The sequence below is a fragment of the Paenibacillus sp. WLX2291 genome (assembly GCF_046603665.1).
GTDB lineage: Bacteria > Bacillota > Bacilli > Paenibacillales > Paenibacillaceae > Saccharibacillus.
On record NZ_CP176755.1, the window covers coordinates 967501 to 1025171 of the forward strand.

The 57671-nt window shown below is 47.1% G+C and carries 47 protein-coding genes, 7 tRNA genes and 1 pseudogene (2 of these 55 only partly in view); 38 read left to right on the forward strand and 17 right to left on the reverse strand.

Features of this window, described 5'->3' with window-relative positions; translation table 11 throughout:
• The 23 genes and pseudogenes from ACDE64_RS04245 to ACDE64_RS04355 all read left to right on the forward strand — a co-directional run.
• Nucleotides 1-12: transfer RNA gene (locus tag ACDE64_RS04245), tRNA-Tyr, on the forward strand; it begins 73 nt to the left of the window's first position.
• Between the two features lie 7 nt (nt 13-19).
• Nucleotides 20-93, forward strand: a tRNA-Trp gene (locus tag ACDE64_RS04250).
• Between the two features lie 30 nt (nt 94-123).
• Nucleotides 124-196: transfer RNA gene (locus tag ACDE64_RS04255), tRNA-His, on the forward strand.
• A 7-nt stretch (nt 197-203) separates the two neighbouring features.
• Nucleotides 204-278, forward strand: a tRNA-Gln gene (locus ACDE64_RS04260).
• Between the two features lie 12 nt (nt 279-290).
• Nucleotides 291-365, forward strand: a tRNA-Gly gene (locus ACDE64_RS04265).
• 14 nt (nt 366-379) lie between these two features.
• Nucleotides 380-453, forward strand: a tRNA-Cys gene (locus ACDE64_RS04270).
• A gap of 12 nt (nt 454-465) precedes the next feature.
• A tRNA-Arg gene (locus ACDE64_RS04275) sits at nt 466-539 on the forward strand.
• Nucleotides 540-790: 251 nt separating this feature from the next.
• Nucleotides 791-1102, forward strand: a complete 312-nt coding sequence (locus ACDE64_RS04280) for a hypothetical protein (RefSeq protein ID WP_411349089.1) — start codon at nt 791-793, stop codon at nt 1100-1102.
• A 73-nt stretch (nt 1103-1175) separates the two neighbouring features.
• Entirely contained in the window at nt 1176-1847 is a 672-nt protein-coding gene (locus ACDE64_RS04285; RefSeq protein ID WP_411349090.1) for a PspA/IM30 family protein, read from the forward strand.
• A 2-nt stretch (nt 1848-1849) separates the two neighbouring features.
• Nucleotides 1850-2359 (forward strand): PspC domain-containing protein, encoded by a 510-nt coding sequence (locus ACDE64_RS04290; RefSeq protein ID WP_411345254.1) that lies wholly within the window; start codon nt 1850-1852, stop codon nt 2357-2359.
• 1 nt (nt 2360) lies between these two features.
• Nucleotides 2361-3095, forward strand: a complete 735-nt coding sequence (locus ACDE64_RS04295; RefSeq protein ID WP_411345255.1) for a PspA/IM30 family protein — start codon at nt 2361-2363, stop codon at nt 3093-3095.
• A gap of 292 nt (nt 3096-3387) precedes the next feature.
• The gene (gene liaF / locus ACDE64_RS04300; RefSeq protein ID WP_411349091.1) at nt 3388-4056 is read left to right on the forward strand and encodes a cell wall-active antibiotics response protein LiaF; all 669 of its coding nucleotides are present in this window, start codon (nt 3388-3390) and stop codon (nt 4054-4056) included.
• Between the two features lie 475 nt (nt 4057-4531).
• Entirely contained in the window at nt 4532-5593 is a 1062-nt protein-coding gene (locus ACDE64_RS04305; RefSeq protein ID WP_411349092.1) for a sensor histidine kinase, read from the forward strand.
• A 4-nt stretch (nt 5594-5597) separates the two neighbouring features.
• Nucleotides 5598-6245 carry a response regulator transcription factor gene (locus ACDE64_RS04310; RefSeq protein ID WP_367053761.1) on the forward strand — a complete coding sequence of 216 codons (648 nt, stop codon included), beginning with the start codon at nt 5598-5600 and terminating at the stop codon, nt 6243-6245.
• A gap of 534 nt (nt 6246-6779) precedes the next feature.
• Nucleotides 6780-8333: a glucose-6-phosphate dehydrogenase gene (zwf, locus tag ACDE64_RS04315; RefSeq protein ID WP_411349093.1), complete on the forward strand. Its 1554-nt coding sequence runs from the start codon at nt 6780-6782 to the stop codon at nt 8331-8333.
• 152 nt (nt 8334-8485) lie between these two features.
• Nucleotides 8486-10068 (forward strand): annotated as a pseudogene (locus tag ACDE64_RS04320) (peptide chain release factor 3).
• A 233-nt stretch (nt 10069-10301) separates the two neighbouring features.
• The gene (locus ACDE64_RS04325) at nt 10302-10964 is read left to right on the forward strand and encodes a potassium channel family protein (protein WP_411345260.1); all 663 of its coding nucleotides are present in this window, start codon (nt 10302-10304) and stop codon (nt 10962-10964) included.
• The gene (locus tag ACDE64_RS04330) at nt 10965-11756 is read left to right on the forward strand and encodes a TrmH family RNA methyltransferase (RefSeq protein WP_411349094.1); all 792 of its coding nucleotides are present in this window, start codon (nt 10965-10967) and stop codon (nt 11754-11756) included.
• Nucleotides 11757-12117: 361 nt separating this feature from the next.
• A complete protein-coding gene (locus ACDE64_RS04335; RefSeq protein ID WP_411349095.1) occupies nt 12118-13026 on the forward strand; it encodes a DUF5655 domain-containing protein in 909 nt (302 codons plus the stop codon).
• A gap of 182 nt (nt 13027-13208) precedes the next feature.
• On the forward strand, nt 13209-16130 hold the full coding sequence (locus tag ACDE64_RS04340) for an MrcB family domain-containing protein (protein ID WP_411349096.1): 2922 nt from the start codon (nt 13209-13211) through the stop codon (nt 16128-16130).
• Nucleotides 16131-16169: 39 nt separating this feature from the next.
• Complete coding sequence (locus ACDE64_RS04345) at nt 16170-18713, forward strand: DUF2357 domain-containing protein (protein WP_411349097.1); 2544 nt, start codon at nt 16170-16172, stop codon at nt 18711-18713.
• Between the two features lie 180 nt (nt 18714-18893).
• Nucleotides 18894-19280 carry a hypothetical protein gene (locus tag ACDE64_RS04350; protein WP_411349098.1) on the forward strand — a complete coding sequence of 129 codons (387 nt, stop codon included), beginning with the start codon at nt 18894-18896 and terminating at the stop codon, nt 19278-19280.
• Between the two features lie 745 nt (nt 19281-20025).
• On the forward strand, nt 20026-21615 hold the full coding sequence (locus ACDE64_RS04355) for a cellulase family glycosylhydrolase (RefSeq protein WP_411349099.1): 1590 nt from the start codon (nt 20026-20028) through the stop codon (nt 21613-21615).
• Between the two features lie 70 nt (nt 21616-21685).
• Here the strand turns inward: ACDE64_RS04355 and ACDE64_RS04360 are convergent, their stop codons facing one another.
• From ACDE64_RS04360 to ACDE64_RS04375, 4 genes are all read right to left on the reverse strand, one after another.
• On the reverse strand, nt 21686-22102 hold the full coding sequence (locus ACDE64_RS04360) for a DUF6516 family protein (RefSeq protein ID WP_411349100.1): 417 nt from the start codon (nt 22100-22102) through the stop codon (nt 21686-21688).
• Complete coding sequence (locus ACDE64_RS04365) at nt 22099-22800, reverse strand: helix-turn-helix domain-containing protein (protein ID WP_411349101.1); 702 nt, start codon at nt 22798-22800, stop codon at nt 22099-22101. Before ACDE64_RS04365 ends, ACDE64_RS04360 begins: the two co-directional genes overlap by 4 nt.
• A 300-nt stretch (nt 22801-23100) precedes the next feature.
• Nucleotides 23101-24234, reverse strand: coding sequence for a hypothetical protein (locus tag ACDE64_RS04370; RefSeq protein ID WP_411349102.1), 1134 nt, complete (start codon nt 24232-24234; stop codon nt 23101-23103).
• 205 nt (nt 24235-24439) lie between these two features.
• On the reverse strand, nt 24440-25294 hold the full coding sequence (locus ACDE64_RS04375; protein WP_411349103.1) for an alpha/beta hydrolase: 855 nt from the start codon (nt 25292-25294) through the stop codon (nt 24440-24442).
• A 286-nt stretch (nt 25295-25580) separates the two neighbouring features.
• Here ACDE64_RS04375 and ACDE64_RS04380 point away from each other — a divergent pair, with 286 nt between their 5' ends.
• From ACDE64_RS04380 to ACDE64_RS04400, 5 genes are all read left to right on the forward strand, one after another.
• Complete coding sequence (locus ACDE64_RS04380; RefSeq protein WP_411349104.1) at nt 25581-27380, forward strand: AraC family transcriptional regulator; 1800 nt, start codon at nt 25581-25583, stop codon at nt 27378-27380.
• A gap of 148 nt (nt 27381-27528) precedes the next feature.
• The gene (locus tag ACDE64_RS04385) at nt 27529-28563 is read left to right on the forward strand and encodes an ABC transporter substrate-binding protein (protein ID WP_411349105.1); all 1035 of its coding nucleotides are present in this window, start codon (nt 27529-27531) and stop codon (nt 28561-28563) included.
• Entirely contained in the window at nt 28563-29591 is a 1029-nt protein-coding gene (locus ACDE64_RS04390) for a FecCD family ABC transporter permease (protein WP_411345271.1), read from the forward strand. Before ACDE64_RS04385 ends, ACDE64_RS04390 begins: the two co-directional genes overlap by 1 nt.
• Complete coding sequence (locus tag ACDE64_RS04395) at nt 29578-30618, forward strand: FecCD family ABC transporter permease (protein WP_411349106.1); 1041 nt, start codon at nt 29578-29580, stop codon at nt 30616-30618. Before ACDE64_RS04390 ends, ACDE64_RS04395 begins: the two co-directional genes overlap by 14 nt.
• A 302-nt stretch (nt 30619-30920) precedes the next feature.
• Nucleotides 30921-31553, forward strand: coding sequence for a TetR/AcrR family transcriptional regulator (locus tag ACDE64_RS04400; protein ID WP_411349107.1), 633 nt, complete (start codon nt 30921-30923; stop codon nt 31551-31553).
• Between the two features lie 13 nt (nt 31554-31566).
• Here the strand turns inward: ACDE64_RS04400 and ACDE64_RS04405 are convergent, their stop codons facing one another.
• The 6 genes from ACDE64_RS04405 to ACDE64_RS04430 all read right to left on the reverse strand — a co-directional run bounded on the left by ACDE64_RS04405 (nt 31567) and on the right by ACDE64_RS04430 (nt 36726).
• The gene (locus ACDE64_RS04405; protein ID WP_411349108.1) at nt 31567-31725 is read right to left on the reverse strand and encodes a hypothetical protein; all 159 of its coding nucleotides are present in this window, start codon (nt 31723-31725) and stop codon (nt 31567-31569) included.
• 31 nt (nt 31726-31756) lie between these two features.
• Nucleotides 31757-32542: a Cof-type HAD-IIB family hydrolase gene (locus tag ACDE64_RS04410; protein ID WP_411345274.1), complete on the reverse strand. Its 786-nt coding sequence runs from the start codon at nt 32540-32542 to the stop codon at nt 31757-31759.
• A 337-nt stretch (nt 32543-32879) separates the two neighbouring features.
• The gene (locus ACDE64_RS04415) at nt 32880-34070 is read right to left on the reverse strand and encodes a copper amine oxidase N-terminal domain-containing protein (RefSeq protein ID WP_411349109.1); all 1191 of its coding nucleotides are present in this window, start codon (nt 34068-34070) and stop codon (nt 32880-32882) included.
• A gap of 37 nt (nt 34071-34107) precedes the next feature.
• Nucleotides 34108-34599, reverse strand: a complete 492-nt coding sequence (locus ACDE64_RS04420; protein ID WP_411349110.1) for a hypothetical protein — start codon at nt 34597-34599, stop codon at nt 34108-34110.
• A 105-nt stretch (nt 34600-34704) separates the two neighbouring features.
• Nucleotides 34705-35229 (reverse strand): hypothetical protein, encoded by a 525-nt coding sequence (locus ACDE64_RS04425; protein WP_411349111.1) that lies wholly within the window; start codon nt 35227-35229, stop codon nt 34705-34707.
• A gap of 153 nt (nt 35230-35382) precedes the next feature.
• The gene (locus ACDE64_RS04430; protein ID WP_411349112.1) at nt 35383-36726 is read right to left on the reverse strand and encodes a nucleobase:cation symporter-2 family protein; all 1344 of its coding nucleotides are present in this window, start codon (nt 36724-36726) and stop codon (nt 35383-35385) included.
• Nucleotides 36727-37188: 462 nt separating this feature from the next.
• On the opposite strand from ACDE64_RS04430, the gene ACDE64_RS04435 reads away from it, so the two are divergent.
• Complete coding sequence (locus ACDE64_RS04435) at nt 37189-39687, forward strand: rhamnogalacturonan lyase (RefSeq protein ID WP_411349113.1); 2499 nt, start codon at nt 37189-37191, stop codon at nt 39685-39687.
• An 858-nt stretch (nt 39688-40545) separates the two neighbouring features.
• Here ACDE64_RS04435 and ACDE64_RS04440 read toward each other — a convergent pair.
• The 6 genes from ACDE64_RS04440 to ACDE64_RS04465 form a co-directional block, all read right to left on the reverse strand.
• Nucleotides 40546-41628 carry a glycoside hydrolase family 64 protein gene (locus ACDE64_RS04440; RefSeq protein ID WP_411349114.1) on the reverse strand — a complete coding sequence of 361 codons (1083 nt, stop codon included), beginning with the start codon at nt 41626-41628 and terminating at the stop codon, nt 40546-40548.
• A 226-nt stretch (nt 41629-41854) separates the two neighbouring features.
• Entirely contained in the window at nt 41855-42649 is a 795-nt protein-coding gene (locus ACDE64_RS04445) for an ABC transporter permease (RefSeq protein ID WP_411349115.1), read from the reverse strand.
• Nucleotides 42650-42664: 15 nt separating this feature from the next.
• Nucleotides 42665-43447 carry an ABC transporter ATP-binding protein gene (locus ACDE64_RS04450; RefSeq protein ID WP_411350228.1) on the reverse strand — a complete coding sequence of 261 codons (783 nt, stop codon included), beginning with the start codon at nt 43445-43447 and terminating at the stop codon, nt 42665-42667.
• Nucleotides 43448-43762: 315 nt separating this feature from the next.
• Nucleotides 43763-44818, reverse strand: coding sequence for an ABC transporter substrate-binding protein (locus tag ACDE64_RS04455; protein ID WP_411349116.1), 1056 nt, complete (start codon nt 44816-44818; stop codon nt 43763-43765).
• Nucleotides 44815-46278, reverse strand: a complete 1464-nt coding sequence (locus tag ACDE64_RS04460) for an aryl-sulfate sulfotransferase (protein WP_411349117.1) — start codon at nt 46276-46278, stop codon at nt 44815-44817. Before ACDE64_RS04460 ends, ACDE64_RS04455 begins: the two co-directional genes overlap by 4 nt.
• Before the next feature lie 77 nt (nt 46279-46355).
• The gene (locus tag ACDE64_RS04465; protein ID WP_411349118.1) at nt 46356-47099 is read right to left on the reverse strand and encodes a MarR family transcriptional regulator; all 744 of its coding nucleotides are present in this window, start codon (nt 47097-47099) and stop codon (nt 46356-46358) included.
• Nucleotides 47100-48347: 1248 nt separating this feature from the next.
• Between ACDE64_RS04465 and nrdI the strand changes: the two genes are divergently transcribed.
• From nrdI to ACDE64_RS04495, 6 genes are all read left to right on the forward strand, one after another.
• Entirely contained in the window at nt 48348-48716 is a 369-nt protein-coding gene (gene nrdI / locus ACDE64_RS04470; protein WP_411349119.1) for a class Ib ribonucleoside-diphosphate reductase assembly flavoprotein NrdI, read from the forward strand.
• On the forward strand, nt 48703-50787 hold the full coding sequence (gene nrdE, locus ACDE64_RS04475; protein ID WP_411345289.1) for a class 1b ribonucleoside-diphosphate reductase subunit alpha: 2085 nt from the start codon (nt 48703-48705) through the stop codon (nt 50785-50787). The genes nrdI and nrdE overlap by 14 nt, the downstream gene beginning before the upstream one ends.
• Nucleotides 50788-50861: 74 nt before the next feature.
• Nucleotides 50862-51329 (forward strand): VOC family protein, encoded by a 468-nt coding sequence (locus tag ACDE64_RS04480; protein WP_411349120.1) that lies wholly within the window; start codon nt 50862-50864, stop codon nt 51327-51329.
• A gap of 368 nt (nt 51330-51697) precedes the next feature.
• Nucleotides 51698-52666: a class 1b ribonucleoside-diphosphate reductase subunit beta gene (gene nrdF, locus ACDE64_RS04485; RefSeq protein WP_411345291.1), complete on the forward strand. Its 969-nt coding sequence runs from the start codon at nt 51698-51700 to the stop codon at nt 52664-52666.
• 377 nt (nt 52667-53043) lie between these two features.
• Entirely contained in the window at nt 53044-53730 is a 687-nt protein-coding gene (locus tag ACDE64_RS04490) for a helix-turn-helix domain-containing protein (protein ID WP_411349121.1), read from the forward strand.
• A gap of 24 nt (nt 53731-53754) precedes the next feature.
• A complete protein-coding gene (locus tag ACDE64_RS04495; protein WP_411349122.1) occupies nt 53755-54081 on the forward strand; it encodes a thioredoxin family protein in 327 nt (108 codons plus the stop codon).
• 78 nt (nt 54082-54159) lie between these two features.
• Here ACDE64_RS04495 and ACDE64_RS04500 read toward each other — a convergent pair whose 3' ends face one another.
• The gene (locus tag ACDE64_RS04500) at nt 54160-54600 is read right to left on the reverse strand and encodes a GNAT family N-acetyltransferase (protein WP_411349123.1); all 441 of its coding nucleotides are present in this window, start codon (nt 54598-54600) and stop codon (nt 54160-54162) included.
• Between the two features lie 151 nt (nt 54601-54751).
• Between ACDE64_RS04500 and ACDE64_RS04505 the strand changes: the two genes are divergently transcribed.
• The 3 genes in view from ACDE64_RS04505 to ACDE64_RS04515 are tightly spaced (each overlapping or abutting the next) and all read left to right on the forward strand, a layout consistent with a single transcriptional unit that may run on beyond the window.
• The gene (locus ACDE64_RS04505; protein ID WP_411349124.1) at nt 54752-55138 is read left to right on the forward strand and encodes a GntR family transcriptional regulator; all 387 of its coding nucleotides are present in this window, start codon (nt 54752-54754) and stop codon (nt 55136-55138) included.
• On the forward strand, nt 55131-56036 hold the full coding sequence (locus tag ACDE64_RS04510) for an ABC transporter ATP-binding protein (RefSeq protein WP_411349125.1): 906 nt from the start codon (nt 55131-55133) through the stop codon (nt 56034-56036). The genes ACDE64_RS04505 and ACDE64_RS04510 overlap by 8 nt, the downstream gene beginning before the upstream one ends.
• Nucleotides 55990-57671 carry the 5' portion of a hypothetical protein gene (locus tag ACDE64_RS04515; protein ID WP_411349126.1) on the forward strand. The gene runs 388 nt beyond the window's last position, so the window shows 1682 of its 2070 coding nt (coding positions 1-1682); its start codon is at nt 55990-55992; the stop codon falls past the right edge of the window. Before ACDE64_RS04510 ends, ACDE64_RS04515 begins: the two co-directional genes overlap by 47 nt.

The window sequence follows — 57671 nt, forward strand, 5'->3', positions numbered from 1 at the left end:
CAGCCTCCACCAGTTTTATAGGGGCATAGTTTAAAGGTAGAACAGCGGTCTCCAAAACCGTTAGTGTGGGTTCAATTCCTGCTGCCCCTGCCATATTATATTTTATTCACTTTTCATATTTTGGCGGTCGTGGCGAAGGGGTTAACGCATCGGACTGTGACTCCGACATTCGCGGGTTCAATTCCCGTCGATCGCCCTTTTATAGGGGATTAGCCAAGCGGTAAGGCAACGGACTTTGACTCCGTCACGCACAGGTTCGAATCCTGTATCCCCTGCCATTACTTCATTGAGCGGACGTGGCTCAGCGGTAGAGCATCGCCTTGCCAAGGCGAGGGTCGCGGGTTCGATTCCCGTCGTCCGCTCCATTTCAATTTTATATGGCGCCATAGCCAAGTGGTAAGGCACAGCTCTGCAAAAGCTTTATCCCCAGTTCGAATCTGGGTGGCGCCTCCAGTATTTTATTAAGCGCCCTTAGCTCAGCTGGATAGAGCGTTTGACTACGAATCAAAAGGTCAGGAGTTCGAATCTCTTAGGGCGCGTATCTTTTTAAATTATAAGCTCATTAGTTCATGAAGAAGTTCATGTGCTAATGAGCTTTTTTTGTTGTTTGTATTGTATTATTTGTTATTTTATATTGCATTGAAGGAGAATTGCTTTATAACGTTCATTTTCCTATATACTCCCCGTCTAAGGTCTAGGTCAAAATACCATCCCCGGTCCATTTTGCAATGCTATCATTTTCTTTAGAATGTAGTTATAAGGCAATCGAGTATTAAGGGAGGTGAGTACAGTGAATATTAATCGGAAAAGTGTTGCAGCTGTCGGACTGATTGTTATCGGGGCATTGATTGTATTCGGAAAATTCGTTCCTGTTTTACATAGTCTGATGGGGCATTTGATCGGACTGCTCTTCCCAGTTGCATTGATTGCACTTGGTTATTATGCGCTTCAAAGTGGACGTAAAGTTCTTGGCTTCGTACTAGCAATCATCGGAGCATGTATTCTTTTCTCCAAACTTTCTTTCTTAATCGGACCAGTTCTTGGTATTGCTCTTGTTGTTGGTGGTGTCTATATGCTCAAGAATCGTCATCAAACGTACTGATTGCGTTCGAACGTTGAATGATGAAGTGGAATGACCAATTCGTGCACTACAGTAAGGGAGGGAGCATTTACCCATGAACATGTTCAAACGTATACGGGATATCACCGTAGCGACTTTAAATGAAAAGTTGGAACAAAGTCAGGACCCGGTTCGGTTGATTGATCAGTTTTTGCTAGATACTCGTCAGGAGATTGCAGAGGCAGAGCAGTTGCATAACAGCATTTCGCATCACACACGTCAACTGAATCATCATGTGGAAAAAGCATCTGCAATGAGACAGAAACGTGAAGAACAAGCGCTGTTAGCTCTAAAAGCGGAAGAGGAAGAATTGGCACGTATGGCTTTGCAGGAAAAGGTTATGTATGAAGAAAAGGAAAACCAGTATCGTGATTTGCTGGATAAAAATAAAGAAGCGCTCAACGAGATCGAGTATCAGTTGAATACGCTGAAATCGGAATATCAGATTGTGTATAGCAAACGTGAATATTATCATGCTCGCATGGAAACACTTCGTTTACAGCAGCAGATGAATCGACGTTTTGGCAATGGAGGCGGCAACATGCCTTCCTTTAATCGACTGGAAGATCGCATCTCTGATTGGGAGCTTGAAGCCAAAGCGGTACGCGATGTACGTCAGATGGACAGTTATCCATCCGGTGGTTCTGATCCCGCCAGTGCGATTGCACTTGATGCCGAGCTTGAGCGTCTGAGACGCAAGCTTGATCAGCAGCGGAAGGAGGGCTGAATATGCGACCGAAGTTGTACCGGTCGAGCAATGACCGGATGTTATCCGGATTGACGGGCGGATTGGGGCATTATTTTCAGATCAACCCGACGCTACTGCGGATACTGCTTATTCTGAGTATTCCGTTCACTGGTGGAACTACGATCTTGATCTATCTAATTGCGATCTTCATCGTACCAAAAGAACCGCCTATGTATCGTCCGTTCGATTTTGGTCCGGATGCACATGATCCTCGTTTTGAACAGGATCGTTATGGTGGTGAACGTCATACGTATGGCGGGTATTGGGGAACTTCCCAGAATGCCTATGAGCCAGATAAGTATGCTGAGCCGCATAAAAGCAATACGCGTTATTTTGGCCAAAATCGCCCACCTTACGAACAGCCGGAGCCAGTAAACAAAGCAACCGCTGACTTGGACTCTATGATGAAAAATATCGAAACAAAAGCACTGCGCAAGGAAGTTGAAGAGCTTCGCAAAAAAATTGCTCAATACGAGAAGGGAGAACAATAACATGGGAGTATTTAAAAGATTGAAAGATATGACAAAGGCATCGGTGAATGAAATGCTGGATAAGGTGGAAGATCCGATTGTGATGCTGAACCAGTATCTGCGCGATATGGAAGCTGAGATTCATCAATCCGAGGTGACGGTAGCAAAACAAATGGCGAACGAGCGCCGTATGAAGCAGCGTTTGGAAGAAGCAGGTCGTATGGCGGCACAACGTGAAAGCCAAGCAACCGCAGCACTGAAAAGTGGACAGGAAGAAGTGGCGCGTCGTCTGCTGGAAGAAAAATTGTACTTTGATCAGAAGTATGTAGAATATGGCGATATGCATGCACAGGCGAAAGAGCAAGTAGCTGGTCTGATGACTCAATTGCATGAAATGAAAGACGAATTTTACAAAATGCGTAACAAACGCAATGAGCTGGTATCCCGTGCTCAAATGGCGAAAGCGAAAAAACAAATGGCGAAAGTTAGCTCCGGTGACTCTTTGAACCGTGGTAGCGCATCGCTTGGATTTAGCCGTATGGAAGAAAAAATCATGCAAATGGAAGCGGAAGCCGACGTACTGCGTGTTCCTTACAATAGCTCCGGCTATAATACTCCATATATCAATGCTGAGCAGGCTGAAAAGCAACTCAAAGTAGATGAGCAGCTGAATCTGCTGAAAAGCAAACTGGCAGGTCCATCCACACCTAAAACAATTGAATCCAGTGCACGACCTGCTGACGAATCGACGCATTGATCAGTCTCGCAACATCGAATCTAATAAACAGCATTGATGAAGACAATGATTGATATGCGTAAATTGAAGATATATTCTAGTCAGCAATATTGATTCCAATAAGTGTATACGTACCAAGTGATTACAAAGAAATATTTCGTAATACACGTAGATAATTGGAATGTTGATATGAGTTCAAGATACGTTCGTAATATGATATAGTTAGATAGGTTAAGCCATACAGCGTGTGTCTGATGCATGCAGTATGGCTTTTCCACTACATGCCTGGGATGGGCGGTAAAGGAGGGGTGACATGAACAGAAAAAGAGATGCAGCTGCGGTAGTGTTAATCGGGCTGGGAATGCTGATTTTGCTAGGACCGTTTTTTGGCTTTTTTACGATTGTCGCTCTTCTTTTGCTGCTGATCGGCGTACTTGGATTACGCAAAGGTAAAATGAAGCAGGGGTATATTTGTTTGTCGATTGGCACAGGGCTGTTGTTGTTGGATCATTTGGCATTGGTTCTAGGTATTGTGTTGATCTCGCTGGGATGGTTTTATTTCCGAGCGAATAAGGCGCACCGTGGGCAGAAGCATCATGCGAAGCAGAATTTTATCAATACGTCGCAACATAATCGTGATCCATGGTTGATGCAAAGCAGTAGTTTGTGGCATGCCATCGGCGATATTGATTATGATTTGTCACTGGCAATGGCTGAGGATGCGGAGACTGTGTTGTACTTTCAGGGGATTATTGGTGATCTTGATTTTACGATTCCAGAGGAGTATGGTGTGGAGATTGAAGCACATGTGCTGTTTGGGCAGATTGGGTTTGATCCGGATCGTCGGTCTGGCGTAGAGCGCAGACAGGGAGTATTGAACCGAGTGCAGTGGACATCAGCGAATTATGGCAGCAGTGTGCAGCGGGTGAAGTTGGTTGTATTTTATGTGGCAGGTGACTTGAATATCAGACTGTCGGCATAATTAGTCTGTAGTTGTAGTTGTAGTTGTAGTTGTAGTTGTAGTTGTAGTTGTAGTTGTAGTTGTAGTTGTAGTTGTAGTTGTAGTTTTGTTTTGCTATAACTCGTTGGGATAGAGAGTAATGAGAGCGGATTTGTTTTCTATAATAATAGGTGGAAATGTATAGGGCTGTTTGAGTGGGATGAATGAGTTGGTTGGTGATTGGATTTCCTGTAGTATGGAACCGGCGGGATGGGTGGATATTGGGAGGAGATGTTAGGATTTCTCGATTGCATCTGTCTTTTGGGTAGGAACGAATGAAGGGCGGATCGTTAGAGAAGGCTTATTTGTAACCGTATCTAATTAGTGCAAATAATGTACATTTCATATTCATTTTGGATTGGTACTGTATATTGTATATACGGATTTAAGTATGCGGTTAATGAGAAGGCTGTGACAAGATGCAGTTAAGCCGATGTCGGGACGGAGGGATACATAGATGACGAAACGAAAATCTGCTGACATGATTGTTCGCAGCATGAGTGAAGGGGTGCTATTGGCAGTCCTTTTGTTGATTGTAGTGATGTATGTGCTGTATACGTCTGGCCATCTGGATCTGGAAGATTCTTGGGAAGCGTGGCTGCGCACAGGCATTGCGCTATGTATTCCGGTGATGGTGATCGGGGCATTGTTTGGACTGTATCATTCACTGCGGCTCAAGATGCGGATTGATAAGCTGCGGGAGACACTGCTTATGTGGGAAAAGGGAAGCTGGTCACAGACAGCACCGGAATGGGGCAGTGATGAGTGGACGCGGCTTGGCGAGCAAATGGATCGCATCGGTAAAAAGTGGGGCGATCAGATCTCCAGCTTGCAGCGGTTATCTACTAATAATGCACAGCTTGCCGAACAGGCGCGGGTATCGGCGATTATTGAAGAACGGCAACGGCTGGCACGCGAATTGCATGATGCGGTATCTCAGCAGTTATTTGCGATTTCGATGACAGCGACTGCGGTAGGACGTACATTTGACAAAGACCCGGATCGAGCGAAGCGGCAAGTACAGCTGATTGAAGAAATGTCGTCAGTGGCGCAGTCGGAGATGCGGGCGTTATTACTCCATTTAAGACCGGTCTATTTGGAAGGAAAACGATTATATCAGGGCATTAGTGAGCTGGTGCATGAGCTACAAACGAAGATTCCGATGGATATTGTGCTAGATATGGATGAAGACCTTCGGCTTGTCAAAGGGGTGGAGAATCATCTATTCCGTATTGTACAGGAAGCGCTATCCAACACGCTTCGTCATGCTAAGGCGAACCGGATGGAGATTCGTATTTTGCAAAAAGTGGACGCTGTACGAGTGACGTTGCGCGATGATGGTGTAGGCTTTGATCTGGATGAGACGAAGCAGACGTCATACGGATTGTCTACGATGCGAGAGCGCGTGAATGAAGTTGGCGGTACGATTCAGTATATTACGGCACCGGGGAAAGGGACTCGGATTGAGATCGTTGTGCCGATCGTGACATTACACACAGAAGAAAGCGGGTGGGCATAATAAGATGGATAACAGTGAACTGATCAAGGTGCTGCTGGTCGATGATCATGAGATGGTGCGTATTGGTCTGGCGGCGGTGCTCGATACGGAAGATGGGATTGAGGTCGTTGGCGAGGCAAGTAATGGGAATGACGGAATCCGATTAGCGCAGGAGTATCATCCAGACGTTGTGCTGATGGATCTGGTGATGGATGGAATGGATGGGATCGAAGCGACACGTAAGGTGCTGGAAATTAATCCGAACTGTAAAGTGATCGTGCTGACCAGCTATTTGGATGACGAGAAAATGTATCCGGTCATTGAAGCAGGTGCATTTAGTTATTTGCTCAAAACATCTCGTGCAAGCGAAATTGCCGATGCGATACGTGCAGCGGTACGCGGTCAATCGGTATTAGAGTCGCAAGTTGCTTCCAAAATGATGAGCCGTTTTCGTGAACCAGCCGAGCGTGCATTGCATGAACAACTGACTGAGCGGGAGATGGATGTACTGCGTTTACTGGCACAAGGGAAATCCAATCAGGATATTGCGGATGATCTAATCATCGGGATCAAAACGGTGAAATTTCATGTGACCAATCTGCTCGCCAAGTTGGGTGTGGAAGATCGAACGCAGGCAGCGATTTATGCGTACAAAAATGGTCTGGCGGAATGATAGAATGGGTAGTTTGCTGTAAAAGGTTGTTTGAGAGCGTATATAAAATCTTAGTGTAAGAGTTTGTATATAGAAGCTACAAAAGCTGTAAAAGCTGTAAGAGCTGTAAGAGCTGTAAGAGCTGTAAGAGCTGTAAGAGCTGTAAGAGCTGTAAGAGCCCTATGGCTTATCCGTATTGGTAGCGAAATGAGAAGTATATCATTTTGTGATTACTGAATTGACCAACCTAAAACGCCTATCTGATATACATGAATAGAAAACCGGCACTTCGTGGTTGCCGGTTTTTTGGTACATTGGTATGCTGATTGCGTAAGTCAGCTTTTTGATTACGTAAGCGATATCAATTTTAACTTTACAAGGTATAAGTACTTTTGATAGGTGGTCAGATGGTATGGAATCGGGTAATTATGGTAAAATACGATTGATCAAAATGGCATCATGAGCACTATCTCACCAGCGTGATTTTTGTACAGTACAGCAGCACCTTGTTCACTCTGCGGTAAAACAAAAATTTACATAGAAAGTGGAGGAGCCATGACGGATAATCAAACTTTGGAATCATTGCAGGCGCCCAGCGCAGTATTTTTCATTTTCGGAGCTACCGGTGATCTGGCGAGTCGTAAACTATTTCCGGCGATCTACAGTTTGTATCGTGAAGGCAAGCTGGCAGAGGATTTTGCAGTCATCGGGGTGGCGCGTCGTCCGCGTACGAATGAAGAGTTCCGTGTGAATGTGCGGGATTCGATTGATGAATTTTGCCGATATAAAGTGCGGCAGGATGAAGACTGGGATACATTTGCGCAGCATTTTGAATATAAATCATTGGATATTAACAATGTAGACGGATTCCGCGAATTGAATGAGCAGACCGAAGCATTGGAACAGAAATATAGCATTCCGGGGAATCGGCTATTCTTCCTTGCATTGGCACCGGAATTGTTTGGAAGTGTGTCGACCAATCTGCGGGATGGCGGCATGCTGGATGCGGATGGCTGGAATCGTCTGGTCATTGAGAAGCCCTTTGGTTATGATCTGGAATCGGCACGTAAGCTGAATGGCGAGATTACGGAAGTGTTTAAAGAAGATGAGATTTTCCGGATTGATCATTATCTCGGCAAAGAGATGGTGCAGAATATTGAAGTGATTCGCTTCGGCAATGCCTTTTTCGAGCCGCTTTGGAACAATCAGCATATTGCGAATGTGCAGATTACGCTGAGTGAAACGGTGGGCGTAGAAGAGCGTGGTGGGTATTACGACCATTCCGGTGCGCTGCGCGATATGGGGCAAAATCATATGCTGCAAATGCTGGCGATGATCGCAATGGAGCCGCCAAGTCGCCTGCTAGCGGAAGACATTCATGATGAAAAGGTGAAAGTGCTGCGTTCACTGCGTCCCTACTTAAATTCAGAGGATGTAGATCAAAATGTAGTACGTGCGCAATATACAGCTGGTCAGTCCAAAGGCAAAGAACTGCCGGGTTATCGAGAAGAAGATAAAGTTGATCCGAATTCGACAACGGAGACGTATTTTGCCGCGCGTCTGTTCGTAGACAGCTTCCGCTGGGCGGGTGTGCCTTTTTACATTCGTACCGGTAAACGTCTGCCGGTCAAAACGACAGAGATTATTGTTGAGTTCAAGCGTACGCCAACCAATGTGTATCTCGGTCAGCGTCATAATCTGGAACCGAATCTGCTCGTGATCCGGGTCAATCCGATGGAAGGCATTTATGTGAAGATCAACGCCAAAAAGCCGGGTTCTGATTCCGAAATTCAGCCGCTGGCGATGGAGTTCTGCCAAAGCTGTATGATCGGTATCAATTCGCCTGAAGCATATGAACGATTGCTGGAAGACGCGGCACAGGGCGATTCCACGTACTTTACCCGCTGGGATGAAGTGGCAGCGGCGTGGAGCTTTATCGACCATATCGACAATGCATGGAAACAGCACCCAGAAGATGTGAAAAATTATCCTGCCGGTTCATGGGGACCTGTAGAAACGCATCAACTGCTGGAGCAAGATGGCTTCCATTGGTGGCCAGTCAACGGCCAGGACGAGGATGATGTAATCTGGACGGCGAACAGTCGGTAAAAGAGGATAGACACTGCCCGCCGCATCACGTACAATAAATACAGCGATTTTTAACGATAAAACACTCTTGTGATTGCCATTCATAAGAGTGTTTTTGCTGTGGATATGGTACAATGAGAGCAGTCTATTTAAGCGATGAAGGGAACATGAACATGAGTAAAACGATAGATACACAATTGCAGCGTGAAGTCGATAAACGCAGAACGTTTGCAATTATTTCTCACCCGGATGCGGGGAAAACAACACTGACGGAAAAGCTACTGCTATTCGGGGGCGCGATTCGTCTTGCAGGTACGGTCAAAGCGCGTAAAGCAAGCAAACACGCGACCAGTGACTGGATGGAAATTGAGAAGCAGCGCGGAATCTCGGTTACGTCTTCCGTGATGCAGTTTGACTATAATGGACACCGGATTAACATTCTGGATACTCCGGGTCACCAAGATTTCAGTGAAGATACGTATCGTACGTTGACTGCTGCCGATGCGGCGGTCATGCTGATTGACGTTGCAAAAGGTGTCGAGGCACAGACGATCAAATTGTTCAAAGTCTGTGCACAGCGTGGCATTCCGATCTTTACGTTTATTAACAAACTCGACCGTGAAGGTCAAAGTCCGTTCGACCTGATGGAAGAATTGGAGCAAGTGCTCGGTATTCGTTCGGTTCCAATGAACTGGCCAATCGGTATGGGACGTGAGCTATGCGGCGTATACGACCGGATGAAAACGCAGGTTGAGCTGTTCCAAGGCGATGACCATTCCACGATTGAAGTACGCAAGGTGGAAGACTACCGCGATCCGCTGATCAAGGAAATGGCAGGCGAGTTTTTGTATGAGCAGCTGAGTCAGGATATTGAGCTGCTGGACGTAGCGGGCGATCCATTTGACTATGAAAAAGTTATGCGCGGTGAACTGACGCCAATCTTCTTTGGCAGTGCGATCAATAACTTTGGATTGCAGACGTTCTTGGAGAACTTCTTGGAGCTGGCACCGAAGCCGGAACCACGTCGCAGCACCGAAGGCATGATCGAACCAACGAATGAGAAATTCAGCGGATATGTATTCAAAATCCAAGCCAATATGAACCCTGCTCACCGCGACCGTATCGCATTCCTGCGTATCGTGTCCGGTAAGTTTGAGCGTGGCATGAGCGTGAAGCACGTACGTGTGGGCAAAGACATTAAGCTGGCGCAACCGCAGCAATTTCTGGCGCAGGATCGGGATATTGTCGAAGATGCGTATCCGGGCGATATTATCGGTTTGTTCGATCCGGGTATTTTCCGAATTGGAGATTCTCTGAGTCAGGGCGGGGGCATCGTCTTCGATGAACTGCCAACGTTCTCACCGGAAATCTTCGCCAAAGTTACAGCGAAAAACGCATTGAAATACAAGCAGTACCAAAAAGGTCTGGATCAATTGACCGAGGAAGGTACGATCCAGGTATTCAATGCAGTCAGCTTCGACGATATCATTCTTGGTGTTGTCGGTCAGCTGCAATTTGAAGTGTTCGAATATCGGATGAAAAATGAGTATGGCGTAGATGTGCAATTGCAGCGTATGCCGTTCCAATTTGCTCGCTGGATCGTAGCCGACAATCTCGATCCGTCCAAATTCCGCATTAACTCGACGCTAGTGAAGGACAAAAAAGGCAACTATGTTGTTCTTTTGAAAACGAGTATGCGATGAGAACGGCAATGGAGAAAAATCCAGATGCCCAATTTCTGCAAACGGCACCGTAAAGTATAGACAGTCTGTATAACAGACAGATGTAGAACGAGCTAAATGTGTCTGTTATGAATAGTACTTTCTGTAAAGCCAAGCAGTGTACTTTTACGCATAAAAAGTATTGGTTTGGAAAATAGGTTATACAGCATACAATCGCAGATTGTCTGGCAGCATGCAGCAGTGCACTGGCCTGCCGGGCGATCTGCTTTTTATTTGAGAATAATGGTGGAAATGGTGGAGGTACAATATGGGCAGAAAGCAATATGCCGTCATCGGAATCGGACGTTTCGGTTCCAGTATTGCCAAAACGCTGAGCGAAATGGGCTTTGACGTGCTGGCAATCGATTCAGATGAACATCGGGTACAAGAAGTATCAGCGATTGTCACACAGGCAGTGGTCGCAGACTCTACAGATGAAGAAGCACTACGTGCAATTGGACTACGCAACTTTGACGTCGTCGTTGTGGCGATTGGGGAGGATATCCAGTCGAGCATTCTGACGACCCTGATCCTGAAGGAAATGGAAATCCCGACGATTCTCGTCAAAGCGCAAAACGATCTGCATGCCAAAGTGGTGCAGCGGATCGGTGCGGACAAAGTCATTTTCCCAGAACGCGATATGGGGGTGCGGGTTGCGCATCATCTGACCTCGCCGAACGTGCTGGATTATATCGAACTGTCCGACGATTACAGCATCGTAGAGATGCTCGCATCCGAAGGCATGGTCGGTCAGAACCTGATCGAACTGAATATCCGCGCTCGCTACAGCTGCAACGTAATGGCGATCAAACGCAACAATCATATGAATATCGCACCGGCACCACAGGAACGTCTCGAACAAGACGATATCCTCGTCATCGTCGGTCAAAAACATGATCTGATCAAAATGGAAATGGATATGGAGAGCTAAATGGAGATACTATCGACTCAAAATGCCCGTGTGAAAGAATGGGCGCAGCTGCTGGAAAAGAAGCACCGCGATAAGCAGGAGAAGTTTATTATCGAAGGCATTCATCTGGTGAGCGAAGCGCTGCGCAGTGACTGGGATATTCAATATATCGTATATGATACGGACAAAGGCATTCCGGCAGAGCTGAGAGAGGATATCTCCGCTTACTCTGGTGGTGCACAGTATGTGGCGGTGTCGCAAGCGGTGCTGGAAAAGTGTACCGATACGAAGACACCACAGCCAGTGTTCGCGATTGTGTACAAGCGTAATGCGCTGCTGTCGACGCTTTTGACGGATGGACAGGGGATTGTGATGGTATTGGATGGTGTACAGGACCCTGGTAATGTAGGAACGATTATTCGCAGTGCGGATGCGTCTGGGGCGAAGGGAATTGTACTTGGGAAAGGCTGTGCGGATTTGTATAATCCGAAGACGATTCGCTCGACGATGGGATCGCTGTTTCATTTGCCAGTGTTGGAGAGTGATCTGATGGAAGTTCTACCAGCGGCGAAGGAGCAGGGGGCGCGGTTGATTAGTACGTCACTGCAAGGGAGTACGTCGTGTTATGAGTATGACTTCCGCAGTGGGGCTTGGATTGTGATCGGGAACGAGGGGAAAGGGATTTCCGAGCAGACGGCGGCGTTGGTGGAGGAGCATGTGTTGATTCCGATGCAGGGGCAGGCGGAGTCGCTGAATGCGGCGATGGCTTCGACGGTGTTGTTGTTTGAGGCGATGCGGCAGCGGGGAGTTTGAATATTTTCGCTGTGAGCAAGTTAGGGTGTAGAGGTAGCTAGATATGTACTGGAGAAATGAGCATCATAATATGCTTGTTTCTTCAGGTATGGAAGTTTGAGTTTTTAATAGTGAAATAGGTGGGTTTTATAATGAAAAAGTGGATCAGTGTAGTATTATTCATTGTTTGTCTATGTATATGGTACATATTTGGGAAGTATGTTCTGTTCGCTCATATTCAGCTGTCTTCAATAGCATATCAAAGTATACTAGAAATCCTGTATTTGTTTGTGGGGATTATCGTATCTTTGGTGATTGTAGGTTGGAGAAGCAGGAGGATGAAATAACGAATGAGATTATATTGGAGAGGACGAATTGTATAATGGGAGATATTAAATTGTTTCGATTAACGAATGAAGGAGTAGAAGAGTTAAATGGCTATACCATCGCTGTTGAGAAGTCTTTGCAAACTTTGATGGAACGTAACTTGGAAGCATTAATTGGTGTACGTTTTTTGGCATCGGAATATTCCACTGGTAAACGGCATGGTGGACGTATTGACACACTCGGAATTGATGAAAACAACTCACCTGTTATTATTGAATATAAGCGAGCAACGAATGAGAATGTAATTAATCAGGGATTATATTATCTGGATTGGTTGATGGATCATCAAGCAGAATTTAAATTGCTCGTTATGGATCGCTTAGGCTTAGAAGTATCGAAAGAAGTTGATTGGAATGCTCCGCGTTTACTATGTATAGCTGGTGGATTTACTAAATATGATGAGCATGCGGTACAGCAAATTAATCGTAATATCGAGTTATATACATATAAACGATATGATGAAGAACTATTGATGCTTGATCTAGTAAATGCGACAACAGCAAATGTGCCCGTCGAACATGATATGGGTACTGAATCGAAAATAGTATACAAAACAGTATCAGAGTATCTTTCTCAAGCAAGCCCTGAGTTAGTAGATTGGTTTGAAGAACTGAGGGCTTACATGATAGCTCTTGGAGATGATGTGCAAGTCAATACGTTAAAGTATTATGTTGCTTTTAAAAGAATAAAAAATTTTGCATGTGTTGAAATTCACCCGCAAACAAAAAAGATCGGTATATATTTAAAAGTTAATCCAGATTCAGTTGAACTTGAGAATGGATTCACGAGAGATGTTCGCAAAATCGGACATTATGGCACCGGAGATCTGGAAGTTATGATTGGAAATCCGAAACAGCTTGAAAAAGTTAAAGAATTGATCCAGAAAAGTTATGATTTAAGTTAGTAATAGTAGAAGGTGGCTCTTCAGATATAATTGTCTGTAAAGAGGCACTTTTTTTACTATTCAAATGAATAGGTTAATATAAATAGTATAGATTGAATTTATTTATAAAGTGTACAGCATATTAAGACAACATCGCAAAACGAAGATAATTAGTACAAACTTTTACTTATAGGAGAATACCAATGACCTTACCAATAGAACTCCAAAATATTTTCCTTCACAGACAAAAATCATACAAAATGGTTCTCATCCTCGTACTCATCGACGAGATGCGCGCCACTCGCGAACGGGAAGTTTCGATGACACGGATCAAGGAGCGCTTTTTGGAATATTTTCAGAAGCGGGAAGCGCGTAGTATGCCTGTGGATGCGCCGCCGTCGCGGATTGCGTTTCGGTGGGCGGATATGCCGGTGAAGCGGGTGCAGTATGTGGTAGATACGCCAATTGATGCATTGTCTTCCATTCTCGACTATCCCAGCTCCGGCTACACGATCGGCTTCAAACCGGAGCTGTACAGTCAGCTAAATCCGGCGGTGTTGGATGAATTGTACCATTATACTCTCGATGAACTCGACACGTACTATGCTCCACCACAGTCCGACTTTTCACTACGGGAGGACTTGTTCAATATCATCGGCAACTATCTGCTTGCCAAGCAGCAGCCGTTGACTGGACATCCGCTTGCGAAGTATGTGCGGAAGGAGATTCCGCAGCATTTGCGATCACTGCCGTTTGTGCATAATCATTTTAAGGTGCAAGGGTCGGTGGGCAGTGGGAGCAATTGGGCGACGATTCCTTGGATTGCGGTGATGTATCCGCAATTGACGGATACGATTCAGCGTGGGGTGTATGTGGCATATCTGTTTTCGGCGGATATGAAGCGGCTCTATCTAACGTTGAATCAAGGGTTGAATGAAGTGCGTACTCATCTGGGACGCAGTGAAAGTCAGACGTATTTGCAAGAACGGGCGCGGGTGATTCGGGAGAAGTTGCCAGCGGGGCGGATGAAGCTCTCGGATGATATTGATCTTGGGGATGGGCGGCTCGGGGACGATTACCAGACGTCGACGATTGCTTATTTTGCGTATGATACGGAGCGTTTGCCGGACAATGAACAGCTGGTGACGGATTTGTGGGATGCGATGGATAGTTATATGTTTTACATCGAGAGCACAGCGATTACGCCGAATACGGTGTGGACGACGCAGGTGCAGGAGGATGATGGTGGTGATGTATATACGCCGCGGCTGCGCGACCGGGATGTATCTAGTGTGCTGGAGCAGGTGCATGAGCATATAGCAGGAAATGGGTTTTATTTTCCAGAGCAGCTTACGTATAACTTCTATTTGTCGCTGAAAACGCGACCTTTTGTTATTTTGGCGGGTATTTCAGGAACGGGCAAGACGCGGCTCGTGCGGCTGTTTGCGGAAGCGGTTGGAGCGACGGCGGAGAATGGTCAGTTTACGCTCATTCCGGTGCGCCCGGATTGGAGTGATCCGGCGGAGTTGATTGGGTACCGTGATCTGTCAGGTATGTTTCAGCCGGGACCGTTGACGCTGGTCATTCGCGAGGCTTCGCGTCCAGAGAATCGGAAGAAGCCTTATTTTGTCTGTCTGGATGAGATGAATTTGGCGCGGGTGGAGCATTATTTTAGCGATATGATGAGTCTGCTGGAAACGCAGAAATGGCGGCAGGAGAGTGAGCATCTGTATTCGTCGCCGGAGCGATGGCAGGAGTATGTGTACAGTGATGGTCATGAACATGCGTACAGCGATGGTTCTGAGTATATGCAAAAGCACAATGATGGCAATGTTGATGCTGGTGGAAGATCGTATCCAGGTCGTACGGATTACGGTGTTGGTGCAACCGTGCATACGGATGCAGATACGAAGCGAAGTGAGAGAGTGCAGCGGGGGAATGGACAGAATGCAGCGGAACGTTCTGATTTGACGGCTGGGAAGCATGGACATGTTGCTGATGATGAATATGGATTAGTGGATGGGCATACTGATCATGATGATCATTGGGATGGGGCTGATCCTAGGTCTCGTTCGGATTGGGGAGATGAGCGTCCAGCACGTATAAATAAGGATGGATCTGGTTATCCGGACAATTGGGAAGATGAGACAGAGCAGGGTTCCATTCACATGCGCAGCCGCTCAGCAAATACAACATCTGGTCGTAATGGATTATCGCATAGCAGTAAGATATCCAACAGCGATAGGATACCAAATAATAATACGATATCCAACATCAGTAGAGCACCTAGCGGCAGAACTTCCAATAGCGAAGGACCTTTTGGTAATAGCAATTCGGCAAATGGTAACAATGTCGATAGTGCGTGGCAACAGCAATCCTCCGCTACCAAAGGCGAGCGCCGAATCGTCACTGATCCGCTGATTGCCGCCGGGATGCTGCAATTGGAAGAGGATCGTGTGATGTACGGGCATCTTGGTATACCGGACAATGTATATATCGTCGGCACGGTGAATATGGACGAGACGACGTATCCGTTTAGCAAACGGGTGCTGGATCGGGCGAATACGATTGAGTTTCACCATATTGATCTGATGCAGTTACCAGATGATGCAGCGGATAACGCGCAGAGTGTGGAAGTTGTGCCGGTGGAGCAGGGATTTTTGCGTAGTGATTATTTGCAGTTGAAGGATGCCATTGGGGAATACCGGGAACTGGTGGTGCGTACGACGGAGCGACTGGTGCAGGTGAATGCAGTATTAGAGAGCATTCATGCGCATGTGGGGTACCGGATTCGGGATGCGGTTTGCTTTTATGCGGTGTACAATGAGCGCTTTGGGCTGATGCGAGAAGAAGAGGCATTCGATCTGCAATTGCTGCAAAAGATTTTGCCACGTATTCAAGGCAGTCAGATGGCAGTGCGGCGGGCATTAGTGCGTTTACTGGAATGGTGTCTGAAAGGCAATGTGCGTGTGCCGTCGCCGCTGGAGGATGATGAGAATTTCTGGGATAGCTGGGAAACAGGAAATACGCCGCCAGAAGCGGATTATCCAGATAGTGCGCGCAAGCTGGTGTATATGATCCGTCGCTTGGATGAGGATGGATTTACGTCGTATTGGGTGCATTGATGAATAACGCGTGAACATACACATACCGAAGGAGGTGTCATGATGAACCCGGAACAGACGGTGCGGCTGCTAGAGGTAGGAACGAATATTGGTACTCTGTACATCGAGGGGCGACCGTACCATCCGTCGGTGGAGACGTTGGAGTTACACCGGGAGCAGGGGAAGTGGATGGACGCGCATCTGAAATGTGTATCGCTGTCGCCGGATGTGCAGGTGCATAATGTCAATGTGTTTTCGCCGCTGGAAGGACGGCTGGTGGAATGGAATGTGCATATGCTGGTGTTGCCTTGCTTTTATGAGCAACAAAATTATGAGTTTGTGTACGAAAAAGCAGACGGAATCGCGCAGCGTGTACACTTTTATCATGAGAATCGGTATTTACGGGAAGCGGTTAGTGAGAAAGGAAATCGAGTGTTGTCCGGGCTGCTGAATTTCCGCAATGAAGTGGGGTTTAGTGAACTAGAGCTGCGCGCGGGTAACGAGCGTTTGTTATCGCTGGAGCTAGAAGTGTTTCCATCCAAAATCGACTACCGTGACGATTACGCCATGCTGCTACAAGATGTGAATCGGCAGGTGTACAATCTGAGCTTTGACTTTCTAAAACGGACGTATCAGTCGGTGTCGCTGCGCAGTAGTGAGCGGCAAAGTCTGACGGAGTTTTTCTCGATTATCTCGCATTTGTTTGAGCAAATGGAGCGGGCGATGGAGCGGATCGGCAGACAACCGCATCACCGGATGGAGAAGGAACTGGAGATGCGTAAGGCGGCACTTGCCAAGCGTCCGGGGCGGCGGAATAGCGATTACCTTGCCAAGCATCCGCAGTATTTGGAACATGTACGGGATGACAGAACAAGGGCGAATAGTAGAAGTGTAAACGACAATAGAGGAATTCATAGCAGTCATCCGATTACTCCTGCTCGCGGTACAATTCAGATCGGCGGCGAAGCGTATCGTCCGACACGGCTATTGGATACGGTCAAGCATCTGTCGTACGATACGGCAGAGAATCGGTTGCTGCGCTGGATGTTGGAGCGGATTATGGGCAAACTGGTGCAATTGCGAGATCAGTATGTGCAGCTGAGCAAGCCGAGCAATTTCCGTAGTCGCAGCTACGACGAGCATTTTTCGATGCAGGTGAATCAGATGATGCGGCGGATGGAGCGAATGCTGGATGCGGAATGGTTGCAGGCGTTAACTCCAATGCGCAGTATGAGCATTAGTCTGGTCATGCAGATGGCGCCGGGGTATCGGGAGATGTACCGATATTATCTGACCTTGCTCAAAGGCTTGTCGATCCAGAGTGATGTCCTGCGATTATCAATGAAAGAAATCTCCGAGCTGTATGAATACTGGTGCTTTCTCAAGCTGAACGAGCTGATGGCGAGCAAATACCAATTGGTGCAGCAGGACGTCATTCGGCTCAATCATGCGGGATTGTTCGTCACACTGGACACGGGAAAACAGTCACGTATGCAGTATCGTCATCCGCGTACTGGAGAAATCTTTGTGCTGTACTACAACCGTTCATCGCAGCAGCGTTGGTTGCCGACATTGCCGCAGCGACCGGACAGTGTGCTATCGCTGCGCAAGTTGGATGCGGGATTGGAAAAGGAGTACAGCTTTATTTTCGATGCCAAGTACAAGCTGGATGTAGCGGAGCCGGAATCGGAATATCATCGGCGGTATAAGTTCCCGGGACCGCAGGAAGACGATATAAATACGATGCATCGGTACCGGGACGCGATTGTACATCTGGCAGAGGATCATACTACGGAAGATTCGACTTCGCGGTATGAACGCAGTATGTACGGGGCGTATGTGTTGTTTCCATATGGGAATGAGCAGCAGTACAAGCAGCACCATTTTTATCAAAGTGTTCGTAAAATCAATGTCGGTGCATTGCCATTTCTACCGAATGCGACGTCGCTAGTCGAGCAGTTTCTGGATGAGCTGATTGCCGATAGCCCGGAAAAGGCATACGAGCGGGCAACGGTGCCGCAACGCACAGACGAGTATTATACGGATGTTATGCAGCAGCGTCAGCGCAATATGCTGGTTGGATCGGTGCGTGGATCAGAGCAGGTGGAGTTGGCGTTGGAACACCGATTTTACCATGTGCCGCTACGTAATCTGGGTGATGTACAGCAGGTCACTTCGCTGGAATATGTAGCGATGTACCAGTCGAAGCGATTGTTTGGCGCAGAGCTGGCAGGGATTCGGTACTATGGACGGGTGACAGGCTGGCAGATTGTACAGCGCAGACAAATTGCCGAATTGCCGCGTGACGAGAAGCGGGATGAGCAGTTGTACGTCAAATTCACGGTGGATACGTGGCAGCAGTTGAAGCAAGCAATTGTGCCGGGAGGACAGGGCATTTATACGCTACTGTATACGAGCAAGTATATGTTCGACCGGGCATGGGAGCTGGCAGAACTGCGATTGGATAGTGAGCAACAGCTGCGTGAATGGCGGGAGAAGCGTCGGCAAGGTCGGGTCAAAGTAACGCTGGATCAGCATTATGTGGATCAGGCGGAGCAGGTGCTGGATATTGACGTACAGCCGCCGCCATTAGACCGGAAATGATGATAATTGAGTCTCTGTCCAGTACAATTCATAAAGGCAAACTGATTTTGAACGAATGGTGACAGATGCTTCGTATCGGTCATTTTGCTCCAACTCTATCCTTTCAAATTGTAACCACAATATCCTTACCGCGTAGTAAAGGTAATTAAATATTATCGTTATTGGCGGTGGAGGGATAAGATGAAGTATTTTTTCGGTAAAGGGCGTATCATTCGGTGGATTGAAGTTATTGTCGTCTGGATCGTGCTCGCGCGGATCTTTGGCGTGATGTCGCATATGGCGTTTTTCGGTGTTGCTCTGATGGCGCAATTGCTCATGTATCAGATGTATGAACAGCAAAAGGACAGCAAGGGCGATACGCGCCTCAAGCGCTTTTGGCTGGCAGGTTTGACCGGATTCGTAACATTGGCGAGCGCGGTCAGTGCATTGTGGGCGGAATATGACGCTTGGTGGTTCAAGACATTTATGATCTTGTTCTGGCTGTTTTGCAGCTATGGAGCAGTTCGCATGTATCGGGAAACGAAAAAGTCGCAACCTGCTGTTGTAGCAATAGGGCGAGTAAAATAACTATGTTTGTAGTAGAGACCAAGTGACGTCTGTTGACATGTACAAAGTTGATGTATACTTTACGGCAATTTTGACGATTCAAATGTCCATATTGATCATGTATGCGAAACAGTAGCGAAGAAGTCGCAGAGTAACACAGTACAAGGAAACCGGCTGAGACATGAGCCGGTTTCTTTGTATGTGTACACAGGAAATCTGGCACTGTTTGGCAAAGTGTTCTCGTTATCTGCAAGATCTATAACCGCTATGTTAAAATGATGGCAACAGACATTTCATCACGATTGTAGGCAAGGATGGAAGGAGTGCAGCATATGAATATTGCGTATTTGATCTTGCAAGGGGTAGGAATTATCTTCATTGTGATCGCGATTTTTGTAGTGATCACGTTGATTCGTCTATGGCGCCGCAATAACAGCCGTTGAAGCTTCCCGGCAAACCGGGACTTTTCGTTACATGACCCGCTGAGTTAACCAATAGAAGAGCAAAGATAGCTAGCTAGCCCTCTTGAAAAGTGCCAAAACGCGTTGTAAGGGGCTAGTTTGCACATGATTCCCTTTTCCCACGTTCTGGAACTTTATATTCATTTTATGGTAAAAATATATTAATTTGGTTATAAAATGGATATACTGACGAAGGCAACAAAAGATACTGCATAATCACCCGTTGCACATTCGCGAAATACAGCAACCACGTCAGTCTACAAGATGTGCGAAACGGGAAAACCATGCAAAGGGGAATGGGAATCATGTGGAGAAACAAAGTCAAGAAATGGACAGCAGGAGCGGCAACGGTAGTACTTGCCTTTTCGCTCACAGCAGGCTCATGGTCGGCACCAGCGTATGCGGCAACAACACCTGTTCAGCAGCATGGACAGCTGAAGATTTCGGGCGGTAAGCTGGTCGATGCTAGCGGCAAAGTAGTGCAACTGCGCGGGATTAGCTCGCACGGTCTGCAATGGTATGGCAATTACGTAAACAAGGATACGATGAAATGGTTGCGTGATGACTGGGGCATCTCCGTGTTCCGAGTAGCGATGTATACAGCCGAGAACGGATACATTTCCAATCCGGCAGTAGCGAATAAGGTCAAGGAAGCCGTCGCTGCGGCGAAGGAGCTGGGTGTGTATATTATCATCGACTGGCATATTCTGTCGGACGGCGATCCGAACATTTACAAAACACAGGCGAAAAGCTTTTTCAGTGAAATGGCAGGATCGTATGGCAGTCTGCCAAATGTCATATATGAGATTGCCAATGAGCCGAATGGGAATGTGAACTGGAACGGGCAGATTCGTCCTTATGCGCTGGATGTAACACAAAGTATTCGCGCAAAAGATCCGGATAATGTGATCATCGTCGGTACAGGTACATGGAGTCAGGATATTCACGATGCAGCTGACAACCAGCTGCCAGATGCGAACACGATGTACGCACTGCATTTCTACGCGGGTACACACGGGCAATCGCTACGTGATCGGATCGATTATGCGCGCGGCAAAGGAGCGGCTATTTTCGTAAGTGAGTGGGGAACAAGTGATGCGTCTGGCAGTGGCGGTCCATTTCTGACCGAATCGAAGACATGGATCGACTTCCTCAACAGCCGTAATATTAGCTGGGTAAACTGGTCGCTGTCGGATAAAGGCGAAGCGTCCGCTGCGCTGGCATCGGGAGCAAGCACGACGGGCGGATGGACGGATGCCAATCTGACCGCTTCGGGTAAATTTGTTAAACAGCAAATCAAAGCGGGCAGCACCAGCACAGATGGTGGCAGTACAACAACACCGGGAACGGGCAATGGTGGTGGAACGACTACTCCTGATCCGGGTACAGGCGGAGGCAGTACAACGCCAACTCAGCCGGGAACGCCTTCGACTGGTACTGGATCGTTGGTACTGCAATTCCGTAGCGGAGATAACAATCCGTCTGATAACGCGATTCGTCCCGTGTTCAATATTCAGAATACCGGCAGTACAGCGGTCAAGCTGAGTGATCTGAAGGTACGGTATTATTTTAACAATGATGGCAAATCCGGCGACCAGACGTATATCGATTGGGCAAAAGTCGGAGCATCCAATGTAAGCACCGTATCCAAAGCATTGACAGGAAAAACACAGGCGAACCGGTATGTAGAATTCTCATTTGGTAGCGGTGCAGGTAATATTGCGGCTGGCGGACAAAGCGGCGAAGTACAGGCACGCATTCATCCGGCAGACTGGAGTAACTTTAATGAGAGCAATGATTACTCGTACAACAATGGCAGTACGACATTTGCCAAGTGGAGTAAAGTGACTGTGTACCAGCAAGGTAAGCTGGTATGGGGCACGGAGCCGAAGTAAGTGGATGTTGCGTGATGATTATGAGCGTATGATCATTTAAAAATGAGCAATGCAGAGGGACATATGCCGGTTATGGCGTATGTCCTTCTTGAATTACGGTAATAAAAATCATCTCTATGATGGCAGATAGTTCCTGATGGTGAAAATTAGGATAGCGAACGATATTATGTAATCTATCTTCGTCTGGCGGGTGGATATGGTGAGGCTCAGTAACTGTCTGGTAGCGCGAGTCATCATTATGAGGTTCGGAATGGAACTTGATGACTCGTCCATCTGGAAGCTCCCAATCGTAATAAGAATAGTCAATATATTCACCAGAGATGCGCTCGGTTATGCGCAATCGGCTACCATTAGACAATAGAAAAGTATAACGCTGACAGGAGCGGCTGCTTAATAATCCGCTACCGTCACCGTCACGGATATCTGTAATTAGCATTCGATATTCTTGTTCCAGTAAACGAATGTTAGATGGAGGACGCTTGTTCATAGTCCGCGCTCTTGCAGTCGATTAAGCAAATAGCGCCATTCGGTAAAATCTCGTTCTTGTTGTGCAGACACTTCGGTTAGGGAAGGCTGTATTTGTTCCAAGGCACCGCCATATTTTTGTTCATAATGGTATACAGTATCGATCCATTCTTTCAATTCTGCAATCGGCGTTTGAAGCTGAAGTGGGGTTCGCTTTTTCTCGGTGTGATACAGCTCGGCTGCTTCCTGAATCGTCATATTGGCACCAGTTGAAGACAAGTAAATGGCGCTCTCGGGAATTCGTGCTTGCTTGAACCGTTCCTGCTTACATGCACCGACGATTTTCCCTTTTTGAATCCAGTTATTGATAGTGGCAATGCTAACGCCAAAGAAGCGCGAAAGATCGCCTGTTGTATATTGCTTGTCTGGTAGTAGAGATTCCTTTTCAGCGCTTGCCGTTACCATATGCATTAAAATAAATTGGAAGGCTTGCTGCAATTCAGGATTGGCTAATGGCTGATCGAGCTTCAAATCATGCAAAGGTGATGAGCTGGACGCAGCACGATCTGTTACTTGGTCAGATGAGCGTTCAATATATTGCATCAATGCACGCAAAAAAGATTGAAGTTTTTCTGCATCATTCTCGGTGGCTTGACTAGCAACGAGGCTAGGGATATGCAGAGCTTCAAAAATGGCATTTTCCTTATCTGTCGTGTACATTGGACTACCTCCTGAACAGTTTATTTCGTATCAATAGTATATATAAGATATAATAAACTTTCAATAAACTTAAACAAAAGTTAAAATTCAGTTCGAGAACATTGCATAATAGATTGAGATTATATATTTGCAGTTTAAATTTAGTGGATGTATGGGTACAATAAATGATTATTTTTGAAATGGAACAAAGGCATGTACCATATCATTCGGTACATGCCTTTTTTGTGCAACCATTCATGCTTAAACATCAATCTCAATATACAGTACTTCACTCATATCCTATGATCCGAGACGAATATCCTACATCCCAGCCCAATCAAAACTTTGTGCTGAAGTCAGCTTGCCGTTCCAGAAATATAAATAGTTATGCGGATAAATCCATTGTTCGTACACGACTCCAGCAGACTGGTACGTATTGTGGTCGGAAGGCATGCCCCATGAGAGAACGACCTGCTGAGGGGTCATACCAGATGATACGCGGTTGTTGCTAATGGTGTTCCAGACTTTTTCGCTCCAGTTGTATACGGAACGCGGGTTGGTGCCGAACAGGTAGCGACTCAGCATGTTATTCACATCGTAGCTGGCATCGAGCAGGACGGCGACTTTATTGCCATTTGCTTTGCGCAGTACCATGCTGATCTCGTTATCCTTGCTGATCTGGAACGAAACAAAGGTCAGCTTTTCCAAATGTTTGAGTCCGGTGCCATAGAATTGGCGGTTATCGAACCAGACGTTTTTGCCACGTAAAGCATCCTGTGTTTGATTCAATGCGGAATCCAGTACAAAGTCGAATGCTTCGTAATTCGTATTCGTATGAATCTCCTCGCCGCCGGAATTGCGGGCAGTTACGTAAAAGATCGTACTATCTGGATCATAATAAACATTAGTGATCCAGTAAGCTCCGCTTTCGTGAGCCGGATACATTTTCTGACCAATCAGTAAACCCATGTTGGATGGAAGCTGACTAATATTGGTAAGGATTTTGGATGATTGGGCTTTGCCTTCATCGGTTGTCCAGAGGAACAGCGTGTACGCACTGGACGCGTATTTGCCATCCAGATCGCTAATGGATAGTAGGGTTTTGTACTGTACATACGTTGTACCCTTGTATTCAAACGAATTGCTGCTGTTCACATTGGCACTGCCACGACTACCGGTCAGACTGAGCGGGCTGCCGTAGTTGATCGTAATGCCGGGAATGCGCGTGATCGTTTTGACCGGGATGTACAGAGTGTTACTGTTCATAAACTGGACGTTCTGGGTAGGTGGTAGAATTTGCAACTCGCCATTTACATAAAGCGAGACGGCGCTGTATGTATTGCCTTTGGTTGAAGCTGCGTTGGCGGACAATGCCAGACCACTCGACAGAATGAGCAGCAATGCGGCTGCACACAGTAGCTTGACGACCGGATGAACCGATAGACGTGTAAACATGGAACGTTCCCCTTTTCTCTATATTCTCTCTGTATGATGGCAGGTGAATGGTGCATCAATCAGCCATTTACCTGCCATTCCTAATATCGGAACATATGTCGAGATCATGAAGATGGGGACGTACACCAAACAAGGCTATTCATTTTGGACAGCCCTGTTGGCATGACAGTTTATGTTATGAAATGAGAACGTCAATAAATGAAAATTACAGTGGAGCTGTACGCAGTGCTGCGCTGATCATCGACGGAACGACAGAGCCGTGATTCTCATCGGCATATTCACGAAAACGCACATGTAGTCCATATTCATGAAGTGGCTGCAATCGCTCCGCTAACGCTGCCGCATGTTGCAGCATGTGAAATGGCGGTGTATTTTCCAATTCGCCCAGTGCGATGAACAGATGATGCTCTTCCTGCGCCGTCTTCATATACTCGGCAAATTGCTGTTCTTCATCGACAATTTGTGGTTGCGCCCAATGCAGCGAAGGGCTGGCGGCTACATAATTGCGGAACGATTGCGGTGAAGTGAATAGCGTATGCAGGGTGAATAAGCCACCGAAGGAATGACCAAGCAGTGTCTGACGATTGCGGTCAACTGGCTGACGTCGTTCAACTTCCGGCTTCAGCACCTTCTGAATAAATTGCAGAAACTCATCTGCTCCGCCATGCAAAGGCCATGGCTGACCGTCGCGGGATGCGGGCAAATTGTCTACAGGAACGGGCAGAGTGTAATCGTAATGACGTTCCGGTGAATTTGGCAATTCGGACGGATAGCCGATGCCGACGATGATAGATGCGACGGCATCGGTCTTTTGGCTACGGCGCGATTGTGCACGCTCGGCTGCCAGCAGTGTCGCGAAGATAGCATGACCGTCGAGTGCGTAGATGATCGGGTAGCCTTGTTCTGTTGGTGGCAGATCGGGAATCGACATTAGAATACGATACTGTCGACCAGTAGCGGATGTGAGATCGAATTGAGTCGTTCCGCGTAAACGAAATTCACTTTCCGGCGCTTGCGGATGAGCGGCGACTGGTTGTGTATGAGGAAACGATGAGTTCATACTGATTCTCCTTGTCTATAGCTTGAAATGAGATGGATATTGCAAAGTAGGATGATTGCATCTATTCCTACTCATGTACATTTGCCTTGATGATACAAAGTTGTCGCTTGTCCGACCATGCACAATATTCCACGCCAATCATGGACAAATGTTGAAAAAAGGAGTGTATTCGTTGACGTGCCGGGCTAGAAAGGGGTAGAGTGATGAAGTGTATATTGAGAATTATTATCATTTGGTGATACTCAGATTGAGTGATAACCAGATTAAGATAGAGGAGAGATGAGCTATGAATACGATTGCGGATCGGAAAATAAAAAGTCATTCATCGTCAGCATCTGCATTGCAGTCGCAAAGTACACAACAACTGCTGTACGGCTCCATCTTATCAGCGCTAGATCATATGAGTTTTCGGCTACGCAATGTGGAGAAAGTGCGCAAAACTGGCGACTTTCATCTGCCGCAGCAATATGCGTCTAGCCATACCTTGCTTGTGATTGCCGAGGGCGAAGGCATTCTGACACGGGAACAGGAGCGGCTGCGTGTACAGGGGCAAAGTGTACACTGGTTTGTGCCGGGAAGTACGCTCGGATTGCGTTCGTCCGGGCGTAAAGGGATGAGTGTGTATTTGCTACGGTTTGACTGTTATGTGGAGCGGGAGCAGGAGTTGGAGCTGCTCGGATTGTCAGCATATACCGCCATGCCTGCCTTTGAACCGGAATACGAGAATTACGATCATAGCGGCTATCCGGTATCTGGTTCATGGCTGCTGCCGATGTGTCAGTCCATCCATGAGCAATGGTTGAGCGGTGAGCATGGTAGCCGGACACGGGCAGTCAGTTTATTTTTGCAATTGTTATGCGATCTGCGGGAACAGGAAAATGTGCCGGAAGGCGATGCGGGTGTGCAATTGCAGCGGACGCGTGCGTATATTGAGCAGCATTACCGTGAACCGCTGACGCTGGAACAGCTTGCCGAGATGGCTGGACTCAGTCGGAATTATTATGTCAGTCTGTTCAAAAAGCACTATGGCGAAAGTGTTGTTCATTATATGACCCGTCTGCGTATGGAGCAGGCACGTCGCCTGATGGCGAACCCAGAGCTGCGGCTGCGGGATATTGCACATGAAGTCGGGTACAATGATGAGTTTTATTTTAGTCGCAAATTCAAGCAGGAAACTGGCATCACGCCGTCTGCCTACATTCGCAATCGGACGCGCAAAATCGCTTCTTACGATCCGATTATTACTGGCTATCTGCTGGCGCTGGACGTAATTCCGTATGCCGCACCGCTGCACCCCAAATGGACAGCTCACGATGAGAAGCGGCTTGCCGCCGATATTCCCGTTCATCTAAAAGTGCAGCGTGCGACGGTGCAATGGCAGAGCAATATTGCTATTTTGCGGCGCTGTAATCCAGAGCTGATCATCGCGCCAGAGCATATTTCAGAGGAAGAAAAGCAGCATTTGCAGCAAATTGCCGAGGTGTATTATATACACTGTGGCAGTCCGCAGTGGAAGCAGCAGCTCCAACAGCTGGCGCAGAAGCTAGGGCAGGATGCGGAAGCAGCAAGCTGGCTAGAGCAATATGATCAGCAGTGTCGTCAGGTGCTTCAGAAGATAAAAGGTGGAAAGCAAACGGCGAACAACCATGTAGACGATCTGCATGAGCAGAGCAAGAACGAGAACGTTGTCTTCGTCCGGTATTGGAAAGGCAATTTCTATTCATGTTATTCATCCGAAGCGGCTCATATGCTGCGTCATGATCTGCATGTGAATCTGGTGCGTTTACTGCCCCCAAATGCGTTGAATGCTCCTACAAACGGCAACGAAGAGTTGGAAGACGAGGATACGCCGATCACACCTGCCATGCTGGCACATGTGGATCCGGATCGGTTATTGCTGCTCATTTGTCAGGAAAGTCAGACGCTGCAGCAGTGGAAAGAGCTGGAGACGCAGCCAGATTGGTTGAATCTGCGCGCTGTACAGCTTGATGCAGTGCATGTATTGAACTCTGATCCGTGGCGCGATCGTTCGCCGGAAGCATATAAACGAATGGTAGACGATGCAGGCAACGTCTTTTGCCGGTAAGGTGGATCAGTTGCTTCATGGGATTAGACTGAATATACTCCATGACTTTTGCGAATATTGTCCATGTTCGGATGACGGTATCCATACTATCATTTGATTGAGAATGATTATCAAGTGGGATGGATATCGAAAGGGGAGCCATATAGTGATGAATAGACAAACTCAAACGGCAGGAGGGGAGCGCACATCTTTGCGTTCCTGGACAGCCATTTGCATACTGGCGTTAACGATGGTGTTAGTATCTGCGTGCGGCAGCAGCAACAATGCGGCAAGCAGTGAAGGCAGCGCGGGAGGTACAACATCTGCGAGCGGCACAACGTCGGATAGCTCAGCACAGGCAAAGCAGCAAACGATCACCTATCTGGGCAAGGAATATACCGTTCCTGCCAAAGCAGAGCGTATCGTAATTACCGGTTCCATGGAAGCGATGGAAGATGCGTTGATGCTGGATGTACATCCGATCGGTGCGATTACGTATCAGGGCAATTTCCCGGAGAAATTCGCTTCGATTACCGATCAGGCGAAGTCGATTGGGGAGAAAACAGAGCCGAACTTTGAAACGATCCTGTCGTTGAAGCCGGATGTGATTCTCGGTACGACCAAATTCGATGCACCTGTGCTGGAGCAACTGAACAAGATCGCACCAACGATTGCAGTATCGCATATTTCGGATAACTGGCAGGATAACCTAAAGCTGATGGGTCAGCTGACTGGCAAGCAGGATCAAGCGAAAAGCGCCATTTCCCAATATGATCAGGATGTACAAACAGCCAAAACCGAGCTAGGTGCCAAGCTGAATGATAAAACAGTACTGGCAGTGCGTATCCGTCAGGGTGCGATCTGTGTGTATCCATCGAACGTGTTCGTTAATGCCGCGCTGTATGAAGATCTGGGTCTCAACGTACCAGACATTATCCAGCAAACAAAGGCGCAGCAGGAAATCTCCGTAGAGCAACTGGCACAGGTGAATCCAGATGATCTGTTTATCCAGTTCTCCGAAGATGAGAATGCGGATACGCCAAATGCACTCAAAGACCTGCAAAGCAATCCGATCTTGAGCAAAATGAAAGCATTCCAGGACGGTCATGTGTATGTGAATGTGATTGATCCATTGTCCGAAGGTGGTCCGGCATGGAGCCGTGATCAATTCGTACAGGCAGCCGTGAAGGAATTGTCCAAATAATGACTACCATAACTGGCGGAATCCGAAGCTGGTTTCCGCTACTATTCATCGTGGGCGTGCCGGTTTCGGCTACGCTCACGATTGCTATTTCCATCCTGTATGGAGCGAATGATATCGATCTGTCGACAGTGATGCAGGCGCTGTTTCATTTCGATGAACATGATATCAGGCACCAGATCATTATGCATTCCCGGTTGCCGCGTGCGCTCGGGGCGCTACTGATTGGCGCTTTTCTGGCGGTATCTGGGGCAATTATGCAAGGGATGACCCGCAACTATCTCGCTTCTCCGTCGATCATGGGGGTATCGGATGGTTCGGTGATGGCGATTACGCTATGTATGATTATGCTGCCGGGTGCATCGTCGTTGACGATGGTCTTTTATTCGCTGATCGGCTCGGCGATTGGAGCGGGGATTGTATTTGGGCTAGCTTGGCTATTGCCGAATGGGACATCACCAGTACGCATGGCGATTCTAGGCACGATCATCGGCACGTTTTTGAGCGGAGTGGCGGAAGCGGCGGCGACTTATTTTCAAGTATCACAATCGGTTAGCTTCTGGTATAACGCCCGGCTGAATCAGATCGATCCGACGATGCTCAAGCTGATCATTCCATTTGCACTGGTCGGTTTGATAATGGCGCTTATGCTGGCGCGTTATATTACCGTGCTGTCGATGGGCGATGAGATTGCCGCCGGATTAGGACAGCGTACCAGTGTGATCAAAGCGCTATCGATGCTGGCGGTTGTGATTCTGACGGGCTGCTCGGTAGCGTTAGCGGGCAAAATCGCCTTTGTCGGATTGATGGTGCCGCATATTACACGTTATCTGGTTGGTACGGATTATCGCAAAGTCATTCCATGTGCCGCCTGGTTGGGCGGATTGTTCCTCTGCTGGTGTGATCTGATCAGCCGCTGGCTGAATGCACCGTTCGAGACACCGATTGGTGTCGTTACCGCGCTGTTCGGTGTTCCGTTCTTCCTGTATCTGATTCGTCGCAAAGGAGGCAAAGCACATGAAGCTTCCTGAAGCGGAGATGTTCCCGGTGCATCGGCGCATTTGGCTTGTCGTACCGCTATTGCTACTGGTGACGCTGGCGGTCGTATACATCAGCGTTACCAATGGCACGTTCGATATGACGGTCGGTGATGTCATTCGCACACTGCTGCGTATTGATGTCACTCGCGAATATGATCTGGTTGTGTTCGATTTTCGATTGCCACGTATTGTGCTAGCGATGTTGACTGGCTTCGGGCTGGGCATTGCGGGTGCTGTTATTCAGGGTGTCACTCGCAACGGTCTTGCCGATCCGGGGATGCTAGGGATTAACGCTGGTGCGAGTATGGCGGTTGTGCTGTTCATGCTGGTGTTCAGCCAGACGCTAGATCTGACGGGCTGGTTTGCGTATATGGCGATGCCGCTGTTCGGGTTGGCTGGCGGAATGCTGGCTGTGGCGATTATTTTCTGGCTGGCGCGCAGCAATGGACGGCTTGATCCACAGCAGCTAATTCTAGTCGGAATTGCAGTCAGCGCGGGCTTCGCGGCGGTTACGCTATATTTGTCGTTAAAAATGAATCCGAATGACTTTGAAGCAGCGGCGGTATGGTTAGCGGGTAGTCTGCATAGTGCCAATTGGCGGTATATCGGTGCGATGCTGCCGTGGCTGCTGCTGATTGCCCCGTATCTATGGTGGAAAGGCAAAGTGCTGGATGTACTGCAATTGCATGACGAGACGACGCTCAGTCTCGGATTGGATCTTGGTCGGCAGCGGCGCAAGCTGGTGTTGGCAGCGGTCGGTCTGGTGGCGGCGTGCATTTCGGTATCGGGCGGGATTGGCTTTGTCGGTCTGATCGCACCACATATTGCGCGGCGACTGGTCGGTCTGCATCATCGCCGCTTGTTGCCTGTGTCCGGTCTGGTCGGTATGCTGATGGTCTCGCTCGGCGATCTGATCGGCAAAACGATATTCGCTCCTGCGCAACTAGCAGCCGGAATCGTCATTTCCCTGATCGGTGTGCCGTACTTCATCTATTTGCTGTTCCGCAGTCGAATGTGAGTGAAGATTGGAATGTTCGCAGCTGAATAGATTCAGGATGGAATACAATGTGAGGATGTGCCTGTACAAGACGTATAGACACATCCTTTTTTCGTTTGCAGCAATGGATGGATACGGTACCTTCTATTTAAAAGGTACGATGTACGGGTTTGTAATATCGTGCAGCTGAGCAATGTAGATCTAGAATGAATATATGCCGCGCACATATTCCATGTGCAGAGCAGACAACATTGACTACAATGAGGTTATCCGCTAGCATGGATACAATCAAGTTGACTGGTGAGTCAATCAGGAGGTTCGACATGCAAGAGCGGAATGCAACGGGGAACAATGGGGAGAGAAGGCAGGAACTGCTGGATATTGCAGTGGAATTATTTGCGCGGAACGGATATCATCAGACCAAAGTATCGGATATTGTACGGCAGGCGGGTGTCGCGCAGGGAACATTTTATTGGTATTTTAAAAGCAAAGAAGCGATTGCGCTGGAGATTATCGCCAATGGGCGGGAAGAGATTGCGAACGTGATCTCGCAGGGATATCGTACGCAATCTGGTTCGGTGGTCGATATGGTGCAGGCATCCCAACATTTGCTACAAAATCTGTTCCAGTTTGCCAGCGATCATCGTTATCTGATGGAGCTGCTGCTTGGCAGTGGCGCGGCGGATGAATCGATCCGGCAGGCAGCCAATGAAGCGCGGATTCAGATGGAGCAGGCGTTCCGCCGTAACATTGAGCGAGCCATCGAACTGGACATGCTGCCGCCCGGTATTGACCCGGCGATGCGCGCAGCGATGCTGACGAGTCTGATCGAAGGCATGATCGCCAGATGGCTGTTCGGTCCACAATCGGCGGATTCGTCGCTCGCGGACAAAACGCTGGAAGAAATCTCGACGCAGACAGCACGATTTGAGTTTTTCGGATTACTTGGTATTTGAGTGGCTGAATAGTTTAAAATAGTTGAATACCAATACCAATACCAATACCAATACCAATACCAATACCAATACCAATACCAATACCAATACCAATATCAATAGCTAAAAGACCAGGTATGCCCTTCTTGTGTAGAAGTAAAGGCGTACCTGGTCTTTTGGCTGTTTGTATCATGAATGTGCGTGTGCTATCCAGTCTTACGCACTTAGTCGAGCAGACCGACCATTTGCAGCCCGTGCAAGATGCCGTCTTCATCGACTGCTTTGGTTATATGACGTGCGACCGCTTTGGCTTCTGGTTCGGCGTTGCCCATCGCGACGCTGTTATAGATTTGCTTGAGCATCTCCACATCGTTCAAGCCGTCGCCAAAGGCATACTGACGTTCCTTGGGAAAGCCCAGCTTGTCGGTGATTTTGGAAATGCCATTCGCTTTGGAGCCACCAGCGGGCAGGACGTCGACCGACATCGGATGCCAGCGGATAAAGTCAAAGTCTTGGAAGTTCTCGGCATAGTTTTGCTCGGCGCCTTCCAGACAGAACAGCAAACATTGGTACATTTCGCGCTGTTCATAATATGCCGGATCGTAGGTTGGAAATTTGTCCACATGCAGGGTGCTAATGCTGGTAGTAATATATTCATGCTCATCCGGTACGTTGGCGCGCATATCATCCGCATCCATATACACGATTGGATTTTCATTTTCGTTAGCAGCCTGACTCAGTTTGACAAGCCCATCCGGGTTAAGTGGATTGGTATACAGCACTTCGCCTCGCAGTACGACATATTGTCCGTTGTAGCTGACATACGTGTCAATTTGCAGCTCTTCGCGGATCTTCTCAAACATAAATGGTGCACGTCCGGTCGCAATCGCTACTTCATGTCCACGCTCGCGCAAATCGAAAATGGCTTGTTTGGTGGAAGCAGGCAGTTCTTTGTTGAAATCCAGCAGCGTTCCATCGATATCGAAAAAAATAATACTTTGATTAGACATAAGCAGCTCCTATCCGTCTCTCTGTATTGTTGGTGCAGTTTGAATACGCCTCTATGATAGATGCATATTCGCAGTTCCTTCTATTATATCAGTCGAGACGGGCGTTGTCGTGGAATTGGGCAAGTATAGTCGTTACATGCAGCTTCTCCCAATCGCCAATTAATAGTTGCCAGACAGTGATATGAGCAAAGTGGGACTACTAATAAATAGAGTCTGAAACGTAGGGGAAACTCCGATTTTATATAAATGGGAGTTTATTCATATACACAGCTGTCTATGTGATAGACAACATGAATCGATGCATGTTGCTGTATGGAATATTGTAGTTGTAGCTCTGTTAGTTTGGAGTTTCGGTGCTTAATGTATACGTTAGTTCCTGCTCGCGATCTGTTCCTTTGGCGTAGGTGAAGTACAGCGTTTGTCCCGTACGGTGATCAAACGTGATCTCATCTCCTTGAGCCCACGGTGTAATAAGCGGTTCAACGAGACGTTGTTGTTCCGGCGTCAGCAGATTCTGGTATAGCACAATCGACTCGCCTGTCTGGCGGTGTACCAGCATCAGATGGGCATCGTCGGTATTGCGCACAAGAATGAATGCTGGTTGGATGGCTTCGACAACATAAGTTGCTTTTTTACCACCAAGTTTGATCAAATCGATCGTCTCTAATACATTGCCAGTCTCGCCAGAAATTATGCGAAGCGTAGCACCGTCACTCAATACGATATTGTTATTATACGTCTCAATATTGCTGCCATGTTCCCAGAAATACTGCATATGTGCCTGCCGGATCAAGGCATCTTTTTTGAAAATAAGGGTGAAATCCTGTGTGTTTATACCCGGTTCTCCGTAATTGTCTCTAATGCGTATGACCTGTAAACCACCGCTTGTATGACTGACCTGAATCTGTGCGGTTGTAAGTTGAGTGTCGATGGATGCGATCAGAACCGGAAGACTTGAACCGCGGGAAACGAACAGATCACCTGTCTGTTTTTTTAGCGTATAGGTTGAATCACCGTATACATCTGTCAGAACCGTATAGGATTGTACATGATCTGCGGTTATGCGATGGTTGGCGGCATCCACTTGGATGTTGCCACCACCGATTGCCTGTAGGGCAAAACGAACAGGGACATAAATAGCGATATCTCCACTGTTGTGATTGCTTTGCTTGAAGGGAGCAGCTGGCAAGGTTACCTTTTTGCCATCCAGCATAGCGGTGCGACTGCCCATGCGAACAGCAATCTTTTTGTTAAAGCCCTGAAACCCGGCGCGCATTTGAGATTTGTCCCATGTAAGTGTAAGACCGGGGTCGTTGGTATAAAAAAAGCCGATATCGATATAGGTAATGCCGCTGCGGACGATGAAAAGATCACTCGTTTGTGTTCGGGCATAATGGAACAGATTACGTTCACCTGCAAAATCGTAGGAAGTGATAGGAGCAGAAGCGGCATGAGTCATACTTGGCGGAACAGCAGATGTGAGTAAAGCAGAAGTGAGTAGGAAGGAAGAAATGATTTTTTTGTACATGATATGGAGTTCCTTTCCGTTTGAGATGGTTGCTGTATCAATGATCGTAATGGAGAAGCCAATCATCCAGTAGTTGCTCATCGTTCAGTTTACCCGGTTCGGTCTGAGCAAGTTCAGCCTGAGTAACATAATCTTCGAAAGTATCTCCGTTAGTATCGACACCATCATCTCGTTTACTAGTTTGATTCAATCGATCCAATTCCCATTCTCTCCAACTTGGTTCTTTCCCTTGTTTCCTCATTATAGATTCATATTTCTCATAAGTATCAGCTAAAGAACTGCGCGGCTTCATATTATCTAAGCTCTGCTTAATCTTGCTCTCTGCCATTTCTGTAAGAGTTTTTAAATCCGCGTCATTGGGCTGGTCGATTTTAGCCTTTTCAAAATGATACAGCGCAGCGCGATAATATTCATTCTTCATGGCTACTTTTCCGAGACTGACATTTTGATCGAATTCATTTACATTTTGTGGCGTGGATGTGCATGCAGTTAAGAGCAACATGACTAATAGAAATACCATTTTATTCATGGATTGGAACTCCTTGCTGTATGTATTTTCTCTATCATAATATTGAACACATCAAAAAAGATACTCCCATTTGTATCAATGAGAGTATCTGCAATGTGTAGCTATTTAGGCTTTCAAGTTCGGTTTGAAGCCTTCTTCTCGTAAATAATCATCTGCTTCGCGGCGCGATTCGAATGCCATGTCGAGGTTGTCGCCTGCGTACAGGCACCACATGTCATCTTCGTACTTCAGAATCAGAGTGTGACCTTCTTCGTCGATCCAGTTGCCGCCTGCGGATGGGCTGGATGATGGTACGAATGCAACCGAAGGAGCGGCAGATTTGTCTTGCTCTTGGGTATCTTCAGCTGGCGCTTGGCTGGACATGGCTTCAATTGTAGCGTCCAGCAACGTACGCAGTTGCTCTTCCGAATAGTCGCGGATATTCACAAAGCCTTTGTCATCGGTTTCGTATGCATCCAGCAATCCAGCGTAGACAAAGCCGTTGCCGTTGGGATGAATGTGAAAAGCTACAATTTTCTTATCGACGGTGCTTTCTTCAAAATGAAAATTAACCCGTCCGAGTGATACATTTTTACGCTGCAATTGAGGGTACGATTCCAGCAGTTCAAGCTTTTGTTCAAAAGTAAGCATGTGTGCCTCCTGTTAACTGTCAATAGTGGTGATTATACCATATCGGCGGTCGCTTGGGACGGCTTTTCCTTAGAGGGAGTACAAACGGTAGAAGCAAGCAACGGAATCGTTATGTTCTAGGCTACGTTTCATTACGATTCAAGATTGGCTGGATTAAGAAATTTGCTCACGTGCAACGGTAGTTTCCGATATCCCATGTGAATGAACAGGTGCCGCTTCGATCTTGCGCCGAGATGTCATGTTGAAAAATACATTCAATACAATTGCCGACAAGCTGCCGGTAATCGTGCCATCGCTGACGATGATGCGCAGCGAAGCTGGTAACCCGGCGAACAGCTCTGGCACTACGGTTGCGCCGATGCCGAGCGAGATGGAGCAGGCAACGACTAGCAGATTGCGCTGATCTTTGAAATCCACTTCGGTTAGCATACGAATGCCAGACGCGATGACCATACCGAACAATACGACTGTTGCACCGCCGAGTACAGCAGGCGGGATGATCGTTGCCAGCGCAGCGATTTTCGGAACCAAACCGAGCACCATGAGAATACCGGATGCCATAAAGATGACGTTGCGCGTTTTGACACGAGACAACTCGACCAGACCGACATTTTGCGCAAAGGTATTATACGGAAACGCATTGAACAATCCACCCAGCATGATCGCGATTCCTTCAGTGCGATAACCGCGCGTCATATCCTGCGGTGTCAGCTTCTGATCGCAGACACGACCGAGAGCGAGGAATACGCCCGTCGATTCAACGATAATGACCATACAGACGATGATCATGGTGAGAATGGGAGCGATTTTGAACTCCGGCAGACCGAAAGCGAAAAATTGCGGCAGATGGAACCACGATGCTTCCATCACGGCACTTAGATTGACTTTACCAAGCAGCGCAGCAGCCAGTGTACCAACGATAATACCGATCAGCACGGATAGCGAACGCATAAAACCGGTAAAGAAGCGGTTAATCAACAAAATCAATGCCAGTACGCCAAAGGAGAGCAGGAAGTTTTGTAAGCTGCCGAAGTCGTCATTGTTGGCACCGCCTGCCATATTACGAATACCTGTTGGAACAAGGGAAAGCCCGATCACTGTAACGACCGTTCCGGTTACAACTGGCGGGAACAGCTTGATAATTTTACCGAACAATCCGGCGAATATCGCAACGAATAATCCGGCGGCAATAATCGCACCATAAACGGATGCCAGACCGTATTGATTGCCGATTCCGATCATTGGCGTAATCGCGACAAAGGAGCTGCCGAGCATAACCGGCAAGCCGATGCCGAGATATTTGGTCTTCCATGCTTGCAGTAGCGTAGCAATACCGCAGGTGAGCAGATCGATGGCGACGAGATAGGACAGTTGTTCTGTCGTCAGATTCAAGGCACGTCCGACAAGCAATGGTACGAGAATAGCACCGGCGTACATTGCTAATACGTGTTGCAATCCGAGCGAAAAGATTTTACCGCCGCTTACTTTGTTTTCCATACATAACTCCCCTTTGAATATAAGTATGATTGTATCGTTGTATGCTTATGTTAGAAAATATATCTGTATTTGCTGGCATTAGTGTTATCATAGGAGTATTTTGGTATTTTGCAGAGTATTATTCTTAACATTTGTAAAAAAATATAATTAAAAGTTCGGATTTTATGCAGAAATATGATTATTATGTTAGTTAATATTACACAAGGTGAATTTTAAACTCATTTACTTGGGAGAAGTAGTTGCTTTAACGCAGCGTTGAGCGATATATACATCAAGACAGCATCCTATTCATACATGTGAACAATTCTCGTATAAAATGTAGAACGATCATCGAAACAGACGGGTATTTAAACAGTTCAATCTGATTTTTGAACACGTTAACATAAATGGAATTCTATAATAAAGAGGCAATCACAATATGTAAGCGTTATCAAAATCACGAATGAACAGGGAGTGAATCATGTGATCAAAAAGCAGTATGCTTTGACAACTCGCTTGCTGACTGTTGCACTGGGTATCGCACTTGTTGTACCAGCAGGTGGGGTTACCGCAGCAGATGACACAAGCGATGCAGCACTGTCCGCCCATGGGCAAGGCAAGCAGCAGAAGGTACAGCTGGAATATCTGGATCGTGGACTCGTTGCTGCGCATACGACAGATGGTAATTTTCTCAGTTGGCGGCTGCTAGGTAATGAGGTGAATGGGTATTCCAAGACAGGGTTGACTGGAACGGATTTTGCTGTGTATCGGAATGGTCAGTTTGTAACGGTAGTTAGTGACAGTACGAACTATCTGGATACAAAAGGGAAGGCACAGGATCGGTATCGTTTACTGGCGATTCCTGCTCGCTCGCATCCATCTGCTACAGCGACGGAATCGGTATATGAAGATGATGCCAATGCAGCATTATCCACGTCTACCGAGGTCACTTCTGCTACATACGGCATCTCATCGGGCAGCGGTCAAACGGTAGAACAGACGGCGGCAGCACATGGCGTCTCCGCTGCCAGCCTGCTCAAGCCGGACAAAAATAAGCTGAGCGCACCAGTTTCCGTTTGGAATGATACGTATTACGATCTGCCGCTGCAAAAGCCAGCGGATGGTATCACGCCAGCAGGCGAAGTGTACAGTTATTCCGCCAATGATATGAGTGTGGGTGATGTGGATGGTGACGGGGAATACGAATATTTTGTAAAGTGGTATCCGTCCAATGCGAAGGACGTATCGCAGAAAGGCTATACCGGCAATACGTATATTGATGCGTACCGACTGGATGGCACACTGCTGTATCGGATCGATCTAGGCGTGAATATTCGCTCCGGCGCGCACTATACTCAGTTTCTCGTGTATGACTTTGACGGCGATGGCAAAGCCGAGATGATGATGAAAACGGCGCCAGGGACGAAGATTACCCGCTATGGAGCACGCGGCAATGTCGTATCAGAGCGCTACATTTCGCTGCCGAAAGAAGATCGGCAAGCAGGATATGCCAATACCGACGATTACCGGATGAGCAGTGAGGACTATTACAATCATGTAGTGCAGATGTTTCAGGGCTGGAGTGAGCATCCTGAAGTGAAAAATGGGCATTGGCCGAAGACGCTGGAAGAGGCATTTGGCATAGCGCCGAAGTATTCGTATCCGTTATCGCTGAACGATGCAAAAGCGCTGGCAGATTATTTTATCGACGTGTATGCACCGTCACGAAGCACACGCAACGATCTGCGCGACTTTGAAGGCTTCATTGTAAGTGGACCGGAGTATTTGACAGTATTTGAAGGACGTACTGGCAAAGAAGAGCAGACCGTACGTTACGAGCCAGAGCGGTATGACGATGGACTCATGTGGGGTGATTATGCGATGAATCGGATTGAGCCGGGTAATCGGGTCGATCGTTTTCTAGCGACGGTCGCCTATGTCAATGGGAGAACGCCATCCGCTGTATTTGCCCGTGGATACTACACACGAGCCGCGCTAGTTTCGTATAGCTGGGATGGCAAAAAGCTAAGCAAAGACTGGACTGCTGACACTGGCTGGGCGATTATGACCAATCCATTCAACGACGGTCCGCATGGACGCGACGGCACCGACCCAGATCTGGGACCGCTCGCTGGGCAAGGCGCTCATTCGTTGACTGCCGCGGATGTAGATGGAGATGGTAAGGACGAGATTGTATACGGCTCCGGTACGGTTGATCATGATGGTACCCTGCTGTACAGCTCCAAGGACGTGATGCCAGCAGGCAGCGCGATTCCGGGTCAGATTGCCAAATTGGGACACGGCGACGCCTTGCATGTAACCGACATTGATCCGAATCGTCCGGGTATGGAAATCTACATGGTACACGAAGCAGCGACGTATGCGCCTTACGGTTACGCGCTGCGCGATGCGGCAACCGGTAAAGTTATCTATGGCGCATATACCGGCAAGGACACTGGTCGCGGCATGATCGGCGATATCGATCCGTCTCGTCCGGGGCTGGAAACATGGGCAACCGATCTGCGCACCGCCGACGGCAGCCTAATCGGTAAGAGCTATCCGGGCACCAATATGAATATCAAATGGAGTCCACAACTGACCACCCAAATCGTTGACGGTTCGCAGGATGTTACACCATCGATTCAAGACTGGCAAAAAGGCACAGCACTGGTCGCGACCGGCACGCTGTCCAATAACGGAACAAAAGGCAATCCTTCGCTCGTAGCAGACATTTTCGGCGACTGGCGTGAAGAATTGCTGCTGCGTACAGCAGACAGTTCGGCAATCCGCATCTACCTGAGTACAGATGTGACGAACCACAAGCTGTATACTCTGATGCACGATGTGCAGTATCGCACCGGGATTTCACGTCAGAATACGACGTACAACCAGCCGAGCTATCCAAGCTTCTACTTTGCCTCGGATATGGACTGGTCGAAGGTGCCAGTACCGAATTATACCGCGCCGGGTCGAGGGAAATAACGAAGAGTAAGGTTGCAGCCAAGTGAGCTTCTACTACTACAATCTCTCTTTTATGTAATATCGTCTTCTATTATAGTACTAAGGCATGCGAACGATAGATTGCGTAGCATAGTAGAACATGAAAAGGAACGTATCCACAACGGATACGTTCCTTTTATTTGCAATTGTGAGTCGTTGAGTGTGCTTTGAAGAAGTGTGAGAGGTAAGCTTATTTTTGACTGAATAGAATTCATTTCGCTGGACACTATATGTTTTCGTTGTTGACTAAAATAAGCATAATACATATTTTCGATTAATCCACTCATACATTCACCTCATCATTCTAGATTATGATTTCATTTTCATGCGAAAAACGCATAAAAATCAATATGCAGTTTTCGCATAAAATATGATGATTTATGGTGATGTGAAATGTACAAACGTATACGCGATTTGAGAGAAGATAAGGACCTGAATCAGCAGGAAATGGCGAATATGCTTCATACTACGCATATGTATGTAATCCTAAGAGGCAAATCATCACCACTGGTTTGCCCTTTGCTGTCTCCATACATGATTGCTAATAATAGAAGCAATTCTATATGCTGCAACTTGCACGTAACGGAGAAAAGGAAATAAGGGAAAAGGAACGACTTACAGTGTTTGCGATGTTCAAACACGAGGTTCAATAAAAAGTGATTTTTGCGAAGCAAAATATCTTACCTATTTGGAGGTGCGAGAATCTACATGCAATCCTAATCCGTAGATTCTCGTAGCTCCACCGGAGTCCGTTCCCGTATTCCTTTTCGGAGTGCTTGCTGCACAACCACCTCTTCAGTCATTTACATGCAAAACTTAAAAACAGCAAACAATGAACATCTACCAGCCCACTCGAACAATCAACCCTTTCGGATCACCCACCTCAAGATAAGCCGCCTGCTGATTATAATCATCATAAGCAAACCCATACGCCAGCCCGCCAATACTATGATCATGCCAGAACTTCGCGTAATAATTCGCCGGAGCCGCTTTGTAATACGCCGCTACATTGTTCCAATCTGCCTGATTGCCATACACATGCCGATTGATCGCCGAGCAAATGCCAGGTGATTCCTGCAACGCTCCATTACAGAGCAGAATCTCCTGCGTCGTATAATTCGCATAGCCGGCAAAATAATTCGCATTCGCCCCACCTGCTTTGAACGAGCCGTGAATCGGCGCTACGATGCGGTACGGCGCTTGCACATCTGCCAGCCCTTTGAACGCGGTGGGCACTTCACTCTTATACTTGCTAAAAATACTCGCCCGTGTTTCCGATTCCTGTTCACCCACGGTACGATCATAGTTGCCCGCACGATTCACCAGACGATGTTGCAGCGGGAAGCCGAATCCATCTACACGCGTCGTATTGCCATGATACCCGGAATCATTTACCGTAAACTCCACAAAATCAAAATACACATTCAGATTCGGATCGGACGGATTGTTAATATCCGGTCCAGCAAAGCCGTCGTTGTACGTTTTGATATAACAGGGAGAGCCAACGCAGATGAACATGCGACCAGAATCCATTTTCGGCAGACTCACCCATTCCTTCTGGGCGATTGTGCTGTAAATGTTGGCGTAATTGACACCATTTTTGGTCAGATGACCGGAAGCGTCATTCAGCGCCGCAGAGATTGGACGCAGCTCGCCAGAGCTGGTCAAGTAGCTCCACTGCTTGGTCGCCGGATTGATACCGAGAATACCCCAATACACCTGACTGTCCGAATAAGCGCCATTGGTTGCATTCAGCAGCTTGAAGGTCATCACGCCACTACCCGTTGGAGCGGGAATGGATGAAGCGGGAACCGAACCTACCGAAGGGGCAGCAGCAGAGACATTACTCACAAGACCCGGTGAAGCAAAGCCTGCGATCACTAGCGCTGCGAGTAGAATACATTTGCCAATCCAATGAAACATCAAATTCCTCCTTTTTTGTATACGCTCTCATATTGCGGTTTAATTATACATTATATGGTATTTATTTAAAATTATAGAATTTGGAAAGATAATCCTGATCTATATGTCCGCTATGTACGATCACTCACGTTATTAGAAAATAAAAGGGAAGCAAGCAAAACCGCAGCCTCGATCTTAGCAGGCTGCGGCACATAGAGGCACATACAGATGAAGAGATACATATTAGTTAAGCGCGGCGCACTGGGCTGGCATCGACCAGACCGTAACGGGATAGAAACAATCGCCCCAGCCATTGCACAATCCGATCTGTCGTAAAGCCCATAATGCCAAGACAGATCAGCCCGACGAAGATCCAGTCGGTACGGAAGTACAGCCGTGCATTCCAGATCAGAAAGCCAACCCCTTCGTTGGCGGCGATCATTTCCGCCCCGATAATCGCCATATAGGATGTACCCATTGCGAGCCGAATGCCGGTAAATATATAGGGCACCGCCGATGGAATCATCACATGCAGCAGAATTTGCCACTCCGACGCGCCCATACTGCGAGCGGCACGGATTTTATCCTCCTGCACCGCCAGTACGCCAGTCAGCGTGTTCATCACCACAATGAATAGCGTTGCATATGTGATGAGCGCGATCTTGGACTGCTCACCGATGCCGAACCAGACGAGGAACAGCGTAATGAACGCAATCGGCGGGATAAAGCGGATAAAATGCAGCGCCGGTTCTGCGAAGATCCGAATGATCCGCACTTTGCCAATGATCAGCCCGAGCGGGATGGCGATCAGACTACCCAGCAGCCAGCCGCTAATCACCCGATAAAAGCTGATCCCGATATACTGCCATAACGAGCCGTCTGCTGCCAGCTCGACCGCGCCATTCCATGTTTCTAGCGGACCGGGTACAATCTCTGGACCATATTGCCATGCCGCTACCTGCCAGATCAATACCACCAATACGATCAGTAACGGCACACTAATCCATTTTCGCGAAAGAAGATTCAATATATGAGTGGTCATCAGATCACCTGCCTGTTATTCATCAAAATGGGATTGGATATGCCGCAAATGTTTATAAAATTCCGGCAATGACGGATCGCGTGGATACTCCAGCGGAATATCGTACAGCTCAGCGATGTGGGCAGAGGGACCTTCGGACATAATACCTACCCGCTGACCGAGCAGCACCGCCTCTTGAATATCATGCGTTACGAAAATAATCGTCTTACCCGTCTGCCGCCAGATGTTAACCAGCTCGCGCTGCATCGTCCGCCGGGTCATCGCATCCAGCGCACCAAACGGCTCATCCATTAGCAAAATATCCGAGTCATTGGTCAATACCCGCGCCAATTGCACCCGCTGCTTCATACCGCCGGACAATTCGCCCGGATACTTGTCTGCATGTGCTGATAATCCAACCATTTGCAAATAATGATCAGAAGTTTCCCGGCGTTGCGCACGTGGTACTTTTTTCATTTTTAATCCGAACTCGACATTTTGCCGAACTGTCAGCCATGGAAATAAGGACGCATCTGCCTGCTGAAATACGACTGCCCGATCACTGCCGGGCTTGTCGATATCGCGGTCGCCGATTTGCAGCGTACCAGACGATTTGGATATAAAACCAGCGATCATGTTGAGCAGCGTCGACTTACCACAGCCACTCGGACCGAGCAGGATAAAGCATTCCCCGCTGCGCACGGTCAGATCAATATGTTTGAGCACATAATGCACGTCACCGGTGCGGGGCGTATAACTTTTGTCCAGCTCACGGATCGTAATCGTACTACTGCCAGCTACAGAATCATTCGACGGCACAGCCGCAGCAGACGAGATGGGGGCGGTAGGCGATGAAGCCGACCGCGTCTTACGAGAGAAGGGAAGGGGCATAATCGTTGAGCCTCCTTTGACGATAAAATAAGTTGAGCAAGCGTCGCATACATTTTGCAGTTGTTTGCTATCTGATTGCATATTGATATTCATGCTGGTGGTTTGTTGCACAAGATGTTGCTGTCTGTGTTACTTCAGTTCTGCTCCATACGATAGATGGCTAGATCGGCTGCTATTGCCTATTTTGTACATTGTTCTTATTACTTGCTGTAGAGCCAGCTTATTGTGTAGCGTACAGGCTTGTTATTGCTTTTTATAAGTTACCGAGTCCGGCAGTGCCTGCTCTAGGGCAGTCAGATTTAGCTTGTCATCCAGCTTGAAGTCGGCTTTGATCACGCCGGTGCGCACCATATATTCCTTTTGCTTTTCCAGACTTTCGTAGGCGGCTAGTGTGAAGCCCAGCTCCCACGCATTGGTTTTCAAATCCTCAAGCGTCGATTCACGCGGTTGCTTCACTTCTTTGTAGAGAATATCCGCTGTTTCCTCTGGATTCTCGTCGATAAATTGCTGCGCTTCGTTGATCGCAGTCAGCAGCCCTTTGACCGCTTCAGGATGGTTTTGCAGCAGTTCATTCGGCGCGACCATACCGGAAGCGAGCCGTAGACTCGTTTTGGACATATCACTCAGTTCATGCACACCGTCCAGCTTTTCAAACTTAGACAGCATCGCGGCATTGGTGACCCACGCTGCATCGATATCCCCCTTCTGTAGTGCTACATATGCTTCGTCAAACCCGCCTTGACCGATCTGCTCCACATCGGTAGCAGCCAGCCCATTTTCCGTTAGATACAATTCCCACAGATACGGCAAAAAGGTTCCGCGTAAGAAGCTCACCTTTTTCCCTTTTAACTGAGACGGCTCGGTAATATCGGAGCGTGCGAACAATTTCCACTGGGCGGCATTTGCATCTGTTCCTGTACCAGTCGAGGCGATGATGGAGTACTCGCCTTTGCTGACTGCATTGAGCACGGGATAATCTGCGCCAAATGCGACATCCGATTGCTTGATGAAAAGTGAATTAATACCTTCTGCTGGTGTAGCGAATGTAATGATATTCGCATCAATTCCTTGTTTATCGAAGAAACCTTTTGTTTTGGCGATGCGGAATACAGGATTGGATAATGTATCCGCGATATTCAGTGTCAGCTTGCCATCGGCGCTCACCTGCTGCGACCCATTAGAGCCGGGTGCACAACCTGCGAGTAATGGTAACATGAGCAGGAGCAGGGATAGCGTGACAGACCAGCCTTTGAATCCAGCACGTCGACGGCGGAGCGAAGAGAAAAGGGAGATCATCATGCATCCGCCTCCCCGGTACGCGGACGTTCGTTAATATCCGCGACGCAGAATGCGCCATCTCCATATTCCTGTGTACCCGCAACAGCCACCACATCTTCCTCTAGCCGTCCCGCAGGTGCTGCGCCCGGTACGCGGAAGGTTGCCACATCCAGTCGTTCAATAGGCTGTTCTACTGGCAGCTGCAATTGCGGAATCCATTCATATGGAACTCTGTAGGCGCGATACACCATATTGGAATTGCGTTTATTTTTGTAAGGGGAGATGTATTCCCATACCAGTTCATGCTGTGCAGTCACTTCCAGAATGCGCCCGTCCGCGCCTTCGGTGATCAGCGTATTGCCATTTGCCAGACGTTGTGCCGAACTAATATATGGGCTGTAAAATTGATACGAATCGAGCGGTGCCGTAAAGCCTGCCTCGGTCGGTGTAAACTGCCATTCAATTTCCAGTGTGACCGGATTGATCTCCAGTACACGCGAATAATCGCGCAACGCATGTTTGACCCCGTCTGGTGACGATGGATTGGGTTCGCCATAACCGCCCCAGCCGCCGTTATCGAAGACGAGCAGATTGCCTTCACCCGGCAATCCTTTTGGAATGATATGGGCGTGATGCTGTCCGATAATCCAGCCGATATGCTCTAGCTCCGGTGATGAATAATCCGGTCCAAGTTGCCAGACGATCTTGCCTGTCGCTTTGTCGATAATGGCAATGATATTCGTCTCCCGCGCATCCCAGATAATATTGTCTGGATGGAAGCGCTCATCTCCGGCATCGTAAAATTTGTTCGGTCCAACGAGCGACATTGAATTGATATGCATCCAGTCACCTGCCCCGGAAGCTTCGCCAAAATAACGCGTATTCGGATCACGGTACAGCGTTTCCCGTGCCGCCGCATCAAAGCCCAATTCTTCAAAATGCTCACTGCACACCCATTCCCACACAATGTTGCCTTGTGCATCCACCTCGATAATAGCGTCGTCCAGTAGCTCCTTATCGGAGATGTCGGGATGATGTACATTTTTATGGACAAGGATCAGCGTATTGCCGCCTTCGGTCTTCGGCTCCTGACCGGGCGAGTAGTAGCCAACCGGGCTGCCTTCGCGCTGATAGTCATGATGGGTGCGCGCCATCCATTGCGGTTGATTGTCTGGGTCTTCAATGTACTCATAACCGTTGAAGCGCCAAACGATATTGCCATCCCAATCCACCTGTACTAGATCCGCCTCATCCTGAAACGAATATCGTGGATCGCGTTGAGCCGTACTGCCAAGCACATGACCACCGGGCAAAATTTTGTTCGGAAAGCCGCGCAGTCCCTGCCACAGCCGTACTTCGCGTCCGCTCATATCAATCAAGAGCGCCCCTGTATCCGCCGCCTGATAAATCGTGTACCCACTTGCAGCTTTGTCCGGGTTGTACAACGTCGTGCCTGTTGGATAAATGCTAGGATGTCCCATAATACAATCTCTCCTTTAAAGGTCAATGTGTAAGCATCGTTAGGAAAATAACGTAACAGCTACCAAAGCTATATTGCTCAATAACTGAGAAAACGAGGTTTCGTCTTCGGTGTCTTGCGCTTATCTGGCGTGTGCGATTGATCCTGCTGCGTTGTCGCTTCATGCGAAGGAGGTGTCGTTTGGTCTGCTGCATCCAGCTGTTGCTGATCCGGTGTCGCTGTATAGTTGCCAGTACCAGCTGTATCTTTTCCAGTTGGATGAGAACTTGCTGCCTGCGTCGAGCCCGTCTGTGTAGCCGAAGCAGACATAGATGCCACTTCTGCCACTTGTGTGTCTACCTCGTCCTGCTGACCATTGGCTGCTGCCAGCTCCAGAATCGCCTGTGAAAAGCCATTCAGTCGCTCGGTCATCTCACGGTACAGCGCAATCTGCTGTTGCAGCTCCTCCTGACTATGTTCGCCAAAGAGGAGCGTCGTACACGCCGCACCGATATTGCGATGTCGTTCATAGAAGGCGTGACCTTGCTCCGTTACCGTCAGTAGCACCGTACGACGATCTTCCGGCAATCGTCGACGAATCGCGAGTTGCCGTTTCTCCAGCTTGTCACTTACCGCTGTAATCGCCCCGGACGTAAAATCCAGCTCATCCGCCAGATCGCCGAGCCGCTGCTCACCATCCTCGATAATCTTGTGCAAAATAAACATTCCCGGTAGCGTAATGCCATCAATCGTAATCCGATCACGCTCTTTCACAAACTTGCGCACCATTTTGCGGAAATACCAATCCGCCTCCGCCAGCAATTCAAAATCCGATTGTGTCATGACGAGATATCCTCCTATATATTGATCGCTAACGAACATCCGTAGTAGATGGAGTAGAGCCTTATTGGAGATTGTACAAGTACAGCAATAACAAAGTGAATATCATTCAACGATAATTAAATGAACGTTAAACAAATGAATATTAAAATAATGAGTCATGAAGGATTGAACACAGTGTATGATCAATTATTCCGGGTTGTAAAGTAGGTTTTAGATGAGGAACGCACCTTGTACCGTACTCATAAAAATAATCTATACATCGATCCAGCCGTATACCGCCTACCTTCGCGCACTTAGTACAGCACCAAAATAAACACATAACAAACGTCCTATCAAATATTTTGATTCCAGTGTTTGCGCCCTTCAAACACGGGGTTCAATGAAAAGTGATTTTTGCGAGAGCAAAATATCTTACTGCTCCAGTGTTTGCGCCCTCCAAACACGGGGTTCAATAAAAAGTGATTTTTGCATCAGCAAAATATCTTACCTACTACCAATGTTTGTGCTCGCAATCCTACAATCATGACTTCTATAGAAGAAACGTGACTCGCCATGCTGACTTCTCAATATCTTTTTCACAAATACAACATCTCTCATCGCAAAATGATTGTTTTCATCCTCATCATTTCAAGACAAGCTTCTGAATCCGCTCCCAAATGGCGGTACATTAACAAATCTGCAATTGCAACATTCGCACCGATATGACATCAAGAAATCAAAAAGATTGTTGCAAGCTTTTTCAATTATGAACTTTCTTAAAATGAGGTAAATTTCATTTGCTTTTTTAGATCGAAAGCAGTAAAGTTTTATACTTGAGTGTCCAAAAATGTTATCGTTCCGACTACGTTTCTTGTTCTGGAAATGATAGACAAAACGGTGGAAGGAACAAACCATATATAGTATGTCAAGCAGTTTATTTTTTTGACGACATACCGGCAGTCACAACGATGCATATGTGCCGAATAGTTCTTGTTTTTAAAGGGAAAAGTGCTGCAAATCATCATGTCAGCACTTACGTTTCGTGCTTTCGTACGCTATTGACAACACAATATATAGGGTATACACTCAAAAACATCTCCCATATATTGATGAACGGATGTTTTAGGGGACAATATATGGGTAATGCTTTGTAAGAGCGGCTGACACAGTGGGGAATCAGCAATTCAGCGGGTTGTTACCGGTGATGAGGAAGCTGAGCTGTACAGCACACCTATACTACATATTGAGTTGAAAAGGAGATGTCATCCCATGCTGATTGCGTACGATTCCAAGACGGGCAATGTACGGCGGTTTATCGGAAAATTGAAACATGCATCAGTGCAGGCGGTACAGATTGAAGAAGCGCTACAACTGAATGAACCTTTTGTATTGGTCACCTACACGACTGGCTTCGGTCAGATTCCGGAACGGGTGACTCATTTTCTGGAAAGAAACCATAACCGTATGCTCGGCGTAGCAGCGAGCGGCAATCGCAACTGGGGTGACAACTTTGGCAAAAGCGCTGATCTGATCTCAGCACTTTACAACGTTCCCGTCGTATACAAATTTGAACTGTCCGGCACGACAGGAGATGCACAACGATTCGTACAGGAGGTAGAAAAAATTGCGGCATATTGAATTGAACAACCTATTAATGCAACGCGACGATAACGGTTTTTTCCGTTTGGATAAAGATAAAGAAGCGGTTCTGGAATATATGAAGGAAGTTGACGAGAAGAGCATGAGCTTCGCGGACACAACGTCCAAAGTACGCTACATGATCGACAACGACTATTATGAGGATATGTACCTCCACTATGGTGCACAAGATGTAGAAGAGGTGTACGAGATTACACACAGCTACAACTTCCAATTTCCTTCCTATATGGCAGCCTCCAAATTCTACAAAGACTATGCGGTAAAAACGAACGATCGCGCACAATATCTGGAGCATTATGCAGATCGTGTCGCTGTTGTGGCTCTGCATCTCGGTCGCGGTAACGCCGACAATGCCAAGACGCTGGCACGTTCCATGATGGAGCAGCGTCTGCAACCGGCAACCCCGACATTCCTGAATGCTGGGAAAAGTCGTCGCGGTGAGATGGTATCGTGCTTCCTGCTGGAAATGGACGATTCCCTCAATTCGATCAACTATGTACTGAACACATGCATGCAGCTGTCCAAAATCGGCGGCGGTGTAGCGGTCAACCTCTCCAAGCTGCGCGGACGCGGCGAGCCGATCAAAGGCGTGGAAGGTGCAGCCAAAGGCATCATGCCAGTACTGAAGCTGATGGAAGATGCATTCTCCTATGCCGATCAAATGGGTCAACGTAAAGGCTCTGGTGCTGCATACTACAACATCTTCGGCTGGGATATCCTAGAGTTCCTCGATAGTAAAAAGATCAACGCCGACGAGCGTACGCGTCTGAAAACACTGTCGATCGGACTGATCGTGCCTAACCGTTTCTACAAACTGGCGGCGGACAACGAACTGCTGCACGTATTCGCTCCATATAGCGTATACAAAGCATACGGCAAACATCTGGACGATATGAACATCGACGAGATGTACGATACACTGCTGGCAGATGATCGTGTGAAAAAGAAAGTCATCATGAGCGCACGCGATATGCTGACTAAGATTGCAAGTATCCAGCTGGAATCCGGCTATCCTTATATTATGAACAAAAGTAATGCCAACAAATTCCACGCGCTGAACAGTATCGGTTCGGTGAAAATGTCCAACCTGTGCACCGAGATTTTCCAATTGCAGGAGACAACCGAAATTAAAGATTACGGCGTAGACGATATCATCCGCCGCGATATTAGCTGTAACCTCGGTTCCCTGAATATCGTTAACGTGATGGAGCTAGGCAAAATCCGCGAATCCGTACACGAAGGCATCATGGGTCTGACCGCTGTCAGCGATATGACCAACATTGCGAATGCACCGGGCGTAGCCAAAGCAAACCGTGAGATGCGTTCTGTCGGTCTTGGCGTCATGAACCTGCATGGCTATCTGGCGAAGAACAAAATCGCTTATGAAAGTGACGAAGCCAAAGATTTCGTTCGTACATTCTTCATGATGATGAACTTCTACTCGTTGGAGAAAAGTATGGAGATCGCGCGCGAAGCTGGTCAAACGTTCATGGATTTTGAGAAATCCGACTATGCTAGCGGCGTCTACTTCGACCGTTACCTGTCTACTGACTACCGTCCAACGACAGCACGCGTACAACAATTGTTCGGTAGCATGACTATCCCTACACCAGCTGACTGGCAAAACCTCAAAGCTGATGTAATGAAACACGGTCTGTACCATGCGTACCGTCTGGCAATTGCGCCGACCGCAAGCATTTCGTACATCCAAAATGCGACTTCCAGCGTAATGCCAATCGTTGAACAAATTGAGACTCGCACGTATGCGAACTCGACAACATACTACCCAATGCCGTATATGCAGCAAGATAACTTCTTCTATTACAAATCCGCGTATCAGATGGATCAGTTCAAAGTACTGGATCTGATTGCAGAAGTTCAGCAGCATGTGGATCAAGGTATTTCGACTGTTCTGCACGTAAGCAGTGATGTAACGACACGCCAGCTGGCACGTTACTACCTGTATGCAGCGCAAAAAGGTCTGAAATCCCTGTACTACACACGTACGAAGCGTCTGACTGTAGAAGAGTGCATTAGCTGCTCGATCTAATCTATGAATGAGTAATTCGCCGGTAGGATAGACAACAAGCTACCCGTATCATACCGACAGAAAGTGTGCATACTATGATACAAGGTATTTTTGAAACGCATATCAATGTAAGTGATGTACAAGCGTCCGCCCGGTTTTATGAACAACTGCCGGGCGTTACTCTTTTGCATAATGATACGCAGCGCAAAAGCCGTTTTTACTGGATCGGTCAGCCGGGGACTTCCATGTTGGGCATCCGTGAAAACTATCCGTCTCCGCTCGTACAGCGCCAGCATTTTGCGTTCACCACGGATGTGGAGACACTGTATACCGCTGCGGACGAGCTTGCTCGATTGGGCATTGCTGCCCAGAATTTTTACGGTGAACCGGTGCAGGATGTCGGTGAACTGATTGTTTTTCCATTTATGCCTGCGGTTTCGATCTATTTTGCCGATCCCGACGGTCATTCACTCGAACTGATTGCTATGCTGCCGCATCCGGCACGACCGGAGCAGCCGCTAATGACATGGGATGAGTGGAACCAACGGCAAGCTCAACAATGAGCAAGGAACGAAGGTTTGGATAGGTCAATGGCTGAATCCATATCATGATTGCATTTCAATACAGCTTGCATTAGATGCACCTCACGGGCATTCACGCTCAAGGCTTCTTTTGCAGGCTGTCCTTATGCTGCGCGCAATATGTTACGCGTCAGTCGCCTACATTATTGTTCGTCATTCGCTGTGCTGTATCCGGCAGTTGTGCATTCGTACATAACGGTTCACCGTCCGATTCGGGCAGACACGATATGACATTTATGCTTATAGATGATGTGAAATGAATGAATTCAAGCAAGACTGTATGGAGATATTGTACAGGATATATCGCTGGATCTTGTGAGCCAGCCTATTACGAAAGGGGCATACAACCGATGAGTGAGCCAATCAAAGCGGTAAACTGGAACCGTCCAGACGACGATTTTACAATGATGTTCTGGAACCAGAATATTATGCAGTTCTGGACGGATGACGAGATTCCATTATCCGACGACAAAATGTCTTGGATTCAGCTGACCGACGCCGAGCGCGAAACGTACATGAAAGTACTGGGCGGTCTGACCCTGCTGGATACGATTCAAGGCGGCATCGGCATGCCGCAAATTCTGGAGCATGTAGACGGTCTGCAACGCAAAGCCGTACTTGGCTTTATGGCGATGATGGAGCAAATCCATGCCAAATCGTACAGCAGTATCTTCACAACGCTATCCTCGACCGAAGAGATCGACAACATCTTCAAATGGGTCGAAGAGCATCCGCGCCTGCAACGCAAAGCGGAAACGATCCGTCAGTATTATACCAATATCAACTCACCCAAAGAGCTGTTCTTGGCGATGTCTGCATCGGTTTTGTTAGAGAGCTATCTGTTCTACAGCGGCTTCTTCTACCCGCTCTATCTGGCAGGTCAGGGCAAAATGACATGCAGCGGCGAGATCATTGACCTGATCCTGCGCGACGAAAGTATCCACGGCGTATACGTGGGTGTACTGGCGCAAGAGATCTACAACGATCTGGACGAAGACGAGCAAAAAGATGCATACGAGACGCTGGAAGGGCTTTTCCGTTATCTGCATGAGAACGAAGAAGGCTACACGGCGGAAGTATACGACACGCTTGGTCTGACGGAAGAAGTGAATGTATTCCTGCGTTACAATGCGAACAAAGCGTTCATGAACTTGGGCTTTGACCCATTGTTCCCGGACGAAGAAGTCAATCCAATCGTGTTCAACGGTATCAGTACCCACACGAAGCAGCATGACTTTTTCTCCAAAAAAGGTAATGGCTATGTGCGCGCGATCAACGTAGAACGTCTAACTGATGAAGACTTCAAATTCGATTTCTAAGCCAGTCAAACAGAAACAATCACGTTCCAACCTAAACAAAACATCACCGCCAGCCGATAAATATAAAGCCGGTTACAAAGAAAAGGCGTAGAGATGTATAGAGAGATAAAATAGAGATATACAAAGGTTTGTATTGCAAAAGGGGATTTAGAGAAGGCTGCTTTGCCACGCAGGGGTGCGATGGCAAAGCAGCCTTCTTACGTATGTACTGTTTGCATGAATAATTACTGCTACGATGGAATTCAACCGACTCAACTATTGGTTGAGTTAAAGGATTCAACGGATAGGCGATGTTCAGTTAACTCTGTTTTACATATGATTAAGTGGAAGTGCAGGCATGGCATTTTACAAACTTAACTGATGAAAGGATGATTACGATGGAAATTTTTGAATCACGCAAAGATCATATACTTTCAGAGCAATTGCTACGCCTGCGTAAACAGCATCACATGACTCAGGAAATGCTGGCAGAACGTTTAGGTGTTACTTTTCAAGCAGTTAGCAAATGGGAGAATGGGAATAGTTACCCAGATATTATGTTGCTACCGCATATTGCTGATGTGTTTGGCGTTACACTGGATGAATTGTTTGGACGCTGCTCTACTGAATCAGTCTTGATAGCCGATGCAGAGAATACTGTATATCAAGAGCAAGAATCGACATTTAAACAAGACATACCTTTTCAGGCATCATATGACGTCCATGATCATAGGAATGCAGCAAATGTAGACTGGCCAGATGACCAACTATTACGCATCGTCATGTATCGCGGTCAGCAATTGCTAGATGAGCAGCATGTCAAAAATAGCGAAGTTATTGTGCATTACCGAGGAGAGCCTCTAAATGTATATAGTCATTTATCGATCCAATGCGGAGATGTACTAGGTAGCGTAGATGCGGGTACACATTTACAATGCAAAGATATTCACGGTAATGCTTCAGCTGGCAGTGATTTGTATGCGGATGACGTATTTGGAAATGTGCAAGGCGGGCGTGATGTGCAATGTAAAGATGTTACTGGAAGCGTCATTGCAGGTCGCGACCTAGTTTCAAGAAAAGAATAAGATCTGAGGAAAAAGGAGAACGATATGCAATCATTCAACTGCGCTGCACAGATTGACCAGCTGCTGCAATCCAGTCTGCTCACTATCATGCTGTTTAAAACGAAACATTGCAGCGTTTGTGAAGCGGTACAACCGCAGTTGGTTACGCATTTGCAGCAATATCCACATATCGGCAGTGGATATCTGTATATGGAAGATGCACCGGAATTGGCTTCGGCGTATATGATTTTCACTTCGCCGGTCGTATTGCTGTTTTACGAGGGCGAGGAAGTGTATCGTGCAGCTCGGTTTATCCGTTTTGCCGAGTTGGATCAACAGCTGCAACGGTACAGTTCGTTGTTGGATAGCTAATGAATGTGCTGGAGACTAGTGGATTTATTCGATCACTACGATCTGTTGGTACAGTAATAGGCCTAACGATTATCGGATCTAAAGCATCCGCTCCATAATCACATACGCTTTGCCGCCTTTTTGAAAAGTTTCCGCTGTAGGACGCAATCCGAACGTTTCATAAAAGGCGGCTTTTTCCGTGCGTGCATTGCAATACAGCCGTGATATACCCAGACGTTCCGATTCCTGCACGACAAAGGCAAGCAACTGACTGCCATAGCCGCGCCCCTGACATTCGGTTCGAGTAGCGAATTTGCGAAATTGAGCTTCGTTGCCATTTACAAATAGCGAAATGACGGACACCGGATGATCATTGGACTCCTCTGTAAATAAACCATAATGAGTACCGGATGCATCATCTGCCAGCTTCACATAATCCAGCTCGCGATCTGGCCACATCACCTCGTGACGCAGCTGCCACACCTGTTCTACGGGTACCACCTGAATACGAGTTGAATGGGAATTGGAACGGTTATACATGAAAAAACTCCTTCGTTTGCACAGAATATATTGAGTGTACAATGCACTGTCATCTCATTCAACATCCATTTCATGGTAAAAATAGATTGACATATCAAATCAACTGTACTAATAATAGTAATACAGTTAGTACAGTGAAAGGAGGCAGAGTATGTTTGAATTGGATATACGCAGCCGCAAGCCCATTTACGAACAACTGATGGACAAAATCAAAGAGCTGATCGTATACGGCGTACTCAAGCCGGATGAGCAATTGCCATCCGTGCGTTCACTGTCCACCCAGCTCACGGTCAATCCGAACACGATTCAGAAGGCGTACCGGGAGCTGGAGCGGGAAGGCTACATTTATTCACAAGCCGGGAAAGGCAGCTTTGTCTCGCCAGCTCAGCATCAGCCCAATGCGGCACAGATGGAAGAGATGAGGGGGAAACTGTTAAAACTGTTTGCCGAAGCAATTTATCTTGGTTTTACGCAAGAGGAGATGGACAATTTATACCAGCAGGCGATGGAAGAACAGAGGAGGGAGCAGGATGATTGAGATCAGCGGACTTCATAAGAAGTTTGAGGAAGAAGCAGCGGTACAGGATATTAGCTTGGCCGTACATAAAGGTTCGATTTTTGGTCTACTTGGCTCCAACGGTGCAGGCAAGACGACATTATTGAAAATGCTGGCGGGCATTTATCGCCCGGATCGCGGTAGCATTACACTGGATGGTCAGCCGGTGTATGAGCATCCGGCAAGTAAACAGCGCATGATCTTTTTAGCGGATCAGCCCTACTTTTTTGCGCAAACAAGCATTACGCAGATGGCAACATTTTACCGCTCCACGTATACCAGTTGGAGCGAGGAACGGTTTCAGCAATTGGCACCGGCATTTGCCAGCATCAGCCCCAAACGCAAATTGCATCGTATGTCCAAAGGCATGCAGCGGCAAGCATCGTTATGGCTCGCTCTTAGCTGTAAGCCAGATGTATTGATTCTGGATGAACCGATTGACGGACTTGATCCGGTAATGCGCCGACAGGTAAAAAATCTTCTATTCCAAGAGGTCGCCGAACGAGGGCTGACCGTTGTCATCTCATCGCATAATCTGCGCGAGATTGAGGATATGTGCGATCATGTCGGCATTATGCACGAAGGACGTTTATTGCTGGAAAAAGAACTGGATGACCTCAAATCTGATACACACAAAATCCAAGTCGCTTTCCGCGATGAGCATCATCAACAGGCGATTGGCGGATTGCTGGACATTGTCCATCGTGAACAGCGCGGAAGTGTAGGCACGTATATTATCAAAGGCACGGTGGAGCGGATTACCGAAGTGGTGCAGGTGTACCAGCCGTATGTGTTTGATGTACTGCCGATGACGCTGGAGGAGATCTTTATTTATGAAATGGGGGATGCCGGTTATGACGCACACATCATACTTCTTTAATCGGGGCATCTGGTGGTATGCTTTCAGACAAACAGGCTGGTTGGCAGCATTGTACTGGGTTGCGCTTATTATGGTCTTGCCATTCCGTTTGATTAATAAAGAAAACAATATTAATACAATCAATGCAGGGGTCTCTACAGTCAATCATTTATATGAATATGATATATCTGGCGATTGGCAAACTGCTGTTTTGATCGTATTCCCATGTTTAATTGCAGTATTTTTGACGCGTTATATGCAGCATCGTAAGTCTAATGACCTCTTCCATAGCTTGCCTGTAAAACGGCACCATTTGCTGTCGGTTCATCTGATCGTGGGAATGATTATGCTAAGTGTTCCCGTCTGGTTGACGGGATTGATTTTATGGCTGATGCGTTTTAGTCTCAAACACATATATTTTGGAAATGTACAGATCATCGAATGGATAGTTTCTACCAATGTAATCATGCTACTTCTTTTTTCTTTTACTATGTTAATCGGTATTTGCGTTGGACAGTCGATTTTGCAGCTTATTGTAACCGGAGGACTGTTGTATTTACCTTCTGTTTTGTCCAATTTGTTTGATCTTCATTTCAAAATGTTTTTGTATGGTTATGTGGGAAATAATATATTTCACGATAGCCCGGCATTTTGGTCGCCTATATACCGAATTAGCAATCTGAATTATTGGGCATTGGAAGCGCGCGAAGGCTGGATGTATGTATTGTGGTCGATTCTGTTTGTTTTATTAAGCTACTGGTTATATCGTATGCGACCAGCAGAAAGTGCTAGCGTTTCTATCGTATTCCGGTATTTCAATCCGCTCTTCCAATTTGGCATGACACTGACGATTTCTTTAATGATTGGTATTCTTTGTAAAAGCCTGATTGTATCTAAACCAATGATTGTAATGGGGGGATACATAATCGGAGCTATTATTGGTAGTATAGTTGCTGATATGATTATTCGAAGAACTTGGCAAATAGCAGATAAATATATGCTTAAGCAATTAAGTATATATGGAGTACTGACATTACTTGTATTGTTTTTTTCGGTATCAAGTTTAAATGGTTTCGCATCCAGAGTACCGGAAGAAAACAATATTCAGAGTGTATTTGTAGGAAGCGATTTGCAAATGGATCTATATTCATTTGAACGGGCAACAAATGGAACGAATATCTCTCAGCAGTTAAATTCAAATGTATTTTCCAATGATCATTCTTATATTGAAGCAGTTATTGACCTACATCGTATTCTTGAACAAATGCGACCTAACGAGAATATAGGTGAACAAGATATATATCACTTAGGTAATGATCAACAATATATTCAGATTGCATATCAACTGAAAGATGGAGAATTATTGACTCGCAAATACTCATTCTCATTTGATGAATACAAAGCCTATATTTTACCTGTAATTAATCAATTTTCGTATAAAAGAAGTTATTACTCACTAGATGAATTAGAATCTTATTCTGAGAATATACAAGTTGTAAATCCTGATCTAGTTAGAACAGCTAATAATGGAATTATCGCTACTGTCGATAATCCAAAAGAAATCAAAGAACTTAAAGCATTAATTATTGAGCAGATGGAAAATATAAATGATCCTTGGCATCATGTGGTTCTTGGAAATAGCCTAGATTTCCAAAT

What these genes read in the sequence shown, in the direction of transcription:
- ACDE64_RS04285 (WP_411349090.1), top strand. Translation starts at nt 1,176, where the DNA reads ATGAACATGTTCAAACGTATACGGGATATCACCGTAGCGACTTTAAAT.
- ACDE64_RS04290 (WP_411345254.1), top strand. Translation starts at nt 1,850, where the DNA reads ATGCGACCGAAGTTGTACCGGTCGAGCAATGACCGGATGTTATCCGGA.
- ACDE64_RS04295 (WP_411345255.1), top strand. Translation starts at nt 2,361, where the DNA reads ATGGGAGTATTTAAAAGATTGAAAGATATGACAAAGGCATCGGTGAAT.
- liaF (WP_411349091.1), top strand. Translation starts at nt 3,388, where the DNA reads ATGAACAGAAAAAGAGATGCAGCTGCGGTAGTGTTAATCGGGCTGGGA.
- ACDE64_RS04305 (WP_411349092.1), top strand. Translation starts at nt 4,532, where the DNA reads ATGACGAAACGAAAATCTGCTGACATGATTGTTCGCAGCATGAGTGAA.
- ACDE64_RS04310 (WP_367053761.1), top strand. Translation starts at nt 5,598, where the DNA reads ATGGATAACAGTGAACTGATCAAGGTGCTGCTGGTCGATGATCATGAG.
- zwf (WP_411349093.1), top strand. Translation starts at nt 6,780, where the DNA reads ATGACGGATAATCAAACTTTGGAATCATTGCAGGCGCCCAGCGCAGTA.
- ACDE64_RS04325 (WP_411345260.1), top strand. Translation starts at nt 10,302, where the DNA reads ATGGGCAGAAAGCAATATGCCGTCATCGGAATCGGACGTTTCGGTTCC.
- ACDE64_RS04330 (WP_411349094.1), top strand. Translation starts at nt 10,965, where the DNA reads ATGGAGATACTATCGACTCAAAATGCCCGTGTGAAAGAATGGGCGCAG.
- ACDE64_RS04335 (WP_411349095.1), top strand. Translation starts at nt 12,118, where the DNA reads ATGGGAGATATTAAATTGTTTCGATTAACGAATGAAGGAGTAGAAGAG.
- ACDE64_RS04340 (WP_411349096.1), top strand. Translation starts at nt 13,209, where the DNA reads ATGACCTTACCAATAGAACTCCAAAATATTTTCCTTCACAGACAAAAA.
- ACDE64_RS04345 (WP_411349097.1), top strand. Translation starts at nt 16,170, where the DNA reads ATGATGAACCCGGAACAGACGGTGCGGCTGCTAGAGGTAGGAACGAAT.
- ACDE64_RS04350 (WP_411349098.1), top strand. Translation starts at nt 18,894, where the DNA reads ATGAAGTATTTTTTCGGTAAAGGGCGTATCATTCGGTGGATTGAAGTT.
- ACDE64_RS04355 (WP_411349099.1), top strand. Translation starts at nt 20,026, where the DNA reads ATGTGGAGAAACAAAGTCAAGAAATGGACAGCAGGAGCGGCAACGGTA.
- ACDE64_RS04360 (WP_411349100.1), bottom strand. Translation starts at nt 22,102, where the DNA reads ATGAACAAGCGTCCTCCATCTAACATTCGTTTACTGGAACAAGAATAT.
- ACDE64_RS04365 (WP_411349101.1), bottom strand. Translation starts at nt 22,800, where the DNA reads ATGTACACGACAGATAAGGAAAATGCCATTTTTGAAGCTCTGCATATC.
- ACDE64_RS04370 (WP_411349102.1), bottom strand. Translation starts at nt 24,234, where the DNA reads ATGTTTACACGTCTATCGGTTCATCCGGTCGTCAAGCTACTGTGTGCA.
- ACDE64_RS04375 (WP_411349103.1), bottom strand. Translation starts at nt 25,294, where the DNA reads ATGAACTCATCGTTTCCTCATACACAACCAGTCGCCGCTCATCCGCAA.
- ACDE64_RS04380 (WP_411349104.1), top strand. Translation starts at nt 25,581, where the DNA reads ATGAATACGATTGCGGATCGGAAAATAAAAAGTCATTCATCGTCAGCA.
- ACDE64_RS04385 (WP_411349105.1), top strand. Translation starts at nt 27,529, where the DNA reads ATGAATAGACAAACTCAAACGGCAGGAGGGGAGCGCACATCTTTGCGT.
- ACDE64_RS04390 (WP_411345271.1), top strand. Translation starts at nt 28,563, where the DNA reads ATGACTACCATAACTGGCGGAATCCGAAGCTGGTTTCCGCTACTATTC.
- ACDE64_RS04395 (WP_411349106.1), top strand. Translation starts at nt 29,578, where the DNA reads ATGAAGCTTCCTGAAGCGGAGATGTTCCCGGTGCATCGGCGCATTTGG.
- ACDE64_RS04400 (WP_411349107.1), top strand. Translation starts at nt 30,921, where the DNA reads ATGCAAGAGCGGAATGCAACGGGGAACAATGGGGAGAGAAGGCAGGAA.
- ACDE64_RS04405 (WP_411349108.1), bottom strand. Translation starts at nt 31,725, where the DNA reads ATGATACAAACAGCCAAAAGACCAGGTACGCCTTTACTTCTACACAAG.
- ACDE64_RS04410 (WP_411345274.1), bottom strand. Translation starts at nt 32,542, where the DNA reads ATGTCTAATCAAAGTATTATTTTTTTCGATATCGATGGAACGCTGCTG.
- ACDE64_RS04415 (WP_411349109.1), bottom strand. Translation starts at nt 34,070, where the DNA reads ATGTACAAAAAAATCATTTCTTCCTTCCTACTCACTTCTGCTTTACTC.
- ACDE64_RS04420 (WP_411349110.1), bottom strand. Translation starts at nt 34,599, where the DNA reads ATGAATAAAATGGTATTTCTATTAGTCATGTTGCTCTTAACTGCATGC.
- ACDE64_RS04425 (WP_411349111.1), bottom strand. Translation starts at nt 35,229, where the DNA reads ATGCTTACTTTTGAACAAAAGCTTGAACTGCTGGAATCGTACCCTCAA.
- ACDE64_RS04430 (WP_411349112.1), bottom strand. Translation starts at nt 36,726, where the DNA reads ATGGAAAACAAAGTAAGCGGCGGTAAAATCTTTTCGCTCGGATTGCAA.
- ACDE64_RS04440 (WP_411349114.1), bottom strand. Translation starts at nt 41,628, where the DNA reads ATGTTTCATTGGATTGGCAAATGTATTCTACTCGCAGCGCTAGTGATC.
- ACDE64_RS04445 (WP_411349115.1), bottom strand. Translation starts at nt 42,649, where the DNA reads ATGACCACTCATATATTGAATCTTCTTTCGCGAAAATGGATTAGTGTG.
- ACDE64_RS04455 (WP_411349116.1), bottom strand. Translation starts at nt 44,818, where the DNA reads ATGATGATCTCCCTTTTCTCTTCGCTCCGCCGTCGACGTGCTGGATTC.
- ACDE64_RS04460 (WP_411349117.1), bottom strand. Translation starts at nt 46,278, where the DNA reads ATGGGACATCCTAGCATTTATCCAACAGGCACGACGTTGTACAACCCG.
- ACDE64_RS04465 (WP_411349118.1), bottom strand. Translation starts at nt 47,099, where the DNA reads ATGACACAATCGGATTTTGAATTGCTGGCGGAGGCGGATTGGTATTTC.
- nrdI (WP_411349119.1), top strand. Translation starts at nt 48,348, where the DNA reads ATGCTGATTGCGTACGATTCCAAGACGGGCAATGTACGGCGGTTTATC.
- ACDE64_RS04480 (WP_411349120.1), top strand. Translation starts at nt 50,862, where the DNA reads ATGATACAAGGTATTTTTGAAACGCATATCAATGTAAGTGATGTACAA.
- nrdF (WP_411345291.1), top strand. Translation starts at nt 51,698, where the DNA reads ATGAGTGAGCCAATCAAAGCGGTAAACTGGAACCGTCCAGACGACGAT.
- ACDE64_RS04490 (WP_411349121.1), top strand. Translation starts at nt 53,044, where the DNA reads ATGGAAATTTTTGAATCACGCAAAGATCATATACTTTCAGAGCAATTG.
- ACDE64_RS04495 (WP_411349122.1), top strand. Translation starts at nt 53,755, where the DNA reads ATGCAATCATTCAACTGCGCTGCACAGATTGACCAGCTGCTGCAATCC.
- ACDE64_RS04500 (WP_411349123.1), bottom strand. Translation starts at nt 54,600, where the DNA reads ATGTATAACCGTTCCAATTCCCATTCAACTCGTATTCAGGTGGTACCC.
- ACDE64_RS04505 (WP_411349124.1), top strand. Translation starts at nt 54,752, where the DNA reads ATGTTTGAATTGGATATACGCAGCCGCAAGCCCATTTACGAACAACTG.
- ACDE64_RS04510 (WP_411349125.1), top strand. Translation starts at nt 55,131, where the DNA reads ATGATTGAGATCAGCGGACTTCATAAGAAGTTTGAGGAAGAAGCAGCG.